Genomic DNA, 56,101 nt, shown 5'->3' with positions numbered 1-56,101 from the left:
AGTTGCTCCAGCAGCAGCGTCCCGATACCGCGGCCGTGCACCGCGTCGTCGACGAGGAAGGCCATCTCCGCCTCGTCGGCGCGCATCGGCTCGTAGCTGGCAACTCCGACCACCGCACCGTCCAGTTCGGCCACCAGCGCGACGTACCCGTGCTCGGGATCGGCACCGACCAGATGATGCGTGTGCTCGTCGGCGTTCAACCGGCTGAGCGCGAAGAACCGGAGGTAGATGGACCGGTCCGAGACCCGGTGGTTGATCGCCTTCAGGGCGGGCTCGTCCGCACGACAGATCGGCCGCAGATGCACGACCGAGCCGTCGGCTGCCAGCACGTCCCAGCCGACCGCGCCGGCTTCCAACGGCGTTGTCGCGTCCGCTGTCGTCATGGACCGGACTCCTCTGCTGCTCGACCACGTTCCGTCCAGTCCACCCCGGCACCGCGCCACCGGGACAGGGTCTGAGGGTCCCTCCGGTGCAGGACCTTTGGCTCTGGGAGATCAGCGGCCCGGACTGGGAGCGTCGGGGGCATGGATGCCATAGACCTTGCCCGGTGGCAGTTCGGGATCATCACCGTGTACCACTTCCTGTTCGTGCCGATCACGATTGGGATGTCCGCGCTGGTCGCGGGCCTGCATACCGCGTGGTACCGGACCGGGAAGCAGCAGTACCGGCGGATGACGCAGTTCTGGGGAAAGCTGTTCCTGATCAACTTCGCCATCGGCGTGGTGACCGGGATCGTCCAGGAGTTCCAGTTCGGGATGAACTGGAGCTCCTACTCGAAGTTCGTCGGCGACATCTTCGGGGCGCCGCTGGCGATCGAGGGGCTGCTCGCGTTCTTCCTCGAGTCGACCTTCCTCGGCCTGTGGATCTTCGGCTGGGACCGGTTGCCGAAGAAGGTGCACCTGGCATCGATCTGGCTCGTTGCCATCGGCACCCAGCTGTCGGCGTACTTCATCCTGGCCGCCAACTCCTGGATGCAGTGGCCGCGCGGCTACACCTACAACTCCGCGACCGGCCGGGCCGAACTGCACGACTTCGGCGCGGTACTCACCAACAAGGTGGTGCTGGCCACCTACCCGCACACCATCGCGGCCAGCTTACTGACCGCCGGCGCCTTCATGCTCGGGATCGCGATGTGGCACCTGCTGCGCCGACCCGGCGAGAACGGCAGCCTGTTCCGGCCCGCCGTGAAGCTGGGTGCGATCACGACTCTCGTCGCGGCCGCCGCGCTGATGATCACCGGTGACATCCAGGCCAAGATCATGACCGACACCCAGCCGATGAAGATGGCCGCCGCGGAAGCCCTGTACGACACCTCGGCCCCGGCGCCGTTCTCCATCCTCACGATCGGCTCGCTCGACGGCAGCAAGGAGGTCTGGTCGCTCAAGGTCCCGCACGGCCTGTCCTTCCTGGCGACCAGCACCTGGAACGGCAAGGTCGAGGGCATCAACAACCTGCAGACCGCGTACGAACAGCGCTTCGGTCCCGGCTCGTACAAGCCCAACGTGCCGCTGACCTACTGGACCTTCCGCTTCATGATCCTGGCCGGAGTACTGACGGCAGCGATTGCCCTGCTCGCCCTGTGGCAGCTCCGCAGGCAACGAAAGTCCACCAAGTGGCTGATCCGCGCGGCTCTCGCGGTACCGCTGCTGCCGCTGCTCGGAAACAGCCTCGGTTGGATCTTCACCGAGATGGGCCGCCAGCCCTGGATCGTCTTCGGGCTGATGCAGACCCGCGACGGCGTCTCCCCCAGCGTCGGTGCCGGCAGCGTGCTGACCTCCCTGATCGTCCTCACCCTCCTGTACGGCGTACTCGCGGTGGTCGAGGTCTTCCTGCTGCTCCGCTTCGCCCGCGAGGTTCCCGCGGAGACGACCGAGCCGTCCGACCCGGAGGCCGCTGAACCGGCCTTCCTGTACTGAGGAGCACTCCGGTGGCACTCACTGATATCTGGTTCCTGCTCATCGCCGTTCTCTGGACCGGCTATCTCGTCCTCGAAGGTTTCGACTTCGGTGTCGGCATGCTGCTCCCGGTCGTCGGCCGGGACGCCGTCGACCGCAAGGTCACGCTGCGCACCATCGGCCCGGTCTGGGACGGCAACGAGGTCTGGCTCCTGGTCGCCGGCGGCGCGACCTTCGCGGCCTTCCCGTTCTGGTACGCGACCTTGTTCTCCGGTTTCTACCTCGCCTTGCTCATCATCCTGGTCGCACTGATCCTCCGCGGCATCGCGCTCGAGTACCGCGGCAAGCTCGACGACGCGACCTGGCACCGCCGCTGGGATCTGGTGATCGTCGGCAGCAGCGCAGTACCGGCTCTGCTCTGGGGTGTCGCCCTGGCCAACATCGTGCGTGGTGTGCCGATGGGTGCCGATCACGAGTACGCCGGGAACTTCTTCACTCTCCTCAATCCCTACGCGCTCCTGGGCGGCGTCACCACCCTGCTGCTCTTCGCCTTGCACGGCGCGATCTTCCTTGCACTGAAGACCCATGGCGAGGTGCACGACCGGGCCCTGAAGCTGGTGCCGCCGATCGGTCTCGCCACTGTGGTCGCAGCCGCCGGCTTCCTCGGCTGGACGCAAGCCTTCGACGGCTCAGCGCTCACCTGGACGCTCGCCCTGGCTGCCGCCCTCTGCCTGGTCGGTGCGCTGGCCGCATCGCGGTTCGGTCGGGAGGGCTGGGCCTTCCTCGGTACGGCGGCCACGATCGCCTTGGCAGCCGCCACGCTGTTCACCACGCTCTACCCGAACGTGTTGCCGTCGACAACCGATGCTGCCTTCAGCCTGACCACGGTCAACGCCGCGTCGACCCACTACACGCTGACGATCATGACCTGGGTCGCCGTGATCTTCACCCCGGTGGTCCTCGCCTACCAGGGCTACACCTACTGGGTGTTCCGCAAGCGCCTCGGTCGCACCGACATCTATCAGCCGGCCGAGAAGGTCACCAGCTGATGCCTGCCATCGACCCGCGTCTGCTGCGCTATGCGAAGACCACTCGCGTCTTCCTCACGCTGTCGGTCCTGATCGGCGCCGGTCAGGCCGTGGTGATCTTGACCCAGGCGTGGCTGCTGGCGTCGATCATCACGGACGCCTTCCTGCACGGCGCGGGCTTGAGCGATCTCAGCGGGCGGCTGACGTTGCTCACCATCACCCTGGTGACCCGGGCGTTGCTCGCCTGGGTCACCGAGGTGACGGCCCACCACTGCTCGGCGGCGGTGAAGTCGGAGCTCCGGATGCGCCTGCTGCACAAGGTCGTCCAGCTCGGCCCGCGCTGGTTGACCGGCGAACGCAGCGGCGAGCTGACCACACTGGCGACCCGCGGAATCGATGCCCTGGACGACTACTTCTCGCGCTACTTGCCGCAGTTGGTGCTGGTCTGCTTCGTCCCAATGGTCGTGGCCGGGCGGATGTTCGCGGCCGACTGGCTGAGCGCCTCCATCGTCGTCATCACCCTGCCGCTGGTGCCGATCTTCATGATCCTGGTCGGCCTGACCACCAAACAGCTGATGGCGAGGCAATGGACCGCGCTCCAACTCCTCGCCCACCACTTCCTCGATGTCCTGGCCGGCGTGGGCACCCTGAAGGCGTTCGGCCGCTCGCGGGCGCAGCTCGTCACCATCGAGAGACTGGCCGACAAGCAACGCAAGGCCACGCTGTCGTCGCTGCGCATCGCCTTCCTGTCGTCGTTGGTACTGGAACTGCTCGCGACCTTGTCCGTCGCTCTCGTTGCCGTCTCGGTCGGTCTCCGGCTGGTCGACGGCCGCCTCGATCTACAGACCGCGTTGCTGGTGCTGATCCTGGCACCCGAGGCCTACCTGCCGCTGCGACTGCTGGGAGCGCACTACCACGCCAGCGCCGAAGGCCTCGCTGCCGCCGAGCAGGTCTTCTCGGTCCTCGACCACGAGGTCGCCGAGGTCGGCACCGAGTCCGTCGAAGCCGACCGGACGATCGAGCTGGACCAAGTGGTAGTCGCGGGCAACGATCGCGACGGGGCCGCCCTCGACGGTCTCTCGCTGACCATCCCGGCCGGGAAGGTCACCGGCATCCTCGGCCCGAGCGGCTGCGGAAAGTCCACGCTGCTCGCCGTACTGCTCGGCTTCGTCCGGCCGGACAGCGGCCGAGTAGTTGTCGGCGGCATCGACCTCCAGACCGCCGACCCGGCCGGGTGGCGGTCCCAGGTTGCCTGGCTCGGCCAGGATCCGGTGCTCTTCGCCGGCACGGTATTCGAGAACATCAGGCTGGGCCGCCCGTACGCCGACGAACTCGCCGTCCGGCGCGCCGCTCAGGCAGCCCGCGTCGACGTACCGCTGGAGAAGGTGGTCGGTGAGCGCGGCAACGGTCTTTCGAGCGGTCAACGCCGCCGGATCGCGCTGGCTCGCGCCCTGCTGCTCGACGCTCCCCTGTTGTTGCTCGACGAACCGACCGAAGGCGTCGATCCGGAGACGGAACACGACCTGCTCAGCACTTTGCCGACCGCCTTGGCCGGGCGCACCGTAGTACTGGTCACGCACCGAACCGCGCTGCTGAGCCTTTGCGATCATGTCGTTGAACTCGCGCCCGCGGCGGTGGCGGCATGACCTCCCTGCGCTGGCTCCTTCGGATCGCACGCCCCGAAGCATGGCGGCTCCTAGCAGCCGCTGTACTCGGCTCACTGGCGCTCGGTTGCTCCATCGGCTTGATGGCGACATCCGGCTGGCTGATCTCACGGGCGGCCCAACAGCCACCGGTGCTCTATCTGAGCGTCGCGATCGTCGCTGTCCGTGCCTTCGGCATCGGCCGCGGCGCCCTCCGGTACGCCGAACGCCTGGTCGGCCACGACGCCGCGTTCCGCGTACTCGCCCGGACCCGCGTCCAAGCCTGGATCGACCTGGACCGGGCCGCACCGGCCGGCCTCGGCAAACTCCGCTCCGGCGACGTCCTCGCCAATCTGGTCGGCGACGTCGAGGCGGTGCAGGATCTGCTGGTCCGCGCGGCGCTGCCCATCGCCGTCGCGGTGATCACCGGTACGGCGACCGTGGCGCTGCTCGGCGCGTTGCTGCCGGCTGCTGGGCTTGTCCTGCTCATCGGCTTGTTGGTGGCGGGTTTGGCCGCGCCGGCGATCACCTTGTCGGTGGCGGGCCGGGCCGAGCGCAGACTGGCCCCTGCGCGGGCGGCTCTCACCGATCCGGTGCACGAACTGCTGACCGGCGCCGCCGACCTGATTGCTTATGGCGCAGCCGCGTCGGCGCTCGACCGGATCGCCGGGCATGACCGGAAGCTGACCTCGCTGGCGCGGCGGTCGGCTGCCGGCGCCGGTGTGGGTGCGGCGGTCGGTGCGACAGCGCTGGCGTTGACGGTGGTGGGCGAGCTCCTGGTCGGAGTACAGGCTGTGCGCGCGGGGCAGCTGCCCGGCGTACAGCTTGCTGTTCTTGCGTTGACGCCACTGGCCGCTTTCGAACTGACCAACTCCCTGCCTGCCGCGGCCCAGCACCTGGTTCGTGGTCTGCGGGCGGTCGACCGGCTCCGCGCGCTGGAAGAACTACCCCGGCCATCCGTTGCCTGGGGCAACAAGGATGTCATCGGTCATACCTTGAAGCTCGCCGGCGCTGCTGCTCGCTGGCCGGGGGCTTCGCAGCCCACCCTGCAGGACATCAGCCTGCGGCTGGACCCGGGCCGCCGGATCGCTGTGGTCGGCGAGAGCGGTGCCGGCAAGAGCACCTTGATCGCAACCCTGGCGGGCTTCCTGGCGACCGAACACGGAACGGTCACCTACGGCGGGCGCCCGCTGACCGAGTTGGACGAGAACGCGTTCCGGCGCCAGGTCGTCGTCTGTGCCCAGGACGACCACCTGTTCGACACCACGATCCGGAACAACCTGCTCATCGGCAAACCCGATGCCACCGACACCGAACTGATGAGCGCTCTGCGGCAGGCCCGGCTCGGAGCGTGGGTCAGCCGGCAGCCACACGGCCTCGACACCACCGTCGGCGAACGCGCCGACCAACTCTCCGGCGGCGAGCGTCAACGCCTCGCGCTGGCCCGCGCCCTGCTCGCCGACCCCGGGGTCCTGCTGCTCGACGAACCCACCGCCCATCTCGACGAGCCCACCGCCGCCGAACTCACCCGCGACATCCTCGCCGCCACCCGCGGCCGCGCCACCCTGCTCGTCACCCATCGCCTGGCAGACCTGGACGACCTCGACGAGATCATCGTCCTCGCCCACGGCAAGGTTCAGCGCCGAGGCCGGCCGGCCGACGTACTGCAACCGGCACCGAGCAACTGAAAGGTCCTGGCACGCGACCTCGCGGGGCCGGTCCCTGACCAGTGTCCCGGCCGGGGTGGACCTTTGGCCCTGCCGCGGGAAGCGGGCGAACGACAAGGTGGAGGTACCGATCGAACAGACCGAGGAGCAGGTATGGAGCAAGTCGCAGACAAACCCTTGACCACCGCCGAAGTTACGGCGCTGGACGCGTACTGGCGGGCGGCGAACTACCTGTCCGTAGGGCAGATCTATCTACTCCGGAACGCGTTGCTGAGGAAGCCGTTACAAGTCGAGGACATCAAGCCGCGGCTGCTCGGGCACTGGGGTACGACGCCTGGCCTCAACATGCTGTACGTCCACCTCAACCGGGCGATCAAGCAGCGCGACCTGAACATGATGTATGTGATCGGCCCCGGCCACGGTGGACCCGCGATCGCCGCGAACACCTGGCTCGAAGGCAGCTACAGCGAGACCTACCCCGACGTACCGCGCGACGAGCACGGGATGAACCACCTGTTCCGTCAGTTCTCCTTCCCCGGCGGGATTCCGAGCCATGTGGCTCCCGAGCTGCCCGGCTCCATCCACGAGGGCGGCGAACTGGGCTACTCACTCAGCCACGCGTACGGCGCGGTGCTGGACAACCCCGATCTCGTCGTCGCGTGCGTCATCGGTGACGGCGAGGCGGAGACCGGTCCGCTCGCGGCGTCATGGCACTCGAACAAGTTCATCGACCCGCGCACCGACGGCGCAGTACTGCCGATCCTGCACCTCAACGGCTACAAGATCGCCAACCCGACCGTGCTCGCGCGCATCAGCGACGAGGAGCTGACCGATCTCCTGCAGGGTTACGGCTACCGGCCGTACCTGGTGGCCGGTGACGATCCCGAACTGGTGCATCAGAGCCTCGCCGCGACGCTCGACCGGGTGCTCGACGAGATCACCGACATCCAGAACGAGGCCAAGGCCGACGCTGCCGCACCGCGTCGCGCGTGGCCGATGATCGTGCTCCGGACTCCGAAGGGCTGGACCGGGCCGCACGAGGTCGACGGCGTCCTGATCGAGGGGACGTGGCGGGCTCACCAGGTGCCGCTGTCCGGCGTACGGCAGTCACCGGAACACCTTGCGCTGCTCGAGGAATGGATGCGCAGCTACCGACCGGACGAGTTGTTCGACGAGTCCGGTACGCCGGTACCGCAGCTGCTCGACCAGGTCCCGGACGGCGACCGGCGGATGGGTTCCAACCCGCACGCCAACGGCGGCCTGCTCTCCCGCGACCTGGAGCTTCCGGACCTGTCGGCGTACGCCGTCGACGTACCGCATCCCGGTAGCGGTCCGCACGAGCCGACCCGCGTGCTGGGCGATTACCTACGTGATGTCATGAAGGCCAACGACCAGCAGAAGAACTTCCGGGTCTTCGGGCCGGACGAGACGGCCTCCAACCGGCTGGGTGCCCTTTACGAGGTGACCGGCAAGGCCTGGAACGCCGAAGTCCTGCCGACCGACGAAAACCTCGCGGTCGACGGCCGGGTGATGGAGATCCTCAGCGAACACACCTGTCAGGGCTGGCTCGAGGGCTATCTGCTCACCGGCCGGCACGGCTGGTTCTCCTGCTACGAGGCCTTCGTGCACCTGGTCGACTCGATGGTCAACCAGCACGCCAAGTGGCTGAAGGTGACCCGCAAGCTGCCGTGGCGGCGGCCGATCCCGTCCCTGAACTACCTGCTCACCTCGCACGTCTGGCGACAGGACCACAACGGCTTCTCGCACCAGGATCCCGGCTTCATCGACCACGTCGTGAACAAGAAGGCCGAAGTGATCCGCGTCTACCTGCCGCCGGACACGAACACCCTGCTGGCCACCGCCGCCCACTGTCTTGCCAGCCACGACTACATCAATGTGATTGTCGCAGGCAAGCAACCGCAGGAGAGCTGGCTGGACCAGGAGTCGGCCGAGCTGCACTGTGCCCGTGGGGTGGGTGTCTGGTCGTGGGCCAGCAACGACGCGGGCGAGCCGGACGTCGTGATGGCGTGCGCCGGCGACGTACCGACCCTGGAGACGCTCGCCGCGGTCAGCCTGCTGCGCGAGCACCTGCCGGAGCTGAAGATCCGGGTCGTCAACGTCGTGGATCTGATGCGTCTGCAGCCGGCCGCCGAGCACCCACACGGGTTGACGGACGCGGAGTACGACGCGCTCTTCACCACCGACAAGCCGGTCGTCTTCGCGTACCACGGGTATCCGTGGCTGATCCACCGGCTGACCTACCGGCGTACCGGGCACGACAACCTGCACGTCCGCGGGTACAAGGAGGAAGGCACGACCACGACACCGTTCGACATGGTGGTCCGCAACGACCTCGACCGGTTCCACCTCGCGATGGACGTGATCGACCGGGTGCCCGGACTGGCGCAACGCGCGGTCGAGTTCCGCCAGTGGCTGATCGACCAGCGAGCACGCCACCACGCCTACATCCTCGACCACGGCGACGACCTCCCCGAAATCCGCGACTGGCACTGGCCACTCCAGGACAAGACGCCAACGGTCGTTGCTCTCAGCAAATAAAAGGAACCACCTGCGCCTCGGTCGTCGAGGCGCAGGTGGTCAGGCCACTGGTACTGCGCTCATCAGGTCGGTACGGCGGTACGCTCCGGCGACGGTACCTGTGCCTTGTCGACCGGTCGGCTGACGTCGCCGGTGTGCTTCAACTCGCCCGACGCCAGCAGCCGGTGGACCTTCTCTGGCGATATCGCCAGCGCGCCGGCAGCCTGTGCCAAAGTGAGCCAGTCGAGTCGCTGCTGGGCCAGGTCCTCGACCTCGTCGCGGACCAGCGGCAACGGGCCCCCGTACCAGGTCAGCAACCGGACCGACGTCAGCCGGTGAACGGCCGTGCGCGACTCGCCGAGGATGCCGGACGCGGCGGCTACGGAGATCCGGGGCGGGGACTTGGCCCAGGCGAGCACCGTTGCCAACCGGATCGTGCGCGTGAGGAGCCGGCCGTCCGCTGCGTTCTCGCGAGGCAGTGCCCCCGAGTGCAGCAGACTCCGCACGACGGCGGGGGTCAGGCCGAGGACGACCGAGGTCTGCTTGATGTCGATCAGCGGATCGGAGGTCAGCAGCGGCTCGCCGAGTTGCTCCTCCAGCCGGGCCCGCTCCCCTGCTGACAAACCGATCATGTCGACCGCCTCCTGACGCTGCTACGTCATCGCCTGCACTGGTTGCCGAGTCTGGTCGGCGGCCGGAGGACCTACCAGGGTCTTTGGTCCCGCGATTCCGGGCCCCATCGGCAGGCGGGTCTGCCATGCTCGAAGGACGAGAGCGGAGGGCAGCGGATGAACCAGCGCAAGTCGGCCAAGGCCGGCGGCCGGATGCCGAAGAAGCTGTACGAGCGGGAACTCCTGCGCCTGCAGGCGGAACTGGTGAAGCTGCAGGAGTGGGTCCGGGTCGAGGGCGCCAGGGTGGTGGTGATCTTCGAGGGACGGGATGCGGCCGGCAAGGGCAGCACGATCAAACGCGTGACCGAATTCCTGAATCCGCGCGTCGCCCGGATCGCGGCACTGCCGGCCCCGACCGAACGGCAGCGCACCGAGTGGTACTTCCAGCGCTACATCGAGCACCTCCCGGCAGCCGGGGAGATCGTGCTGTTCGACCGCAGCTGGTACAACCGGGCCGGTGTCGAGCGCGTGATGGGGTTCTGCACCAACAAGGAGTACACGCGATTCCTGCACCAGTGCCCGATCTTCGAGCGACTGCTGGTCGAAGAAGGCATCGAATTGCGCAAGTACTGGTTCTCGGTCAGCGACAACGAACAGGAGAAGCGGTTCCGCAGCCGGCTCGAGGACCCGATGCGCCGTTGGAAGCTGTCCCCGATGGATCTCGAGTCGATCGCTCGGTGGGAGGACTACTCGCGCGCGAAGGACGAGATGTTCGTGCACACCGACGTACCGGAGGCACCGTGGTACGTCGTGGAAAGCGAGGACAAGCGGTCGGCGCGGATCAACATGATCGCGCACCTGCTGTCGACCGTTCCTTACCACGAGGTCCAGCGACCGCCGCTCGAACTACCGCCACGACCTCCGTCCAAGGGCTACGAACGTACGCCGCGCGAGATGCAGACCCTGGTCCCGGACCACGCCGCGAGGATCCGGGGAACACTCCCGTCCCCCGAACCGAGGTGAAGCCGGCTCAGCAAAGCTTTGCAGGCCGGGCCTTGGGGGTTCGTGTCTAAGATGCGGAGATGGGTGAAGGGGTCGACGGAGTGTTGGCCGGGTTGAGGGCTCGCGCGGCGGTGGCGCGCGGCAGCGTTTCGGCTGCGGAGCGGATGGCCTATTTGCGGTCGTTGGTGGCTCCCTTCGACCGGTCCTCGGTTCCGGTGATGTCGCTGGTCGACCGGGTGGCGTGTGATGGCTACCGGCGTGATCGGGTCGAGCTCGAGGTGTTGCCCGGAGTTCGGTTCAACGCCTATGTGCTTGTCCCAGCTGGGTTGCGCGGTCCGGCGCCCGCGGTGCTTGCGGTGCACGGGCATGGATATGGGAGCCGGCAGATCATCGGGTTGCGACCCGACGGCGTACCTGATGCCGACGGCAACGATCTGTACGGTCGGTTCGCGGTACGACTTGTCCGCAAAGGGCTGGTCGTCGTTGCGCCCGACGTGGTGGGCTTCGGTGAACGGATGACCGACGTCGATCGGGTCTACGACCCGGAGGCAACCAGTTCCTGCTATCGGCTCTCGATGGAGTTGCTGATGAGCGGCTACACGCTGACCGGCCTGAGAGTCGCGGAGTTGTCAGGGGTGGTCGATGCCATGCTGGCGCATCCCGAGGTCGATCCCGATCGTGTTGGCGTCTTCGGTCATTCGGGCGGCTCGCTGTGGTCGCTGATCGCCATGGCGCTGGACGAACGAATCAAGGCCGGCGTGCTTTGCGGCTTCGCCAACACCTTTGCCGACAGCTTTCTGGCGGTACGACACTGTGCGTGCAACTTCGCTCCCGGACTGCTTGCCGTGGCCGACCAGCCTGATCTACTGGCATTGCTGGCGCCTCGGCCGCTCTTCCTCGAACTGGGTGCGGACGATCCGATCTTCCCCGCGTCCGGCTTCCGGCAGGCCGTCGACGCGGTGTCGAAGGCCTACACCGACCTCGCCGCCACCGACCGCTTCCGAACCGATCTCGTGCCCGGAGTCGAACATGCCGTCTCCGGGCGATTCTCCTTCGACTGGCTGGCCGAAACACTCACCAGCTAGAAAGCACCTTGAACCGACTGGTCCATCGCCAGCGCATCGTGCAGGTCGGAGCTGGTTTCGATCCTTGCCTGGATGACGCCGTCGGGTCGGACGAGGAGGCCGCCGGTCCCGTTCGTCTCGTAGATGCCGTCCCAGCGTTTGCGCTGAGATGAGTCGAGGACGCTGGCGTCGACGGCGGCGGTCGCGACGAGGTCGGTCGGATGCTCGGCGAGTTCCCGCAGTACGCGGCTGGTGTGAGGCCCGATGAGAGTGAAGCGGACGGGATCGAGGAGGTCGATGGTGCTGCGGCCGTCGGCAAGGAGCACGTGTGGTGCCCGCGTCCCTGGTTCTCCGCTGGGGTTGACGGGATTCTCGACCGGGACGCCGCCGTCGCGTCCGTAGTGAAAGCCGAGCGCGATACCGATGGCGTCGATCTGCGCCGGTGGTGGTGCTTGCCCCGGCGTCTTCCGGGAGCGCAGCAGGGCTTGCTCGACAGTCAGTTCGACGATCGGTCGCCGTTCGGATTCATAGGTGTCCAGCAGGGCGTCGGTGGCATCGCCGCGGCACACGGCCGCGATCTTCCACGCGAGGTTGTGGGCATCCTGCACCCCGGTGTTGCCGCCGAAACCGCCGTACGGCGGCATGATGTGGATCGCGTCTCCGATCAGGAACACCGGACCGACGGTGAATCGGTCGGCGACGTAGGCGCCGGTCGTCCACCGTGCGGTGTCCTCGATCACCGGACGCAGGTCCGGCAGGCCGGTGGCGGCTCGGATGATCTCGGTCAGTTGGTCGCTCAGCGCGTCCGGCGCCAGCGCCTCCCATCCGGGCCGCAGGTAGGTGCCGAGCTGCCAGGACCGGTCGTTCTCGGTACCGCGGGCGAACAGGAATGCGGCTGCATCGCGGCACATGATCGCGTTGACCTGCCGCCCGCGCAGCGCCGGTTCGAGGTCGGCCCGGAAGACGGCGCTGACCGACTCACCCTCGACCTTCTCACCGCGCAGCGCGATACCGAGCCGCGTGCGGATGGTGCTGCGGGCCCCGTCGGCGGCGATGACGAACCGAGCGCGTACGACGGTCTCCTCGCCGCCCTTCCCGTGCAAGGTGACCGTCGGCTGCCCGTCGATGGGCTCAGTCAGGACGGCGGTGGTGTCGAACCGAACGGTCGCGCCCAGTTCTCGCGCGCGTCGCAGCAAGATCGGTTCCAGACGCTGCTGGTCACACGAGTACGCGACGGTCGGGCTCAGACCTGCAGCATCCGACTCGTCCGCGGGCGGTGCGATCCACTGCTCCCAGTCAGCCGCCAGGGTGCCGGCGACCTGGAAACCTCTGTTCGGCTCGCCTGCCGCACGCACCTCCGACTCGACTCCCAAGGCGCGATACAGCTCCATGGAGCGGACATTCACCAGCCGCGCCTTCGGATGCACCGAAGTACCCGGATGCTGATCGACCGTCAGCACCCGAACCCCCTGCTGCGCGAGGAACGCCGTCGCAGCAAGTCCCGTCAGCCCCGCGCCCACGACGATCACCTCGACGTCATCGCCCGTGGTCATCACAAGGTCCTCCACGCATTCGGCTTCCGCTCCGGCTTCGGATGGACGGGCAGGTCGGAGGCGAGCGAAGTCACCAGGCTGTCGAGCTGGCCGGCGAACCGACGGATCTCCTCAGGCTTCCAGCCCGCGAGGTGACTCGAGAAGCGCGCGATCAACTCGTTCTGGAACCGCTTACGCTCCCGGCGCCCGGCAGCGGTCGCCTCGATCACATATGCCCGCCCGTCGGCGGCGTCACCGACGCGGCGTACCCATCCGGCCGCCTCCAGCTCCGCGACCGCCCGTGTCACCGACTGCGGTGGAACATCCAGCTCCTCCGCCGCCACGCTCGGCCGCACGGCGCCCTGCGCAGCCAGGTTCAGTACGCCGAGAGCGACCGGACCGATCTTCGAAGCCGCCGCACCCCGTCGTTGCACCTGCGCCGCCCGGTGCAGCGACCGGACGATGCTCCAGACCGAATCATTTCCTTCCATGCAGGAACTATATCAGTTCCCCAACGAACCTCCGGCCGGACCTCCGTCAGTCGACGCCTTCGACGATGCGGAAGTCGCGCTCGACGCCGTCGGAGAGGGCGACCAGCGCCTCCTGGTAGGCCGCACTCTCGCGTGCCGCGACGGCCTGCTCGAAGCTGTCGAACTCGACCAGGATGGTGCGCTCGGCGATTCCGGCGTCGTACGCCACAACCTGACCGCCACGAATGCGGGTCCGCCCGCCAAAAGCCAGGACGGCCGAACGGGCCAACTCGTTGTAAGCAGCCAGCTTCTCAGGGTCTGAAATGGTGCGGTAAACGCTGACCCAGTAGCCCTTGGGCATCGAACCTCCAGTGCTGGAACGAAGTGAACCGTTGAGATTGTTTCGAAATTCGAAACATGCAGGGATGCTAGTGTTTCGAATAACGAAACGCAAGGAGGATCATGCCGACGCCGCGCCCAGGCAGGCCGGTTCGAGGATCGACGACCGGCCTTCCGATCATGGCCGCGATGGACCTCTTCGGCCGTCGATGGGCGCTGCGCGTTCTCTGGGAGCTGCGTGCGGGGCCGCTCGGCGCCCGCGCGCTGCTGGCACAGTGCGAAGGAATGTCATCCAGCGTCCTCTACCAGCGGCTTCGCGAACTCACGGCAAGCGGGATCATCGCCCCCTCAACCGACGGCTACGAGCTCACTCGCCTGGGGGCAGCCCTCAGTCAGGCCCTCCAACCGCTCAACGAATGGGCGAACACCTGGGCGGAAGAACAGGACGATCAGAATCCCGCGAAGGCATGAAGGTGGCGCAACCGGACCGACTGAGGCGGGCTGAAGTGATGGACCGTGAATTGCTGGCGGACTTCCTCCGAGCCCGGCGGGAAGCGCTGCAGCCGGAGGAGGTGGGGCTGCCGCGAGGCGCCCGGCGTCGTACCGGTGGGTTGCGGCGCGAGGAGGTCGCGGTGCTGGCCGGCATGTCGGCCGACTACTACAGCCGGCTCGAGCAGAAACGTGGCCCGATGCCGTCCGAGCAGATGCTGGCCGCCGTGGCCCAGGCCCTGCGGCTCAGCCCGGGTGAACGGGAGCACCTGTTCGCCCTCGGCGGGCACGCGGCTCCGCGGCGTACTCCGCCGGACGACCGGGTCAGTCTGGCCATCAGGACCATCGCGGAGCAGCTCTCGGACACGCCCGCGATCGTGTTCTCCCGATTCGGGGAGGCCTTGCTGCAGACCCGCGCGGCGAAGGCGCTGTTCGGCGACTACACCCGGTTCGACGGCCTGTCGCGCTATCTGGTCTATCGCTGGTTCACCGACCCGGCCCAGCGTGCCATCTATCCGCCCGAGGACCACGACGTACGCGGCCGGGTCTTCACCGTGGACCTGCGGGCGGCGTACACGACCGAACCGGCAGGCACCGCCGGAGAGATCGTCGAGGCGCTGCTGGCGGTCAGCCCTGAGTTCGCGGAGGTCTGGCGGCGGCACGAGGTGGACGTCACCCATCACCACGAGCTCAAACGCTACCGGCATCCCGAAGTGGGCGAGTTGGAGTTGTACAGCCGGCGGCTGGTGGATCCCGACGAGGGCCAGGATCTGCTGGTCTTCATGGCCGAGCCCGGATCACCGAGCCAGGCGAAGCTCCAGCGGCTGGTCGCCATGGCCCGCGACGAGGCCTGACTGTCTTATCCATGGTCTCTCATACCGTGGATGACAAGAGCATTCATCCGCGTCCCTTCCTGCGCAACGCTTGAGTGGCCGAACAGGGTTCTGCCGACCGGCAGTGACCAGCTGAGCCGGCTATCAGAGCACACACCCAAATCAGGAAGACGAGGTCCGCCATGAAGGCAGTACGTTTCCACGAGTACGGCACCCCCGAGGTCCTGCACTACGAAGACGCGGACCAGCCGGTCCCCGGCGTCGGCGAGATCCGGGTCCGGGTGGCGGCGACGTCATTCAACCCGGTCGAGGGCAACATCCGCGCCGGTGTCATGCAGGGCCCGATCCCGGTCCGGCTGCCGCACACCCCCGGCATCGACATCGCGGGCACGGTCGACGCGCTCGGTGAGGATGTGACCGGCTTCGCCATCGGGGACCGGGTGATCGGCGCGCTGCCGCTGACCAGCACCGGCGCGGCCGCCGAGTACGCCGTAGCCCCTGCCCAGATTCTGACCGCAGCCCCCACGAGCGTCCCGCTGGTGGACGCCGCCGGACTACCGCTCGTCGGCCTCACCGCGTGGCAGGCGCTGTTCGAGCACGCGAAGCTGACCGCCGGCCAGCGGGTGCTGGTGAACGGCGCGGGCGGCGTGGTCGGCGGCTACGCGGTACAGCTGGCCAAGAACACCGGCGCGTACGTGATCGCCACCACTGGCCCGCACAGCTCCGAGCAGGCCAAGGTGGCCGGCGCCGACGAGATCCACGGCCCAGGAATCCCCGAACTGTCCGAGCCGGTCGACGTCGTACTCAACTTCGCCCCGATCGCCCCCGAGCAGATGGCCGCCCAGGCCGCGGTCATCCGGGACGGCGGCGTTCTGGTCAACACCACCGTGTGGATGCCCGCTGCGTCCGACGAGGCCCGCGGCGTACGGGGAATCAACCTCTTCTTCCGCCCCGACGCCGAACAACTCGCCGAGCTGGTGACCCTCGTCGACGCCGGCAAGCTGCACCTCGGCGCGACCCGCCGCGTGCCGCTGGCCGGAGTCGCGCAGGTGCACACCGAAGCCGCCACCGCCCCCATCAACGGCAAGATCGTCTTCGTCACCCCCAACGCCCCCCTCGACTAAGAAGGCCACACTCGGCCCCCAAGGGTGTCGGCGTCAGGTGGATCTCCGTCAGGTGCGTCAGCGGGAGTGTGTGAGGACGAAGGCGATGGTGGTGGGCCAGGCTTTCGCCAGGGCCAACTGATTGGCCTGCGGGGTTCGCCCGGCTACTTCCGGGATCGGCGTTTCGGGCTGAAACGGCAAGAGTGTGCCGATGCCGTGTCCCGCGTCGGGATATCGTCGGCGCGGTCGGGGTCAGCTCGGACGTGACGAAGCCGTCAGTTACTCACGCGGTCTCACTTCCCGTGCAGAGCCCTGCGGCGACGTCCGCGAAGTACCAGCACGCCGCCGGCAGCGATGAGCAGCAGGCCACCGATGGCGCCGTACGTGACAGCGCTGCTCGCCCCGGTGGAAGCCAGGCCCCTGGACGCGCTCCTCGGGGCCAGCCGGCCGACGGGTGCGCCGCCCTCCGCTTGCGCGCGGGTGCCGGTCGTGCCTGATGCGCCGACAACCGGCAAGGTGGCGGTCAGTGTTGGCGCGGTCCGTGTGGGGCCGGTCGGTGTCGAGGCGCGTGGTGTCGAGCCGGGTTGTGTGGCGGCGCGCGTCGGCTTTTCAGCGCCAGCGGTCCTCGACGCGGGCTTCAGCTGAAGAGTCGTGATCGAGTACGGCGGCAACGTCTGGGCGACCGCCGTGCCCCGCTTCGCCGTCGTCAGGGCGGCGCCTGCTTTGCCATACGAAACGGTAGTGACCGGCCCTGCCGCCGGGGTGAATCCGGCGTACGAGAGCGACACCGGCGCCGCTTTCTGCGGGCTCTTGTTGATCAGCATGACGTTCAGACCGCCGGTGCTGCTCCGCACCGCGTGCACAGCAACCGACGAGTTGCCCGAGGACGACTTGACCATGGTGTCGCCAGGCTTCGCCAGCGCGGTCAGCGAGCGGATGCCCCAGTACGTCGGGAAGGGCGTGTCGCGGGCCGGTTCGCATTTCCCCCCGGCGCAGGTTCCAGCGGAGAGCACACCACCGTCCCGGTAGTCGGTCTCGCCGTTGACGGTGGTGGGTGCTTCGCCCGAGCCGTTGTGCAGGTTCCACCAGTCCACGTGGTTGGCGCCCTGCTCGAACCAGGTCATGTAGGTGTCCGGCGCAAACAGGGCCGCGGCCTGGCTGGTCAAAGCGGGCGAGCCGACGGCGTCGGTCTCGGTGACCGCGATCTCCACCGAAGCGGCACGCGATCCGGCGTACGTGGAGATCAGCGAGCGCAGCTCGGACCTGACACCGCCGATCCGGGAGGGGGTGTTCAGCAGGTCGGCCGTGGTGGTGCCGCCCGGATACCAGTGGACGATGACGAAGTCGATCGACTTCGCCGCGATGGACAGCACCGTGTGGTTCCAGTCGGCGCTGTCACCGGGGGCCTTCTCCTTATCCGGCCAGCCGCCAGGGGTCGTGAGCACCGCTCCGATCTTCACCTTCGGGTCCACGGCCTTCATCGCCTTCGCGTAGGCGATCAGGTTCTTCGCGTACGCCGTCGGGCTCTTGTCGGCGTGCTTGTCGGTTTCCCAGCCCTTGCCGTCGCCGTAGTGCCCATTGCCGTAGACCTCGTTGCCGATCTCCCAGTACTTCACGCCGCAACCTTTGTCGACGTTGGCGTACTTGACCCAGTCGGCGGCCTCCTGGGGGGTGCCGGAGCCGTAGTTCGCGGTGATGATCGGCTGGGCGCCGACCCTCTTCGCGGTGGCCATGAAGTGGTCGAAGTCGGTATTGGAAGGGATCCAGCCGCTGCCGTCGCCGTACGTGTGGGTCTTCCAGTGGTATTCGTCCGCGCCGGAGCCGCCGGGATAGCGCAGCTGCCGAACTCCCGCGGCCTTCATCAGCGATGACACCTCGGCAGTCCCCATATGGTCGTCGCCGAAGCCCGTGTTGAGGCCGATACCACTGCTGGGCACAGTGCCCAACGACGTACCGGCATCCACACTGATGCGGACGGTCGGCGCGGCGCCCGCGCTTGGCGTCACGGCGCCCACACCTGCCGAGGCGGCTAGCACCGCCACCGCCCCCACGACAAAATGCCGCATCCGGCTACGGCGGGGCAACGACGGCTCGGCGGATCTCGGGTCTTCTGGTGGCACGTAGTGCTCCGATCGGGTGTTGGCACAGAGGGCGCAGCGCCGCTATCCACGGCTCGCCCTCGTCGGTACACCCCTAGTTGCCACCCAGAACAAAAAGGTTGCCCCTTCAATCGTTTCCGCCGAAACGCGCTAAGGCGGACGCGCGCCTGCGGTCGTCGGGCTCAGCCGGTGAGGCTGCGTGCCAGGCGGTTGAGCAACAAGGCGGCCCGATCTGGATCGTCGGCGACGGCGCCCAACGCGTCATAGGTGACAAATGACGTCACGGCGGTCACGGCGGCCAGAACCTCAGCCTGGTCGAGTTCTGACTCAGTCGTGGTCTCCGCTGCGAGGCGTCGTACCAGACGCTCCATCTGGTTGCCACGCCATTGTTCGCGGTCGGACAGGATGGAGCCGACTTCGCGGTCGACACCGGCCAGGCCGAACAGCGGCCGAAGAAGCTGGCGCTCGGAGTGCCAGAACCGGCATGTCCGCCGCACGATCTCGGTGCACGCATCACCAGCGCTCAGGTGTTCTGTATCCGTCAGGAGTTGGTCCATGCCGGCGCGCTCAGTGAGATCGGCCAGCACTGCGTCGAGCAGTCCGCGCTTGGATCGAACCTGGTTGTAGACAGTCACCCGGGTCACCCCGGCACGGTTGGCGACAGCCTCGATGGTGAAGTGCTGCCACTGCTGCGTCGCCAGTAGTTCCCGAGCGGCGTCGATGATGCCGCGGCGGGTTGCCGCTGTCGCAGCGGCACGTCGGCCGTCGGTGCCCAATGCGCCACTCCTCCCTTGACACGGTGTATAGCGAATGACTATACAGGCTGTAAAGCGAGTGAAGGGACAAGCATGACTTGTAAAGGATTGCTGCTCGAGTTCGGCGGACTGCCCGGTACCGGCAAGTCGACACTCGCCGGTCTGCTTGCCGCTGACATCAAGGCGGTGTGGCTGCGCATCGATGAGATCGAAGGTGCCATGCGCCGGAACGGTCTGACTCCTGAACAGACTGGCATTGCCGCCTACAGCGTGGCCCACGACGTAGCAGCGAATCATCTCCGGCGTGGCTTCACGGTGATTGCCGACGCCGTCAATCCGGTAACCGAGGCTCGTAACGGGTGGCGTGACCTGGCGGCGGCCGTCGGTGCTGACCATGTGGTGATCGAAACGGTGTGTTCCGACATCATCGAGCACCGCCGCAGGGTCGAGACCCGGTTGAGCGATCTGCCCGGCTGGGTTTATCCCTCCTGGGCGCAGGTGCACCGGATGATGGCGGAGTACGAGCCGCGCACCGGTCATCGCCTCGTTCTCGATACCACCCGTCCCCTGGACGTCTCCTATCAGGAATTGACCGCCCATCTAGGCGCCGACGATCTGCACCGACACTCATAAGGCGATGACGGTGCACGCTCGTTCAATTGAGCGCTGGTATGGGCAGCCCGCTCGAGCGCCTACGGTTGTCCGACGAGGCTGCGTACTGCGGCCTGCAGGGCGGCGCGGTGTTGTTGCATCCGCTTTGGGGAGAGCGGATCGCCACCGCCGGCGGCTTTGAGTGCGGGCGGGGCGCTCAGCCAGCTCTCGGTGATGCGCAAGACGAACGCGAACAGGTCCGCCGCCGGGATGTCTGTCCGGATCCGCCCCGCACGTTGCGCGTTCTCGACTGCTTCGATTCGTGCCCGGAATGCCGCGCGCTCCCCCTCGGCGGGCTCGGTCTGCTCGAAGCTGCGCCAGGCAGCGATCCGTCGCGCGTCGGGGTTGGCCAGCACGTAGTCGAAGCGGGCGATCGCGAACGCACACAGGTCACCCTCGTCCATCGGAGCAGCTTCGAGGACCGCGTCGGTCTGCTCTTGTACGACGGCGTCGAACAGCTGATTCTTGTCACCGAAGTACACGTAGAGCAGGCGCTTGTTGGCGCCGGCGCGTTCGGCGATCCGGTCGATCCGCGCGCCGGCGAGTCCGTACTCGGCGAACTCTTCAGTCGCTGCCTTGAGCAACAATGCCTTGGTCGCCTCCGCGTTGCGCGGACGTGGTTTCCGCGCGGCCGCCCCGGACATGCTGATCACCTTACCTGTGGGCGAGTCGAGCTCAGGCAGGTCCTCACCAGGCCACGGGCCCGTTGGCGTCGAAGAAGCCGCCGGTCGGGCCGTCCTGGCTGACCTGGGCCAGGTGGACGATGCTCGCGGCCCCCTGCTCGACCGTCTGCGTTCCCGTGTGGTGGTTCAGATCGGTGGCGGTGAAGCCCGGGTCCGCGGCATTGATGCGGATGCCGGGGAACGCCTTCGCGTACTGCACCGTGATCATGTTGACCGCCGCCTTCGACGCCGGGTAGGTGATTCCGGGGTAGAACCGCGCGGGCGCATCCGGGGCGGCCAGGTCCCGCGTCAGCCCGAGCCCGCTGCTCACGTTCACGACGACCGGAGCTGCCGAACGCTGAAGCAGCGGCAGGAAAGCGTGGGTGACGCGAACGAGGCCGAAGACGTTCGTCTCGAAACCCGTCCGCAGGTTGTCGGCCGTCAAGTCCGCGGCCGCCACGAATCCGCCGTCGGCCGTACGCTCCTCGATCCCGGCATTGTTGACCAGCACGTCCAGTCCACCGTCGGCCTCGATTTGTTTGACCGCCGAAGCGACCGAAGCGTCATCGGTGACGTCGATCTGGACGAACCGCGCCCCCAACTGCTCGGCCGCCTGAGCCCCGCGCTCCGCATCGCGAGCCCCCACATAAACCACGTGCCCCGCAGCCACCAACTGACGAGCCGTCTCGTACCCGAGCCCCTTGTTCGCTCCGGTGATCAGTGTGGTCGTCATGCCAACTCCTCCTTGCTAGCTGTATCTAACTGAACAGTTACCAACGTACTGCGAGCCGATTGGTAAATCAATAGTTAGTTACATACGAGGCTCCAGCGCGGCAACCACCGGATCAGGACGAGCGTGGCGACCGGTTCACCGGCCGCCGCAGCGCCGCAAGGGGTGGGCGACGTCCGGGAGGCTAATTCGTTGGTTCCAAGGAGGTGAAGAAGGCTCTGATGTCGGTGGCGAACAGCGTGGTCTGCTCAAGCGCAAAGAAGTGGCCGCCGCTGCCTGGCTCGTGCCAGCTACGGAGGTCGTCGTAGCTGCGGTTGGCCAGCTCGCGGGGGTAGCCAACTGACGAAGGGCCGGCGACCCAGAGGTCCTCAGCACTCAACGTGACGGCTGCCGGTACGGCGATGCGCGGACGTGGCGGGTTCTTGGGATAGTCGTAGTAGGTGCGGAGCGAAGAGCCGATACAGCCGGTGCTCCAGTACAAGGTGAGCAGCGTGAGCAACTCGTCGCGGTCGAAGGCCTCGTAGATGCGGCCGTCGCCCCAGGAGTCGAACTTGTCCAGAATCCACGCGGCAAGTCCGGAGGGCGAGTCGATCAACGCCGCGGCCAGAGTGTCCGGGCGGGTCGCCTGCACATGACTGTAGCCACCATCCAACGCTTCCTCGTCGATGTCGCGTTGCCGGACGTAGGCCTCTTCCGCCTCCGAGAGCGGCCCACCATCGGTCGACACCTTGGGATGGATTGTGTGCAGGCCGGCGACGGAATCCGGGTGCAGCCCGGCCATCCAGTGCACGACATCCCCGCCGATGTCGCCACCTACGACGCCGTACCGCTCATAGCCCAGCACGTCGGTCATCAGCCGGTGCCAGTGCTCGGCGATCCACTTCCGGGTCAGCGGCTCGGCCGGTGCCTCGGCGTACCCGAAGCCCGGCAGCGACGGAATGACCAGATCGAAGCGGTCCTTCAGCTTCTCGGCCAGTGGAAGGTACTCCGTGAACAAGCTCGGCCAGCCGTGCGCCAGCACCAGTGGCAGAGCGCCATCCCTGCCGGAGCGGACGTGCACGAAGTGTGTCCGAACACCGTCCAGTGACACCTTGTACTGCGGCCAGGCGTTCAGTCGCCGTTCCTGCTCACGCCAGTCGAATCCGTCGGCCCAGTAGGTCACCAGCTCCTTGAGGTAGCTGACGTCGATCCCGGCGTGCCACGACTCAGCCGGTGTCGGCTCAGGAAACCGCGTCCGCCGCAACCGGTCAGCCAGATCACCCAGAACCGACTCGTCGACCCGAATCTCGAACGGCTCCGGCAGTATCGGCTCATCCACTCACCAAACTCTGTCACAGCCAAGGTCGACCGACCGATCACCGGTGAATGCGATCGGACCCCTGTCCTTGGCACCATCTGCTTCTGCAACTAGGTGCAATCGACGGGGCGATGACGGATCGCGGCTGCGATGATGCGGTCTGTGAAGAAGATCATCATCGCGCTGGCCGGCAGCGGGGGGTTGGTGCTGGCTGTCGGGTGTGGGGCCGGCGCCGATTCCGCGGCACCTGCACCCACCCCCACGGCGAGCAAGACAAGTGGCAAGCCGATCGTCAGCCCTACGCCGGTCGAGCTGACCCGAGCCAATATCGGCCAGCAGGTGCAGGCCGCGCTGAAGAAGCAGGGCACGTACCGGATGACGATCACCTGGCAGTACGAGCAGGACGAGCACCTCACCACCACGGTCAAGCTCACCGGTGCCGGCGAGGACTTCTCGCTGAGCGGTGCCGACGGGTCGGTCATCGGCGTGGGTGGTCAGTACTTCTACACGGATGGCCCGCTGTCGAGCAAGGCCAAGTGGAAGAAGTACGACCCCAAGGCCAAAGGACGCCAGGCCCTCACCACCAACGGGATCATCCTGCTCTACCGCAAGCTGGTCGAGTCGTCGCGACTGCTGGACGGGGCGCCGTACTCGAGCCAGTTCGCCGTCTCGCCCGGGCCGTATGTAGGTGAGGTGCTCACGACTCGTTACGTCATGCTTCTCGATCTCAGGAAGGCGGCCGCGGACAACAAGATCTACGGCCCCTTCTTGTCCGCCAAGGAGGCCGCGAAAGAAAAGACACTGCCGGTGAGCGCCCTGCTCGACTCCAACGGCCTACTTCGTGAGCTCAACTACGGCACCGGCGAGAACGCGTTCTCGGTTCATTTCGACAACTTCGGCACCAAGGCCGTCATCACGCCTCCCACCAAGCAACAGCTCACCAAGTAGTCATTGCTGGATGGGTCACGCCGACATCTGTTCCAGCGGGGAACCCCAGATCGGGCGGCGAAGCTGTAGCGGCCGAGCAGGTTCAGGTTGCGGTGCTTGAGCGGGGAGAGCCGGGCGATCTGTGCCTCACGGGGGTCCGACCGCCCGGCATGGTCGAGAGGCTCAATGACGCGATCTGCCTACTTTTCGGGCTCTTGGAGCGCCGGACGGCTTCGGCGATGGCGTGCACACCACGGACGAGCTGGTGCTCGGAGAGGTTGCCGAAGGCAAGGAGCAGTGCTGGCGGGGCCGGGGGGTACGTGAGCCGGTAAGGACGTAGACCGGTGACGCGGACCCCTAGGGATTGGGCAGACTCCACGACAGCGTCCTCGTCGACATCGAGGGGAAGCTGGAGCACGGCGTGGCAGCCGGCAGCCAGCCCGTGGAGGCGGTCTGGCCCGAAGACGGCGGCCACTTCCTTGGCAAGGGTGTCGCGGCGTTTGCGGTAGAGCTCGCGCACCCTCCGCAGGTGCCGGTCGAACCTCCCCGACTCGATCAGGAGGGCCAGCGCCTCCTGGTCGAGCCCGGGTGCGCCCCGGCTGCTCAGCTGTTTTTCCTCGCTGAGGGCTTCGACAAAGCGGGGCGGTGCGAGAACCCAGCCGATCCGGATTGCCGGCGCGATCGTCTTGCTCACTGAGCCGAGGGCAAACACCCGCTCGGGGTCCAGGCCCTGAAGGGAGCCGACGGCCTGCCGGTCGTAGCGGAACTCGGCGTCGTAGTCGTCCTCGAGGATCACGCCGTCGACCTCGTGGGCCCACGCAACGAGTTCGCGACGGCGTGTCGGGCTGAGGGCCACGCCGGTGGGGCACTGATGGGCCGGGGTGACTAGCACGGCTCGCGCCCGGCTGGCCCGGAGCGCGGCTACGTTCAGCCCTTCGGCATCGACCGGAACCGCTACGACGTTGAGTCCGGCGCGCTCCGCGATGATGTCGTGCTCACGGGGGCCGGGATCCTCCAGGGCGAGGACCTCGATGCCGGACCGCGCGAGCACCGCGAGGGTGAACGCCAAACCTTGGCGGAAGCCGCCGACGACGACGGCGTCGTCTGCCGTCGCGCACCCGGCCCGCACCCGGCGGTGGTAGGCGGTCACCACCTCGCGCAGGTGGCGTGAGCCGGCTGGTTCCTCATCTCCCAGCCCGGCCGTCGGCAGCGTTCGCGTCGCCTCGCCCACGGCCCAGACCCAGTCGCGCAGCGGAACCGAGCCGAGGTCGGGGATGCCGTACTCGAAGTCGATCTGAATGTTCGGTCGTGGTGCCGCGGCGGCCGGAACGCCGGTGCGAGGGCGCTGAATGCCGGGAATCCGGGCGACCCGGGTGCCCGACCCGACCACGGAGTCGACGTACCCCTCCGCCCCCAGTTGCTCGTAGACCTCCACTACGGTGCCACGCGAGACCCCGAGCTGGTCGGCCAACCGCCTGGTGGACGGCAGCCGCTCCCCCGCGACCAGACGGCCCTCACGAATCGCGTCACGCAGGTGCCCCTGGATCTGCAGCGCAAAAGAGATGCCGGTGCGGTCCAACGCAATCACCAGCTCCGCAGAGTCACGGCTCCAGTCGGCAGGCATGAGGCCCAGTCAACCAAATGGTCCAATCCGCCACTCGACGAGTGGACCTTCAGAGCGGACCGCCTGACGGTAATCATCGAGCCACGGGCACCGCGGCGGAGCTCACCGGCTCCGCATCGGCATCTCCGCCTTTGCCGTGGCGACGCTCGCGATCGACTGAAACACACCAAGGACAACGAAGGGACTACTCATGCGCAAGCTCACCGTCCTCATGCAGACCACGCTGGACGGTCGAATCAGCACCTCGGACGGACGGTTCTGGCAGCCTTTCGCGTGGGGCGAGGAGGAGACCGCCTACCTCAACCAGACGTTCGCACGAGCGGACACCTGGGTCGGATCCCGCAAGCTGTACGAAGTCGTGGTGCCATATTGGGAGCAGGTCGCGGCCGGCACCTCACCGGACAGCGACGTCCAGAACAGCCCCGCCAGCCTCGAGTTCGCCCAGCTCCTTGGCGCCATGCAGAAGGTGGTGCTCTCCCACACCCTCGGCGCCGATCCCAGCACGCGTCGCGAGATCAGGTCGGGAGACGCCGTCGAGCATCTACAGAAGCTCAAGGAGCGCGACGGCGCCGACATCATCGCCTCATTCGGTCCCAGAACCCTCGGTCCGCTGGCCGACTCACCCGGCCTGATCGACGAATACCTCCTCGTCATCCACCCGGCCGTCCTCGCATCGGGCCCCCGGCTGTTCGACCACCTCACCCGCGACCTGGCCCTGACGCTGGCCTCGGCCCGCATCTTCGACGGAGGTGCCGCCGTCATGCGCTACCGCACGCTCGACGCAGGCGCGCCGTAACAGCCACTGCACCGCCGCGCGCATCGCACATCCCCGAGGCCACCCGAGAGGCCTGATAAGCCAGGTATTGATTGGCTGGTGGAGGCCAGCTCTGTTGCCCAGGCCCGCCCAATGCTCGGAGTGGGCCATAAGGGTGACGGGATGCGTCTCGTGGTTACGGCTTTGCGTCACGGCTCGGGTCACGGTTCTGGCGGCGCTTCGGCCAGCGCGTTGGCGGCAGCGCGGCGAGAGCGCCGCCTGGCTCCCGACCGCGCCGCCGCCGAGTCGCCGCCGGATCTCACGAGAGGTCCTCATCCAAGTTGCCGCATATCGAGAGCGCTACGGCATCACCAGCCGCATCCTGCTGGGCGACAGACCACCGGCCAACGCACACGCCCAATCCGGCGACTACACCGTCTCCACGCATTGATTTCTGTTCCCGAGTCCGGCTCTACGCAGACAGCAGCAAGCAGTATCGGCGCACCCGGGCCGCGGTCCACTCCTTGAGTTCGTTCCAAGATCGTTCGATGACAGGCCGCGAGCATAAGTGGTGCGGCGAGCAGGACACGCGTGAGCAGATCGCGTGAACCGATGGTCCGCCCAGCATGCGAATTGCATCTTGTTGCAAGTGATTCACAGGATCGAACTCTGGATCGTAAGTGCCTGCTGTGTCAGCTTCGGATGGGCGTCGTTCGGCTCGGGGGTCGTGTCCGGCGACGCAGTTCCGTCCTTCTACTGGGGGTTTCTGCATGTCTGCAAGTTCGCCCAGGCGTCGTTCGGCCGTTGCGGTCTCGGCGGCGCTGTTACTGCTTTCAACAGGTTTGGCTGTGTCGCCGGCGCACGCTGGTACAGAGGTCATTCTCACGCCGGTTCTGACGGGTCCGAGACCGTCGGCGACGCGAGTGCCGTTCGCGGTCTCGGATCGGGTGTCGGCGTCGGTCGATGTCGGCACCGGCAACCTGCTGGTCACCACTACAGAGATCACGCTGCCGGGCATCAGTACTGATGTCGAGCTCGGCCTGACCTACAACAGCCTCGCCCTCGCGTCTGGTTCCGCGGCGCCGTCGGGGGCGGGTGGTTTGGGCTGGTCGATGCGGCTCGGTCAGGACACCAAGCTGATCTTGAACAGCGACAACTCGGTGCTCTATCTGGCGCCCGAGGGACGCCAGGGGCTGTTCCAGCCGGCGACCTCGACGACCTACACGTCGCCTGCCGGGTTCAAGGTCGCGATGGTCAAGACCGCGTCGGGCTGGACGGTCACCGATCATGCGAGCAACGCGGTCTCGACGTTCGACTCGGCCGGTCGGTTGACGAAGATCACCGATCGCAACAGCCAGGCGACCACGTTCACCTACGCTTCTGGACAGCTCACCACCATCGTCTCCACCCGCGGCGGGTCAGGAGCCAAAACCGCGACGTTGACCTGGTCGGGCAGCACGCTGGCCACGATCGCCCAGACCGGCGACGACGGGACCCTGAGGAACTCGAGCTACACCTACACGGGTGGCCGGCTGACGAAGGTCAGTGATCCGTCCTCGAAGAGCATCCGGCTGGCGTATTCATCCGCTGGTGACCTCTCGAGCATCACCAACGAGGACGGCCACTACACCTACTTCGACTACGACACCTCCCACCGGGTGATCTCGGTGACCCAGGAGAATCCGGCCGGGGACGCAGTCACCCGGTTCACGTACTACTCCTCGAACCAGACCTACGTCGCGGACCCGAACAACACCGCCCCGACCGGCGGCCCGCTCACGACGTACACGCTGAGCAGCAGCGAACTGGTCACCAAGGTCGTCGACCCGCTCGGCCGGACCCGGGACCGCACCTACACGCCGTTCGCCGATGTCGCGACCTCCACCAACGGCGTCGGCGGCGTCACCACGTTCGGCCACAACGCGACCGTCAACGGCGGCGAGTCGTTGACCAATGTCACCGCCCCCACCGGCGCGACGTCGTCGGCGTCGTACTCCAACACGGGCGCGGCGAAGTTCCTGCCGTCCGGCGGTACGGACTTCCAGGGCAACGCAAAAACGTTCACCTACGACGGCGCCGGGAACCCGCTCAGTTCGGCCAACACCGCCGCGACGACGACCGCGTCGGTCACCTACAACACCGACGGCACCGTGGACACTTCCAAAGATCCGGTCGGTAACGTCACTGACTACACCGAGAACGCCGACCACCAGATCACCTCGATCGCGCCCGCTACTGGGTCGACGCTGCGCAACCAGACGCTGGCCTACGACGGTTTCGGGCGGCTCTACAGCATCGATGCCGGCGTCGGGTTCGGCACGATCTACAACTACGACCGCGGCGACCGGGTCAAGACCATCAAGTTCACCGACTCCACCCCGCAGGTCGTGTCCACCTTCGACGGCGAAGGCAATGTCCTCACCCGCACCGACGCCTCCGGCACCACCACGTGGACCTACGACGCCCAGAACCGGGTGAAGACCCGTACTGCGACCAGCGGCGGCGGCACCTTGTCCTACGACTACGACAAAGCGGGCAACCTGATCTCGAAGACCGACGGGCACGGAACGACGACGTACGCCTACGACGCCGCGAACCAGGTCACCCAGATGACGACCCCGAACGGCCAGAAGACCGCCTTCGCCTACGACAACAACGGCAAGCGCACCGACACCTGGTTCAACACCAACACGACCCACACCACCTTCGCTGCCCACACCAAGACGACCTTCGACACCTCCGGCCGGATCTCCCGGACCTGGACCGCCCGCGCGTCCAACGACGCCACCAAGACGTTCGACACGTCGTACTGCTACTCGCCGTATGTCGCCGGGCAGGCCTGCCCGTCCGCGTCGGCCTCGACCGACACCGGCCACATCCGGTGGAGCGTCAACAACCTCACCGCCGCGCGGTCCATCTACACCTACGACACCTCCAACCGCCTCACCGCGGTATCGAACTACGGCGGCCACGACTACGCCTACACCTACGACAAGAACAGCAACCGCACGAGCGTCAAGGTCGACGGCACCACCACCCAGACGCTCACCTACAACACCGGCAACCAGATCAGCAGCAGCGGCTACAACCATGACAAACTCGGCCGCCGCACCGCTGATCCAGCCCAGGGCACTCTCACCTACAACGCGCCCGGCCAGATGACCAGCCGTGACAACGGATCGAGCGGCTCGAGCAGCTATGTCTGGGCCGGCGCCGACCAGAACGAGCTGGTGTCCACCACCACCGGGTCGAGCACCACCAGCTACGTCTACGGTCTGCCCGACGCCAACGGGGTCCCCACCATCCAGTCCTTCACCAAGAACGGCCAACTCACCTACATCGACACCGACCCCACCGGCAGCCGCATCGAACTCCAAGGCCCCAGCGGCACCGACTACTACACCCTCGACAACCAAGGCAGCCCGATCGGCCTCATCAACGCCGCCGGCGCCATCACAGCCACCTACACCTACGACCCCGCCGGCAAACAACTCACCGCCACCGGCACCTCCGCCGCCACCAACCCCTACCGCTACACCCAAGGCCTCCTCGACGAGAACACCGGCTGGATCAAACACGGCCAACGCTGGCACGACACCACCACGGCCAACTGGACGTCCATCGACCCTGTGGACCTGCTACTGCAGCCGGATGCAGCAAGCCGCTACGGTTACGTCGCTGGCAACCCCATCAACCACCTTGATCCTGCGGGACGGGGCTGCGGAGACGACCTCCTGGCGTATGGCGGAATCGCGTCCTTCGTCACTGGGACGGTTGAGGGCGCCGAGGTAGCGTCTGGCTTGCTGGTCGGAGAGGTAGCTCTTGGTCCTGCAGGACTTATCGTCGGTGGTGCGTTCCTCGTGGGCGCTGCTGCAGTATGGGCAGCATGTTGACAGCTCGCAGCAACCGCTGGCACATCTTCAGCATCACGATTGCCGCAGTGTTCCTGATCGCCATGCTGACTGGCGCAATCTTTGCGGCGACGGAACGCTCCTGGGTCTGGTTGGTCGTCCTAACAGTGATGGCGATCTTCCAACTGAGCCTCATTGTCTTCATCCTTAGAAACCGGAGCCGGCCTCCTGCCTAAGGCCGCCGGAGGCCTCAGGGATCCTCTGAGGCCTCCGGACGCTCGCAGGAAAGGCAACCCAGTGGTTCACCTCCCCTAGTTGGACCACGGCGGTCCACGCCACGAGGTTCAAGCGCCCAATCGCTACCCGATCTAGTCTGGTCAGTGAGTGGTTCTGCAGCATAGCCAGACCTAGCCGGCTGACAGCTAGCTCGGGTATCCGTCGCGAGTCTGGCTATGAATCACGCACTGGCCGTTTCAACAGCGCCCCGTTGGTGCTGCGCGAGACTAACCACTACCGTCGGGGTTGATCTCGACCAACGTAGTCCACCCTCTGCCTGGGTTATGGTCGATCCGCCAAGCCCCCGCGAGACATTGAGACGCCATTCCCACGTCGTGACAGACGCGGCAGATCTCCGCACACAGGGTTAAGGGCTGACCTCCGCACTCACCGGTACGGCATGCAGCGATCACCATGTCTCCCATCCGCTGCGAACGAACGCGCAAGATGCATCAACCCCTCTGCGCGCTCTAGCGGTTGGGCGATCTCATGCGCCAGTTGGCGAGCGTCGTCGGGAAGACCGGCTCGTTCCTGTGCGTCGACGACCCGCCGCACGGATCCGCGCCACCAGCGGTGTTGTCAATCTCGGGATGCCCAACCTCGTCGCAGTGACCCGACGGCGCGCCGGACCTCCGGCGACTTATCCAAACCGGCCGCATCAAAGTCGCCCGCCAGATGGCCACCACTCGTCTCAGCGCTACAAACCCACCTGCGACGCAACCGAAGCCCTCCTCAACCAGGTCGACCAGGCCGCAGCTCCCGTTCCCACAGACACCCCGACCTGGAGCCCGTCTCACGCCCTTCCGCAAAGCGGTAGCCACCGCCCTCGACGACGCCGGCCCAACCCCACCGCTAGCTCGCGACCGCGTGCAGCTCGCCGGGCGCGATGAGGTCGCGGACCGACTTGGTGAACGTCTCCTGATGGACGTCAATCGCCGCTCGGCGCGCAACACGCAGGAGATCCTCATACGTCGCGCGCATCCCGCACCGCGCGAATGTCCGAGGCGGCTGACCGCAGGGCGTCTGCCACCGCCAGGCGCCAACTCAACTCATCCATCGACACCTGCATCTTGTCGACGTACTGCGCCGCCTCTTCCAGCAGAGCCACCGGGTCCCCCTCCAGCGCCCCGACAGACGACCCGTACGGCGGAATGTCCAGCAACTCACAAACCCGATACCGACTTAACGCCGTCATCGCCCACCGTCCGTCGGCAGCCTTCACCTCCACCGCTTCGAGGATCGCTGTCGGAGTGATCAGGTCGCCCTCCTCGGGTGGAGGGCGCCGGCCAGAAACTCGGTCACGTGCTGGGTCCAGTCGGCTGGGTTGTCGGCCAAGGCTGCGCTATGGGCGGCTCGTGGCGCGATCCACACTCTGACAGTTGCCGGGGAGCCTGCCTGGATGTACGCGGCTGCCTCCGCCTCATCCCGTGCTTTGCCACCTGCGATGAGGAGCACCGGACTTCGGCTGGAAGCCACAGCAGCGCGCAACTCGACGGGTGGGCGGGCAGCCGTCAGAAGATCGGTGGCGCCGTACGTCAGCCTCTCGAGGCCCTCCTGAAGTCTTCCGCGCCAACCGAAGTGGTCCGACAGCCATGCCTTGTCGCCGGCCACCCGGCTCGTCGCCCCCTCCGCGACGACGGCCCGGATCCGGTCGTCGGCGGCGGCCGCGCCGATCGCCTCCTCACCGCCCATCGAGAGTCCGACCGCACCGATCCGCTCGTCGTCCGCGTCCTTGCGGCTCTGCAGGTATGAAACGGCCGCCGTGATGTCCTGGTCGCCGTACCAGCCGAAGTCCATCGCCCGGCCGCCACTGCGCCCGTGTCCGCGCGCATCGACAAGCAGTACGCCGTACCCGTGCCCGGCCAGCACGACCGCGTGAGCGAGAACATCCGATCGAGTCGAGCCTGCCCCGTGCCGCAGAACGACCGCCGCCCTGTTTGCGGAGGGCAGATACCAACCAGCCAACGGAACGCCGTCAGCCGTAGTGAAGCCGACCTCGCTGAAGGGCAAGCCGTAGTCGGCCGGCGTCAGATCGCCAAGGTCCGTCCGCGGCACGTTCGTGGCTGCAACCGCTTGGCCCAGCGAACTCAGCGCCACCAACGCAGTCGCGAGCAACGCCGGTACTACGAGCGCCCACTGCCAGCCCGGCGTGCGCCGTACCAGTAACGCACCGCCACCACAGATCGATACCAATCCGCCGAGGAGAACCAGCAGGCCGACGAAGGTGGTGAACCGGACACCAGTCTTGACCAGATGCGGCACGCCGATCCCAACGCCCACAGGCATGGCGACCAAGCCGACTGCGAAGGCGGCCGAGGCCCGCTGTCGACAGGTGCCACGATCCACCAGCAAGTAGCTGACGAGCGTCAGCATCAGCACTGTCACCGAACACGCGAGCTGAGAAGGTGACACACCTTCTCGCGCCACCAGATACGTCGTTCCCGCTCCAGCCATCAGGACGGCAGCACCCAGCGTCCGCCGCACGGTCTTACCGCGTTCGGGTTCCGCTCTCGCTTCTGTCTCCGCGCCGACGTGCAACTGCGACGACATTGTTCCTCCTCAGAACGGTCGTACAGCGCCCTGTGCCAACTGTTTCAACCAGCTCGGCACGCCAGCAGAGTCGGAAGACCCGTGGTGGCAGGACATTCCAGGCCGTTGCGGTAGGTCGATGACAGGACTTCGTGCCCTGTGGCGGGTTCAGGTGAAGTCCGACAGTGGAGGTGAGGAGCTAGGAGGCAGTCATGAACGAGACGCCACTGGGTTCAAGCCGGACCGATGATGACAAGTTGCGCGAACAAGCGATGGACGAGCTCCGCAAGCGCCGTGAGCTCGCTGGCCACGTTCTCGCCTATCTGACGGTGAACACCTTCCTGGTGGTCATCTGGTACCTGACGAGTGCCGGCTTCTTCTGGCCGGCGTTCCCGATGTTCGGCTGGGGCATCGGCCTGATCTTCCACGCCTGGGACGTGTTCTGGCCCCAACCGAGCGAAACCGCCGTCCAGGCCACGATGGATCGCATCGCACACCGCAGGTGAGCAGCCACGCGGTCTAGGGAGTCGATCGGCTATCCGGTGGTCGGGGTCACCGACCACCGGCCACATGCCCGGCTATGGCAGTTTCGCGGACACCTGGATGGACGTACTAACCGCCGGGTCCGCTTGCGCGAGGACGTGGCCAGAAGGATCACGAGACTCGGCCTGCCGCTCGACCGGGCGTTCGCCTGCCGGACGCTGACCGATCGGGCGTCTCGCGGGTGGTGTCTGCCGACCGGCTCGGGTTCTCGCCAACCGCGTGGCGAGAAGCAGACCCACGAGTGCGATCACGCCGCCGGCGAGGCCGTCGAAGAGGTAGTGGTTCGCGGTCAGGACGATCGAGGCGAGCATCGCCGCGGGCATCAGCCAGCCGAACAAGCGCAGCAACCTTTGACCGGCCAGACCGGCGATGGCGATTCCCATCAGCAGGTTCCAGCCGAAATGCAGGCTCGGCACGGCGGCGTACTGGTTGACGAACGCCGGCGGCTGCAGGACCCGGTACGCCGAGGTCTGCTGGGTGACCGTGTCGATGAAGCCGTAGCCGACCAGGAAGCGCGGCGGCGCGACCGGGAACAGTGCAAAGATCGCCAGGCCGATTCCGCCGGAGATCAGCATCGCGTTGCGGAAGGTCCGATAGGCGTCGCGATGCCGGATCAGTAACCACAGCAACGCGGTCAGCAACACCGGCCAGTGTCCGTAGATGTAGAAGTAGCTGACCGCATCGATCAGCCAGGCATGGTGCCCGGCCGCGGCCTGCAACTCGGGCTCGGCGAAAACGCCGGCTGATTTCTCGAGAGCGATCACGTTCTCCGCATTGCGGTAGGCAAGGTCGACCCGGGTCTCGATCAGCCCCCGGACGCCGAAGTACAAGACGATGGCGGTGGCGATCAGGGCCACCTCCCGCGCGATCTGGTAGGCGCGCTGTGGCAGCCGCGATCCGGTCTTCCGGCTCTGCGCCGCCATCGCACACTCCCCCTTCGGATGCTCGTGATGCCACCTTCGTCCGCTGACCGGCTTGTCCCCAGGGCCGGACCGCCTTTGTCGCCGGGACCAACGGCACCCCTCTATGCGTCCCGATCCGCGATGCGCGGCGGACGCCGGCGTCATCCGCGATGCGCTGCGGACGCCGGCGTGTCGCACGGCACCGCCGATCCGCGGTCGACGAGCCGCACGGCTTGGACAAGGCAGTTATGGTCTTTGCACGGCGTCCTGGGGCGACTAGAGGTGAGCGCCGGGTATCAGCCCTGAAGGAGCCCGTGGTGCACATCAGCGACAGGCGAATCGCGCGCATCCTGTGGCTCGGCCGCGCGATCGTCTCCAGCCGCGCTGTCCGGGTCGCCGCGCTGTTGGCCGCGACCGGACTGGCTCTGTGGAACGTGGACCGGGTTCCACATCCGACGCTGCTGCCCGCAGTGATCGGCCTGATCCCGTTCGCGGTCGGCAAGTACGTTCTGTGTCCGTTGCGCTGGCACGCGGTGTCGACCGGCGGACAGACCCGCCGCTGGCACTTGCGGGCGTATGCGGAGAGCGAGGTCCTCGGCCTGATCTCGCCGTGGCACGCGGGCGCCGACCTCTGGCGGGTGCACCGCTTGGAGGCCACCGGCGTACGACGCTCTGCCGCGGTCGCCGGTGTCGCTCTGGACCGGTTCGTCGGTGCCGTCGGACTGATTGTCGCCGTCGCAGTGTGCGGAGTGACCCTGCCGTGGAGTGTGCTGGTCGTCGCGCTCGGCCTTGCCGCCGTGGTGCTCGCCGCGGCCCTCGTCGTACGGCGGCGGCGTCCCGACCTGGCCGGTCGCTGGCCGTGGCCGTCGCCGCGTGTCTTCGCGGCCGGCGTAGTGCTGTCGATCGGCTACCAGGCAACGATTCTCGGGCTGCTGATCGGAGCGATCCACGCCGTCGGCGACTCAGTGTCGGCGTTCCAGTTGGTCGCCGTTTTCGGTGCGAGTCAGATCGCCGGGGTTCTGCCTGGCGTCCACGGTGCAAGCCCTCGTGAAGGCGCGTTGGTCGCGGGCCTGGCCTCCATCGGAGTCTCCTGGACGGACGCCTTCGGTGCGGTGGCGCTGACTGCCTTGCTCTACTGGGTTCCAGCCGTGCTCTTCGGCGGCAGTTGCTTCCTCCTCCGCTGGCGCGGCTGGTTCACCGAACCGTCAGCGAGTACGCCGTGACTCGCCGAATCGTCGTGGCGCACCGGGCCGGTAACGAGCTCGGCACGCTGCGGTCCGCGCTGGATGCCGGCGCTGACCTCGTCGAAGCCGATGTGCACGCCTACCGAGGACGCCTCGAGGTACGTCATCACAAGTCGCTCGGCCCGTGGTGGCTCTGGGAGCGAGGCGAGCTGCTCCGGCGCCGGGACACCCCGTTGCTCGAAGCTCGCGAGCTGCTGGCGGCACTCGGCCGTGATCACCGCTTGATGCTCGATCTGAAGGGAATCCACCCGCGTCTTGCGGGCAGGCTCGCCGCACTACTGCGCCACGTCATGCCGGACGTGGTGGTCACCGTGTGCACGCAACACTGGTGGATGCTCGATGCGTTTCGCGACTTGGAACACGTCCGGCTCGTGCTGTCCGCCGGCAGCCGGCGCGGGCTCCGTCGCCTGCGAGCCAGGCTGCGTACCCGACCGACGTACGGCGTCTGCGTCCACCGCCGCCTGCTCACCCCGGAGCTCGTCATGGAGTTGCGTCAGAGCGCGACCGTCGTCCTGACCTGGCCGGTCGACACCGAGTACGCCGTACGCGACGCCCACCGCCTCGGCGTGGACGGCCTTATCGGCAAGAACCTCCAGTTGCTCAGGCCACCGGCCTGAGGTCCGAGCCGAGGGACGTTTTGGGCCCTCCGGCCCTGCCGCGGCTCGTGTCGCCGGTGGACGATGACTGACGACAGCATCCAGCATCGTGACAGGAGGAGCTCATGGCCGAGCAACGTCCGCTGCCGAGGAAAGTCGCTGCGACTGCAGTCGGCCGGTGCCTACTGACCACACTTCGGCTGCTGCTCCAGCGACGCATCCACCAACCGCGCGAGCATGTTGGGTTGTTCCTGCGGTTCGCTGACGGAACCGAGGGCCGGGTGTACCGGGAGACCGTCATCGACCGCCCACCTCCAGCCGACCCGTGCGTGCTGGTGGTCGCCTTCCGGCTGCGCGGGGCCGGTCACGTGCTCTTCCGGTGGGAGTCCTTGTTCAACACTCCCCTGTTCGCCGGCTTCCCCGGCCTGATCTCCAAGCTGTGGCTGGCGCACGACGACTCCGCCACCTACCGGGGCTTCTACGAATGGGACGGTGCCGAATCCGCCGAAGCCTACGCCCGCGCCTTGTGGCGCATTCTCGAACTCGTCAGCGCACCGGGCTCCATCCGGTACCACGTCCTTCCCGGCCTCCACCGCGACGACGTTCTGAGCAAGCCCGAACTCCAGGAACCAGCGGATTCTTTTTCCTGGTGGCGCCTCGTCGGCACCCGCTAAGCGGAGCACTCGACCGGTGTGCGGCAGCCGTGGTCGGCCCGCGTCGACTTCAGCCACGCGGCCGGTGCTGCCTTGACCGTGGTCGTCTCCACCGGTGGTCACCTCCAAGGCGTCGAGAGGTTCGCGGTCACCGGCTTGCGGCCGGCCGCGGCGAACTGATCGCGCGGCCTGGTCGCCGTACTAGGTACGTAGCAGGCGACGGCCCCGGAGCAGGGCGATGTGGATCTGGATGACGTGGTCCAGGCGGCCGGCCCAGGAGCGCAGCGGGAATTGCGAGACTCTGTCGAGTTCTGCGGGGTCCGTGACGACGGTTGCCTGGCCGACGGCGGTCACGCTCCAGCCGGTCTCGGTCGTCGCGTCGTACTCGTCCACCTCAAAGGCGACCACCGCGCCGGCGGCCGCGACGGCCAGCTTCGAACCGGTCATCGCCCGGATGATCACACAGCGGCCGTCGACGACGAAGTTCACCGGTTGCACGGCCGGCAGGGCTCCCTCGGTGAACACGATGCGACCGACCGGTACCGTCGGCAGCAGCGCAAGGCACTGCTCGTCGGTGAGGATCTCCAGCCCGGCCCGGTCGAACTCGGTCTGCACACCCACGGCGTGCGGCGCCGGCGATTCCGTCAAGGTCACCTCTCCCACCGGTCCGCGGACCACGGACGACCCCCGGCAACAACCTGTCGGTTCCATCAAAGCCCAATCAGCCCCGCCTGGAACAGGGCCGGAGGCCCCTAGTTCCCAACCGTGTTCATGGTGTATGGGACCCGTTAGCTGCTGAGGCGGCGCCGGAGCAGAACGGCCGCCAGTCCGAGCATTCCGGCGGCGAAGCCGGCCAGCACCGCGAGGTCCGTCGCGATGTCCGCGAGGCCGCCCGCGCGGGACAGCAAGGTGATCCAGGCGTCCACCGCCCAGGCATGCGGGGTCGCGTGGCCGACCGTGCGGACGGTTTCCGGCACGATCTCCAGCGGCCACATACAGCCGCCGAGCATGGCGAACGCGATCCCGACCACCGGGCCGATCGCCGACGCCTGGTCCGGGGTCTTGAAGACTGCTCCGCTGAGCATGCCCGCACCGGTCCCGACCAGCGCCCAGGTCACGACCAGCGCGATCGCCGCCGGCAAATTGCCCCAGCTGACACCGAACAGCAACGAGCCGGTGCCGATGATCAGCGCCGACTGGAGGAGCGCGAACGTCAAGTAGGACAGGGTTTCGCCGAAGACGAGGTCCCGCGCCCGGACCGGTGCCGCCAGCGCACGACTGTAGATCCCGAGCTGCCGCGTCTGCACCACCGTCGCACCACCGGCCAGCGCATTGATGAAGACGAACAACACCAACATGGTCGGCGCGCTGTACCCGAACCCGAGCGGCAGGTAGTCGCTACCACTCGCGACGTTCTCCGTGCTCACCGAGATGCGTGGGGTCACCCGCTGCAAAGCAGTGGCCCTAGGCAACTGTTCGGCAACGGAGCTGTTCGTACGCCGAGCGGCGAACGCCGCCGCCTGGACCCGTTCGGCATGCCGGGCGACGGCAGCGGAAACGGCGGACCGTACTGCGCTCTGCGTCGATTCCGCACCACCTGCCAGCACCGGGATCACCACGTCGTCGCCGCGCAGCAAAGTCGCTTCCAGGTCGACCGGAACGAGCACCACCGCGTCCAGTTCGCCACGCCGCAACGCCGTACGAGCAGCCTGCTCGTCGGTCTGGAACTCGACCGGACCGGCCGCGCCGAGATCGTCGACCAGCGAAGTGGCCAGGGCCGGACCCGCGGCCTGGCCGGCCAGTACGCCGATCCGGAAGCCGCCCGGGTTGTGCACGACGGTGCCGATGATCGCGATCACCAGCACCGGCAACAAGACGACGAAGAACAACGCGGTCCGGTCGCGCAGCATCCGGCGAAGTGAGGCGGCAGCCACGGCGAGAGCGGTCATGAGGCGGCCCTCCAACGACCGATCACACCGGCGAGCAGGCCGACCAGCGCGGCCATCCCGAGGATCACGAGCGCCGGCGCGAGCGCGGCGGTCGCGGCCGCACCGGTGGCAAGATCGGTGAAGCCACGCAGCGCCCAGCCGTTGGGGGTCAGCAGAGCCAGCTTGCGCAACAGGTCGGGGGCCTGACTGATCAGGACGAAGTTCCCGCCGAGCAACAGCAGAGCAAAGGTGATCATCATCGCGATCCCGTCCGCCTGTCGCTCCGTGCGCGAGACGGCGATGACCAGAGCGGTCAAGGCCACGAGCGCCGCCGACATCGCCAGGATCAGCGCCGCGGCCGGGAGCGGTGGGCCCCACTGCGCGTCGAAGGCCAGCGACGACACGACGGCCAGACTGGTCAGGCTCGCAACGCTGTAGACGAAGGCCGCCAGCGACTTGCCGAGCAGGACGCCGCCCCGGCCGATCGGTGCGGCGGAGATCCGTTCCAGGGTTCCGCCACGCTGCTCGGCGAAGAAGCTGTGAGCGGTGAACCCGATCGCGAACAGGACGAACATGATGCCCATCGCCGGTGCGTAGTAGCTGGCTGTCGTCAGTTGCCGGTAGCCCGTCGCCCGGGCCTCGACCGACTCAGGGAGCCTCAGTCCGGCCACTGCCTTGGCCAACTCGGCCGTACGACCAGCAGGTACGCCGGCCGCCAGCGCCGTGTGCACCGAGAGCCGGTCCGCGTTGAGTTGCGCGACATAGGCATCCGCCACAGCCTTCGCCACCTGCGCTTCGAGTGGATTGTCAGGGCTGCCCAGCACGGTCAGGCCGACGGGTTCGTCGCCTACCGCCGCCGCGCTGAATCCAGCGGGGATCACCAGTCCGGCACCGACATCGCCGTCGTCCACCAACTTACCGGCCTGCTGCTCGCTGCCGACCGATTCGATGCTCAGAACGTCGGACAGTTCCCGGCTGGTCAAGGCGGTCCGCAGAGCGACCGCGATCTGCCCGTGGTCGTTGTCCACGAAGGCGATATCGGCGTGGAACGCTTCCACGGACGAGAAGGCGAAGCTCATCAAGGCCGCCACCAGGACGGGGGCGATGAACCCGAGGACGATGGCCGAGCGGTCCCGGAGGCGATGGCGCAGATCCTTCGCGGCGATGACCAGGGCAGTGTTCACGATCACTCCCGCAAGGCGGTGCCGGTGAGGTGCAGGAACACTGCTTCCAGGTCGGGCTCGGCAACCTCGACGGAGCGCACCGTCGTACCGATCCGCTCCGCTGCCTCCAGTACGGCGGGCAGCAACCGGCGTCCCTCGGTGGCCAGCAACTGGATCTGGCCGTCCTTGACGTCCGCCCGGTCGATTCCTTCGAGCCCACGGCAGCGATCGGCCAGCGCGGCGAGATCACCGGTCGCGGTCAGCTGGATGTGGTCGTGTTCACCGAGCTGCGCGACCAGCTCCCGACGGGTGCCCTCGGCAACCAATCGACCGTGGTCGATGATGCCGACCCGGTCGCACAGACGCTCGGCCTCCTCCATGTAGTGCGTCGTGTACAGCACCGCCATCCCGGCCGCACCGAAGGACCGCACGCTCTCCATCACCGCGTGCCGGCTCTGCGGGTCCACTCCCACGGTCGGCTCGTCGAGGACCAGCAGGGTGGGTTCGTGCAGCAGCCCGGCGCCGATGTTGAGCCGGCGCTTCATCCCGCCCGAGAACGACTCGACCCGATCACGACCGCGTTCCGACAGCCCGATCAGGTCGAGGACCTTGCCGACGCGGTGGTTCAGTGCCTTGCCGTGCAGCCCGTAGAGCCGGCCGAAGAACCGCAGGTTCTCCCGCGCGGTCAGATCGGGGTACAGCGCGATCTCCTGCGGGACATAGCCGATGGACTTCTTCGCCGGTGTCGCCGTCGTACTGATCGGCTGTCCCGCGATCAGGATCTGCCCGGCGTCCGCCCGGAGCAACCCACAGATCAGCCGGATGGTGGTCGTCTTGCCTGCGCCGTTCGGCCCGAGCAGTCCATAGGTCTCCCCCGCCGCGACCGCGAAGCTGACGTCGTCGACAGCCACTCGGTCTCCGAACCGCTTGGCCAGGCGCGAGGCGATCAGCACCTGGGCGGAGGTCTGCTCGAGGTGCGCGGGTACGGTCTCGACGCTGTGCACGATGCCTTCAATCTCGGGTCGTGACGGTGTCGTCGAACGCCCAGGTCAGGTTGTTGCGGACATCGACCACGCCGTCCACCTCGCGGGTCAGCTTCTCGGCGATCGGCACCAGGCTGCGGTTGTCGAGCTCACCGGCGAGCGTCACGACACCGTCGGTCACCGACACCTCCACACCGAACGGGTCGTCCCACAAGGCGTGCTGGATCACGTCCAGCCGAACCCGTCGCAGGATCTCATCGTCCGTGGCGACATAGGCGCTCAGCAGATCCGACCGCGTCACGATGCCTTCGAGGAAGTAGCCGTCGGCATCGGTCACGACCAGCCGGGTGATGTCGCGGGCCGCCATCAGGCGGGCTGCCTCGTCGATGGTGGAATCCCGCACCACGGTGACCGCCGGGCGGGTCATCAGCTCCCCCGCCGTCACGGCGGCTGCCTTCGCCCGGCGCCGACGCTGCCACCAGCGAACCAGCCACGGCCGCTCCGCTGCCCGCTGAAACTCCTCTTTGCGCAACAGGTCCGTCTCCGACACCACGCCCACCACGGTGCCTGAACTCCCGATCACGGGTACGGCGCTGATGTGGCGCTCGGCCAGGGTTTCTGCCACCACCTTGAATCCCGCGTCCTCGGGCACCGTGACGACATCGGTCGTCATGACGTCCGCGACGGTCAGCCGGTGTCTCATCGCTATCGCCTCGGGGGCCGGACGACCGCGATGGGGCAGTTCGCGTGGTGGAGCAGGTTCTGGCTGACGGAGCCGAGCAGCAGGCCTCTGACTCCACCGCGGCCTCGGGAGCCGACGACGACCATGGAACAGCCGCTGCTGCGTTCGACAAGTACGACGGACGGCCGGCCGGCGACGACCTCGGCGCGCACCCGCACGCCGGGGAACTTGTCCCGGTACGGCGCCAGGCTGTCGGCGAGCCAGTCCTTCAGCAACTCCTCGGCCTCGTCGATCGACACCTCGTTGCGGCCCATGGGCTGCCAGCAGTAGACGACTTGCAGGTCACTGCCGGTCCGCTGCGCCTCTTCGAATCCGAACCGGACGGCAGCATCGGAGTCTTCGGAGCCGTCCGTGCCGATCAGGATCGGCCCGTCGGCCGGCGTACCGCGGACCACGACGACCGGGCAGGGCGCCTTCGCCGTCACGGCGGTCGCGACCGAACCCAGCACCGCCGCACCGAGCTTGGTGCCGCCCTTCGACCCGAGCACGATCAGCTCCGCTTGCGGTGCCTCGGTCAGGATCGCGTTCGCGGCCGGCTGGTTGGCCAGCCAGCCGGAGCCGTTCTCGTAGCCGAGCCGGTCCCGGACGATGTCGACAGCGGCGTCGAGTTCGGTCTGGTAGCGGTCCGCCTGCGACGGGGGGATGAAGCCCTCGGCTCCGATCGCCGGCCACTGGGCCACCTGGTCCAGGTAGGCACGGACGATCCGTACGCCGGTGCCGCGCGCGGCGGCGGCCTGGATCGCCCAGCGCAGCGCGAGCTGGCTCTCCGGAGTCTCGTCGACCCCGACGAGGACGAACTCGGGTGCACTCTTCATGATCAATCCTTCAGTCGGTCGGGGAAGGCAGAAAATTCCTGGTCGTTGCCGAGGACCGGCCGGTGCCTCAGTGCGCCGGCGAGCCGAAGCGTTTGGCGACGTCCTCGAGGTCGCGGGCGACCGCGTGCACAAGCTGGTGGGACAGGTCGGACAGCGCGCGGGCCACGGCCAGCTCGTCGCCGATCTCGGCGGCCTGGTCGTCCACGGGATTGCGGTGCGCATCGCCCTGGCCGACCAGCTGGGTCCGGTCGTTGGTGTGCAGCCGGGCCTCCGCGTGGGTCAGCCCGCTCTCCTCGTGCTCGTCGATGTAGATCTCGACACTCCAGCGGCGCATCGTCGTCATCGGTCCGGCCCTTCGTTGTGTCGGATCTTCTGCAGTCCCAGCGTGCGCCGGGGCCGTGCAAGCTGGTCAGAGCCCTAGGTCCCGCGTCACAGGGCCTTTGGGCGTCGGTCAGCCGAGGTAGTGGCCTGCCGGAAGCTGCCTTCCCCGCTTCCGTTCGACCGTCAGGACGGCGAGATCCGCCGTCGTCAGGAACCCGACCAACTGTCCGTTCTCGTCCACCACCGGCACGAGCTCCAGATCCAGCGCGGTCATCTTCCGGGCCACCTCGGGCAGCGGGGTGTCCGGCCGGACAGCGATCGGCTCTGTGTGCATCACGTCCCCAGCCATCTCTCGGTCGGTCATCGTGTCCTCCGTCTCGAGGCCGCCGGCGAACCGATGCCGGTCTGAGTCCACCATCCGGCCTCTCCGGCCGGCGACGACAGGGACGTCGTACTCCGATCGGCGGGACTTTCGTCCACCCGGGCGCGACCGGCCCAGTCGCGGACTCGTCCTCTTGTTCCGACGATGCGCCCACATCCCTGCGTTGTCTGGAGACCACGGACCGTGCTGACCGGGCTGAAGGTCCCGGTCAACTGGTGACCTCAGGCCCTGCGGGGCGCCGCGAACGACGCCAAGTCTGGAGCTGTCCAGCTCGAGAGCATCAGGAGGATCTATGATCTACGCAGCACCGGGCACGCCAGGAAGTCTCGTCGAGGTTGCCGAACGCTATGACAACTTCATCGGTGGCAAATGGGTTGCACCGCACAACGGTGAGTACATGACCGACCTGAGCCCTGTGACCGGCCGGCCGATCTGTCAGGTGGCGCGTTCGTCGGCCGAGGACGTCGACGAGGCGCTCGACGCGGCCCACCGCGCCGCGCTCGAGTGGAACCGGTCGAGTCAGACCGAGCGGGCCGCCGTACTGAACCGGATCGCCGACGCGATCGAGGCCAACCGCGAGATGCTGGCCGTCGCCGAGAGCTGGGAGAACGGCAAACCGGTCCGCGAGACCCTGAACGCCGACATCCCGTTGGCCGTCGACCACTTCCGGTACTTCGCCGCCGCGGCGCGCAGCCAGGAGGGCCGGCTGACGGTGATCGACGAGCTCACCACGGCGTACCACTTCCGCGAGCCGTTGGGTGTGGTCGGCCAGATCATCCCGTTCAACTTCCCGCTGCTGATGGCCGCCTGGAAGCTCGCGCCGGCCCTTGCCGCCGGCAACTGTTCGGTGATCAAGCCTGCCTCGCCGACGCCGTGGTCGATCCTGAAGCTGGCCGAGATCATCCAGGACGTCGTGCCGCCAGGTGTCGTCAACGTCATCACCGGACCGGGGGGCGAGGTCGGCAAAGCACTGGCGACCAGCCCGAAGGTCGCCAAGATCGGCTTCACCGGCGAAACGACCACCGGCCGGCTGATCATGCAGTACGCCTCGCAGAACCTGATCCCGGTCACCCTCGAACTCGGTGGCAAGTCGCCGAACGTCTTCTTCGACGACGTGATGGCCGAGGACGACTCCTATCTCGATCGCGCGATCGAGGGCCTGGTGCTCTACGCGTTCAACAAGGGCGAGGTCTGCACCTGTCCGTCCCGCGCGCTGGTCCAGGAGTCGATCTACGACCGGTTCATGGAGCGCTGTCTGGCCCGCATCGCCGCGATCAAGCAGGGCGACCCGCTGGACGAGTCGACCATGATCGGCCCGCAGGTCTCCCAGCAGCAGCTCGACAAGATCGCTTCGTACGTCGAGATCGGCCGGGCCGAAGGCGCCGAGGTCCTGATCGGCGGCAGCGCGACCGAGCTGACCGGTGACCTCGCCGGGGGCTACTTCTACCAGCCGACCGTGCTGAAGGGGCACAACAAGATGCGCGTCTTCCAGGAGGAGATCTTCGGCCCCGTCCTGGCCGTCACCACCTTCACCGACGAGGCCGACGCGCTCGCGATCGCCAACGACACGCTGTACGGGCTGGGAGCCGGCGTCTGGACCCGGGACGCCAACCGGGCCAGCCGGATGAGCCGGGGCATCAAGGCCGGCCGCATCTGGGTCAACTGCTACCACCAGTACCCGGCCGGCGCGTCCTTCGGCGGCTACAAGATCTCCGGCATCGGCCGCGAGAACCACCAGCTGATGCTCGATCTGTACAGCCAGACCAAGAGCGTCCTGATCAGCACCGACGAGAACCCCGTCGGACTGTTCTGACCACCGGAACCGGCCAAGCCATGGACAAGTCCCGGCTGCCCCGGGTCACGGCAACCGCCGCCGCTGAACGAGCAATCGCCGATCTCGTCGCCCGACGAGGACCGCTGATGTTCGTCCAGGCCGGCGGCTGCTGTGACGGCAGCGCACCGATGTGCTTCGAACTCGGCGAGTTCCTGACCGGCGACCAGGACCACCTGGTCGGAGAGGTCGGCGGCTGCCCGGTGTACGTCGATCAGCGCCAGCTCGAGGCGTGGCCGCACACCGACCTCGTCCTCGACGTCGAACCCGGCTACGCCGACGGCCTGTCCCTGGCGGCAGGTCCCGACCTCCACTTCGTCACCCGGTACCACGGCGCCGACCGGCGCGGACCCAGAAGGACGGACATCGTGAACAGCACCGCCCCCTCCGCCACCACCACGGTCTGGTCCGTGGTGGTGGGGATTCCCACCGAGCACCCTGGCGAACAACGTGTCTCGCTGCTGCCGGAATCAGTCCGCAAGCTGGTGGGCCGAGGGGCCGGCGTACTGGTCGAGAGCGGTGCCGGCGCCGGTGCGTACGCCACCGACTCCGACTACGCCGCCGCCGGCGCCCAGGTGGTGGCAAGGACGGAAGTGCTTGCCGGCAGCAACGTCGTGACCTGCGTTCACCCGCTCGAGGCTGCCGCGCTCCACGACGGCCAACTGCTCGTCGGTCTGGCCGGCAGGCGCACCGACACCGAAGCAATGAGCCGGTACGCCGACCGCGGCGTCACCGTCGTGAGCCTGGACGAGCTGCCGCGCAAGCTCAGCAGGGCCCAGGCGATGGACGCGCTCACCTCGCAGGCCAACCTGGCCGGTTACAAGGCCGTGCTGGTAGCCGCCACGGCCTACCCGTCGGCTTTCCCGCTGCTGATGACGGCCGCCGGAACGTTGCGCCCGGCGATGGTGCTGGTGCTCGGTGCCGGCGTCGCGGGTCTGCAGGCGATCGCGACTGCCGCTCGGCTCGGCGCCGTCGTACACGGTTACGACGTACGGCCGGAGGCCCGCGGTGAAATCGAGTCGCTGGGGGCGAAGTTCCTCGACCTCGGCATCACCTCGAGCGGGAGCGGCGGCTACGCCGGGGAGCTCGGCACGGACGAGGCGAGTCGCCAGCAGGCCCGACTGGCCGAGGCGATCGGGAAGTTCGACGTCGTGATCACCACCGCCCAGGTGCCGGGCCGGACCCCACCGCTCCTCGTCACCGAGCACGCCCTGGCGCGACTGCGCCCCGGCTCGGTGGTCGTCGACCTGGCTTCCAGTGGCCTCGGCGGCAACGTCGCAGGTTCGGTACCGGGCCGGACCGACACCACGCCGTACGGCGTCACTGTCGTCGGCGCCGGCGAACTCGCGGGCACGATCCCCGCAGCGGCCTCGCTCGTCTACTCACGCAATCTCGTCAGCGTCCTCGAGCACCTGCTCGCCGACGGCCGGCCGACGATCGACCTCGACGATCCGATCCAGTCGGCCGTCGTCCTGACCCACGACCACCACCTCGTCACCCCGGAGGACCACGATGAGTTACAGCCTGTTCGCTGACCTGGCCGTGTTCGTGCTGGCGGTCCTGGTCGGGATCGAGGTGATCAGCAAGGTGCCGGTCACCCTGCACACGCCCTTGATGTCGGCCGGTAACGCCATCCACGGCATCGTCGTCGTCGGCACGGTGTCGATCGCTGCCGAGGCCGCGGCCACCGGGAGCTATCTGCTGACGTTCGTCGCCGCTGCCTTCGCGGCCGCGAACGTCGCCGGCGGCTATGTCGTCACCGACCGGATGCTCGCCATGTTCCGGCCCCGCAAGCCCGTCGAACCCCGCCCGGCCGAAGGAGACACTCATGACTGACTTCGAGACGGGTCGGCATCTGGCCTACCTCGCCGCCGCGGCGCTGTTCATCATCGGCCTGCACCTGATGAACTCCCCGCGCACCGCCAGACGGGGCAACCTCGTCTCCGGCACGGGAATGCTGCTCGCACTGGGGACCAGCGTCCTCGCATTGATCCATGACGGCACCGCCCGCAGCTGGGGCCTGATCGCCCTCGCCCTCGGCGCTGTCGTGGGCGGCGCCGCCGGATTCATCGCCGCCCGCCGGTTCAAGATGACCGACATGCCGCAACTGGTGAGCCTGTTCAACGCAGTCGGCGGCGGCGCGGCGGCGTTGGTCGCGATCGTCGACGCCGGACAGCGGCCCGCCGGTCTCGACTCGATCAGCGCCGGCACCGGCTTCGTCCTCGTCGCCGACATCGCCATCGGTGCGGTCACCTTCGCCGGCTCACTGGTTGCCGCAGGCAAGCTCCAGGGCATCGTGCCGGGGCGCCCGGTGGTGTTCCGCGGCGCCCGCGGCGTCAACCTCCTGCTCGCCGTCGCCGTGCTGGCCGCGGCACTCCTCACGATCACCCGCACCGGCCCCGGCTGGGCGCTGGCCACCGCCGGTGCGGCCGCGATCGTTCTCGGCGTCACCTTCGTGCTGCCCATCGGCGGAGCCGACATGCCCGTCGTGGTGTCGCTCCTCAACGCCTGTACCGGCATGGCGGTGGCGATGGCCGGGTTCCTGCTCAGCAACACGGTCCTGATCACGGCGGGCGCACTGGTCGGCGCGTCCGGCACGATCCTGACCGTCCTGATGGCCAAGGCCATGAACCGTTCCCTCGCCAACATCGTCGCCGGCGGATTCGGCACCGGCGACAACGCCGTTACCACCGGTGTCCCGGGCACGGACGACCGAGCGGTGCAGTCGGTGACGGCCGACGACGTGGCGATGCAACTCGCCTACGCCACCTCCGTCGTCGTCGTGCCGGGCTACGGCCTCGCCGCGGCTCGCGCCCAGAGCGAACTCGTCGACCTCGCCAACACCTTGATCTCCCGCGGCATCTCCGTCTCCTACGCGATCCACCCGGTGGCCGGCCGGATGCCCGGTCACATGAACGTCCTGCTCGCCGAGGCCCACGTGCCGTACGACCAGATGCTCGACCTGGAGACCGCCAACCGCGCGTTCGGTCACACCGACGTGGCGCTGGTCGTCGGCGCCAACGACGTCGTCAATCCGGCCGCCCGCACACCGGGCTCGGCCGTCTACGGCATGCCCATCCTGGACGCCGACAAGGCCGGCACGGTCATCGTGATCAAGCGCTCGATGGGCCACGGCTACGCCGACATCGACAACCCACTGTTCTCCGACCCGAAGACGCGGATGCTGTTCAACGACGCCAAAGCCGCCCTCAACGACATCGCCGAGGCCACCAAGACCCTGATCAGCTGACCTTGAACGCGGACAGGGTCTCGCAGGCTATCTGCCATTCCTCGTTGGTGGGGATGACGAGGACTGAGACGGGGCTGTCGTCGGTGGAGACGCGGTGGCGTCGACGGTGCCGAGCACCGATACGACGTAAGCGCTGCTTCCGAGACCCCGAACCCTTGTAGTCAAAGCCGGTCAGAGCCGTTCGGGGCACATCTCGATGACCCCGCTCGGGCATTCGGCCGCGCACAGTCCGCAGCCCTTGCAGAAGTCGAGGTCGATCTCGTACTTGCCACCGCCGAGCTTGATGATCGCGTTGTCCGGGCAGACGCTGAAGCAGTTGTCGCACTCCAGGCAGTTGCCGCAGGACATGCAGCGCCGGGCCTCGAACAACGCGGTAGACGCATCCAGGCCGCCGACGACCTCGTCGAAGGTGCTGACCCGCCGGGCGAGGTCCAGCCGCGGTCGTACGGTGGCCGGAGCGTCCGAGTAGTACCAGGTGTTCAACCGCTCGTAAGTGGCCAGGTCGTGGCGAGGCGGCCGCTGGTCCGTCGTACCGCGCAGCCAGGCGTCGATGTTCCGGGCGGCCTTCTTCCCGTGGCCGATGGCGACCGTGGCCGTGCGCTCGGACGGGACCATGTCGCCGCCCGCGAAGAGACCCGGATGGCCGGTCATCAGATGCGCGCCGACCTGTACGACGTGGTCGGTGATCGTCACGTCGTCCAGACCCTCGACAAGTGCGAGGTCGGACAGCTGCCCGAGCGCGAGCACGACCGAGTCGGCCTCCAGGTCCTCGAACTCGCCGGTCGGCACCGGGAACCCGGTCTCGTCCAGCTTCATCTTCTCGATCGTGATCCGGCCCGCGTCGGCGTACGTGATGGTGGACAGCCAGCGCATCCGCACACCTTCTTCGAGCGCCTCGGTGACCTCGATGTCGTGCGCGGGCATCCGGTCCCTGGTCCGGCGGTAGACGACGACGGCGTCGGTGGCGCCGAGACGGCGCGCGGTCCGGGCGACGTCCATCGCCGTGTTGCCGCCGCCGTAGACCGCGACCCGGCGGCCGAGCAACGGCTGGTCGCCCTGCTCCACCTGAGCCAGCACGGACACGGCGTCGAGGATGCGGGCGGAGTCGCCGGCGGGGATGTCCGCGCGCCGGCCGACGTGCGCTCCGACCGCCAGGAACACCGCGTCGAAAGCGTCCAGTTCGGCCCGCAGGTCCGCCACGGTCGTGTTCAGCTCGAACCGTACGCCGAGGTCGGCGATCCGCTGGATCTCGGCGTCGACGACGTCGCGTGGCAGACGGTAGGCCGGGATGCCGTAGCGCATCATCCCGCCGGCTTCGGGGCAGCTGTCGCGAACGGTGACCTCGTGGCCGAGCAGCCTCAGGTGATACGCCGCAGAGAGCCCGGAAGGCCCGGCCCCCACAACGAGAACGTGCTTGCCGCTGGCCGGCGCATCCACGGACACGGCCCAGCCCTGCTTGATCGCCTCGTCGCCGAGGAACCGCTCGACCGAGTTGATGCCGACCGGCTCGTCCAGGATGGCCCGGTTGCAGGCCGTCTCGCACGGGCGGTAGCAGATCCGGCCCATCACCGCCGGGAACGGGTTGTCGGCCATGATCTGGCGCCAGGCCGCCTCGTACCCGGACTCCTCCGCGTGGTGCAGCCACTGCTGGATGTTCTCCCCCGCCGGGCACGCGTCGTTGCACGGCGGCAACCGATCGACGTACGCCGGTACCTCGGTCCGCCACGAGCCGGTCTTGTTCGCCAGGCTGGAGCCGGGGTCGAGGGTGATCGCGAACGGCAGCGTGCCGTGTTTGCTTGCCTCAGGCATCTAACTCACCACTCCGTGAACGGGTACTTCGGGGTCGGTCAGTCCGAAGACACGGACGTTGCGGTCCGCCTCGGCCTGGATCTTGGCGATGACGTCCTCGCGGGGCGTCGCGCCGAACAGGTGCGCGAAGCGTCCCTGCGGTTGCAGATAGTCCGCGACCGGAAGTCGCCTGCGGATCTTCGAGACCGCGACCACCTCGCCGTCCTCGGCCTCGAAGACAGGGAAGATTCCGGTCTCGGTGGCCAGCCGGGCGATCTTGACGGTCTCGTTCGACGCCGTCCTCCAGCCCAGTGGGCAAGGGACCAGGACATGCAGGTACCGCGCGCCGTGGAACTTCATCGCCCGGGTCGCCTTGTACTCCAGGTCACGAAGATCCGCCACCGTCGCCGTCGCGACGTACGGGATGCGGTGTGCCATCGCGATCGCGGGCAGGTTCTTGCCCTTCCCGAAGTCGTTGCCCGGCTGGGGCCCGACCGCCGGAGTGGTCGTCGTCGCGGCACCGTGCGGCGTCGCCCCGGATCGCTGGACACCGGTGTTCATGTAGCCGCCGTTGTCGTAGCAGATGTACAGCACGTCGTCGTTGCGTTCGAACATGCCCGACAGACAGGCCAGGCCGATGTCGACCGTCCCGCCGTCGCCGCCCTGGCCGACCACCCGTACGTCGGTCCGTCCCTTGGCCTTGAGCGCGGCGGCGACCCCCGTGGCGACCGCGGGCGCGTTGCCGAAGAGCGAGTGCAGCCAGGGCACCTGCCAGGCGGTCTCGGGGTACGGCGTGGAGAACACTTCCAAGCAGCCGGTCGCGTTGACCGCGACCATTTGGTTGCCGGTGGCACGCATCACCGCGTCGAGGGCGTAGCGGGCGCCCAGTGCCTCCCCACAGCCCTGGCAGGCACGATGCCCCGAGTTGAGGGAGTTGGTCCGGTGGGTGTCCGACTGGACGGTCTGCAGTTCGCCGTCCAGCAGCCGGTTCCCGGCAGCGTAGCTTCCGATCTGGTAGAACCGCACGCGTTCCATGACTGTCCTCTCAACCGACTCGGGTGCCAAGGTCGCGCAGCAGGTTCTCCGCCGCCGGCCCGGAACGTCGCGTTGTCCTGGTCCGCTGCAGTTCGCGCTCGACCAGGTCGCGATCGAGGTCGAGGAACGTCAGCGGTTCGAGCTTGTCGGCTGCCGCCTCGTGGAAGAGGCGGCGCAGCGAAGCCTTGGTGATCGCGCGACCGCCGAGACCGGCGATCACGGTGTAGCCGTGCAAGGAGATGCCCGACAGCGCCATCCGGACATTGGCGGCGACGATGCCGCCGATTCCGACCGCGAGGGCACGCTCCAGTACGACGACCCGCTGCGCACCGCCGAGCGCCGTACGGACTGCGTCCAGCGGGAACGGGCGGAACGAGGTCAGGCCGAGTACGCCGATGCTCATCCCTTCGTCGCGCAGCTCGTCGACGGTGTCCTTGATCGTGCCGAGCACCGACCCGAGCGCGACGACGACCGTCTCGGCGTCCTCACAGCGGTACGGCCGGACCAGCCCACCCGAGTCGCGCCCGAAGGCTGCTCTGAAGTCCGCGGCGACCGCCGGGATCAGGTCGAGCGCCTGCATCTGCTTGTCGTGCGCCAGGTAGCGGACCTCGGTGAAGGCGTCCGGGCCGACCATGGCGCCGATCGAGATCGGATCCTCCGGATCGAGGACCTGCCGCGGCTCGTACGGCGGCAGGAACGCGTCGACCTGCCCCTGCTCCGGCACGTCGACCCGCTCCACCGCGTGGGTCAGCACGAACCCGTCCATGCAGACCATCACCGGCAGCGACAGCTCCTCGGCGATCCGGAAAGCCTGGATGTGCAGATCGAGCGCTTCCTGATTCGTCTCGGCGTACAACTGGATCCAGCCCGAGTCGCGCTGGGACATCGAGTCGCTGTGGTCGTTCCAGATGTTGATCGGAGCGCCGATCGCCCGGTTCGCCACCGTCATCACGATCGGCAGGCCGAGACCGGAAGCGTTGTAGAGCGGCTCGGCCATGTAGAGCAGCCCCTGGCTCGCCGTCGCCGTATAGGCCCGGGCGCCGGCGGCGGAGGCCCCGATGGCCACCGACATCGCCGCGAACTCGGACTCGACGTTGACGAACTCGCACGGGGCCAGCTCGCCGGACTTCACCAGAGTGCTGAGCGCCTCGACGATGTGCGTCTGGGGCGAGATCGGGTAGGCACAGATCACCTCCGGGCGGCTCAGTGCCACCGCCTCCGCCACGCCGCGGGAACCCTCAATCTGCTTGAGCACGAGCCCACTCCTTGATCTGTGCGCGGACGTAGTCATAGGCCTCGTCAGCCGCGGCGATGTTGCCAGCAGCAACCACTGGCGAGAAACGTTCGCGGATGGCCTGGTTCACCGACTCGATCTCGACCTGCCGGGTGAGCGCCGCGAAGGCGCCGAGCAGTACTGCGCCCGGCAGCGGCCGGCCCAGGTGCTTCAGGGCCAGTTCGGTCGCCGGGACGGTCATCACCCGGTTCCGGCCGAACCGCTCGACGTACTGCGCCAGGCCGAGTTCGGACAAGGTGCGTGAAGTGTTGACCAGCAGATAGCCCTCAGGATCGAGTCCTTCGAACACGTCCACCTGGTGCAGCAAGGTGGCGTCCTGGATCAGGACCGCGTCGGGACGCGCGACCGGCTCGTGGCTGCGGATCGGATGGTCGTCGATCCGGCAGAAGCCGACCACCGGAGCGCCGGTGCGTTCCGACCCGAAGGTCGGGAACGCCTGGGCCTGCCTGCCCTCGGCGAAAGCCGCGACGGACAGCAGTTCAGCGGTGGTCACCACGCCCTGACCACCGCGACCGTGCACTCGAATCTGGAACATGCTCTGATCGTCATCGCCCTGGCTGCCGATCGGGAGGGACCTAGGTCCCTGGGTCAGAAGGCCGATGGCAGATGTTTCGCAGAGCGGTCGCGGGTTCTCATGGTCCAGAGGTGATGGCAATGGACACGGTGAACCGAGTCGGGAACAACCACGGAAGATCCGGTGGGGATCTGGCCCGGCGGGTTCGTGCGCGGCGGCTGGCGCTCGGGCTGAGCCGTGACGAGGTCGCCGAGCGGGCGCGGCTGGACCCGTCGTACGTCGACCGGATCGAGAACGCACCGGTCGCACTGACCGGCGGCGCCCTGATGCGGTTGGCCGGTGCCCTCGACACGACGATCTCGGAGTTGCTCGGCGCCCAGCCGCAGCGGCCCGCCGGCGCCGGCCCAGCGGCGCTGCATCCAGTGTTCGAGACGATGGACGACGACGAGTGCCGCCGGCTGATCGAGCCCGGTGGCGTCGGCCGGGTCGCGTTCCAGCTGGCCGGCCGGCTGAACGTCGTACCGGTGAACTTCGGGCTGCACGACGGTGCCGTGGTCTTCCGGACCAGCGCGACCACCGCACTGGGACGCTACGGGTCCGGCGCCGTCAGCTTCGAGATCGACCGCCTGGACGAGGGGATGCACCAAGGGTGGAGCGTCCTCGTCAGCGGCACCGCGCGGCAAGCCGGCCCCGGGGAGGCCGAGCGGCTCCGTACCGCGATGGACGTCGAGCCCTGGGCCGGTGGCGACCGCGAGGTCTACATCGTGATCGAACCGGAGCAGGTCAGTGGACGACGCGTTCGTGCCTGGTGAGGTGGCGAGATCACTTCGGCGGTTGCTGGCGGTTGGCCCGCTCGACCGCGTAAACGGCCGCCTCGGTCCGGCGCTCCATCTCGAGCTTGCGCAGCAACCCCGAGACGTAATTCTTCACGGTCTTCTCGGCCAGGAACATCTCCTGCGCGATCTGCCGGTTGGTCTTGCCCTCAGCGATCAGGTCGAGGATCTTGCGCTCCTGCTCGGTCAGCGACTTGTACCGCGGATCGTCGTCCTCCACGGCCGGATGCCGCAACCGCTCCAGCACCGCCGTCGTCATCGCGGGGTCCAGCAACGACTCCCCCGCCGCCAGCCGGCGGATCGCACCAACCAGATCCGTACCGCTGACCTGCTTCAGCAAATAGCCCGCCGCACCCGCCATGATCGCGGTGAACAACGCCTCGTCGTCGGAATACGACGTCAACATCAAGCAGGCAGGCGGATCGTCCATCGCCGACCGCAACTCCCGGCACACCGTGATCCCGTCACCGTCGGGCAGCCGCACATCCAGGACCGCGACGTCAGGGCGCAGCGCCGGAACGCGTGCGATCGCATGCGCGGCCGTGCCCGCCTCACCGATCACCTCGATGTCGCCCTCGGCCTCCAGCAGTTGCCGCAACCCAAGCCGGACCACCTCGTGGTCATCGAGCAAGAACACCTTGATCGCCATGTCGCGCCACTCCCGCAGTCGCAGTCAGTCCTGACCACCACACTAGACCGCCACCACCCTCGAAAGGGGTCACGATGAGTGCCCCGCCCCGCCGCTTCGACCACACCGGCCTCCAAATCATCGACGACGACGAATGCCTCAAACTCCTCTCCTCGGTCCCGGTCGGCCGGCTCGTCTACACCCGCGGCGGGCTGCCCGCCGTACGGCTGGTCAACTTCCACACCAACCACCGAACAGTCCTCTTCGCGACCGCCGACGGTGACAAATACCGCGCCGCCCAACGCGGGGACGTCGTCGCCTTCGAGGCCGACACCGTGGACCCCGACCGACATCGGGGCTGGACCGTGACCGCCACCGGCCGGCTATCCGTCGTCGACCCCGCCGAAGCGGCACTCGTCGAACACACCACACCGATCCGCCCCTGGGCCGCCAACCACGACCAGCACCTCATCCGGCTGACCATCGAAGTCCTCGAAGGCCGCCGGCTCCTCGCCTGGGCGCAACGCCCACACCCGTCGGAGGGGGAACGATGATGAGCACACTCACCCGGCTCCGGCCCGGAGCACATCACCCGGTCGTGGTCGCGCACCAGCGCGAACGCGCGGCCGACGTGCAGCTGCGGATCGCCGACGCCATTACCGCGTTCGCCGGCTCGATGATGTTCGTCTACCTGCACGCCGGGCTGTTCGCGCTGTGGATGCTGGTGTTCGAGGCGGACCCCTGGCCCAAGCTCACGCTGATCGTCTCGCTGGAGGCGATCTTCTTGTCGACTTTCGTGATGATCGGGCAGAACCGGCAGGCCGAGTTCCAGAAGGCCAAGGCCGATCACGACTTCGTCGAGCAGGAGCAGGAACTGAAGACGAACACCGAGCTCACCCGCGAGATCCGGCGGTTGACCGAGGAGATCCATCGGATCGTGGTCGTCGACCCACCGTCGCGCTGAGCCGTTCATCACCCGGCCGGTTCAGGTGGCGGTCCGGGTGCGGAAGGGTTGGCGATGCCCAGGGCAAGTAATTCCTGGTCGGCGTCGACCCGTTCGTGCCGCTCGCCGGCGAAGGCGCGCCCGGTTGAGTGCCGTGGTCGACTCGGGGCCGACGGACAGCAGGCGCGACGTACCGAGGACCGATCAGTAGGTCGGGACTACGACCTCGCCACCCGGGTCGACAGCGCGTAGGCGTTGAGCGCGTTCCTTTGCGGTCACGTGATGCGGCACGATCGCGACGGGGCAAGCCATCGCGGCGATGGCCCGGCGGGCGATCGGATCTCCGACCGGAAGCAGACCGGCGCGAGCTCCCAGGACGACCAAACCGGCTTCTGCACCCTCGTGGACCAACGCCTCGACCACCGGCTTGGCCGTCAGGAAGCGCGTCACCTTGACCTCGGGGTACTCGTCGGCCCAGCCGGCCAGCGTCTCCGACACGGTCAGGTCGCCACGGCGTACCCAAGAGCTCTCGACGTCGCCGTCGAGTCAGGTAGATGTTGCCCTGCGCGGCCACCAGACGCTGCGGACCGCGAGTCCGGGTCCGCCCGACGATCAACAGCCGGGCATGCCGGGCAGCCTGAGGCAGCACCTTCAGCCGGGCGCCCTGTTCCGAGACCGCCGTGATCTGCAGGGTGTAACCGTAGTGATGGCGGATGTGCGCGACAGCCGCGCGGAGTGCAGCGTCGGCAAGCTCACCCGGCGGCTTCGGCTGGTAGCCCCATTTCATCCTCCTCATCGGTTACCCCCAGCGTCTCGCTCGCGGGCACCTCGCCGGCAGTGCCGCCGGGCACCGATCAGCGGGACCGAAGACGCCCGCCCACAGGACCTTCGGCCCGCTCGTCGGCAGCGGCCGCGCCGGTTCCCTTTCGGTCTGTGGTTCCGTACCGTTGCGCGCATGGGTGGGACGAACAACCAACCGCGCAATACCTGGGACGAGGGCGCGCTGGAGTTTGCCGGCTTGTCGAGGGTCCGACTGGATGCGTTGTTGCAGGAGTTGCTGGGCCGGGTGGACGAGATCCTGGACTCCCAGGAGCGGCTCCGGGCCCTGCTCGACGCTGTTGTCGGGATCGGCGCCGACCTCGATCTGAACAGCACCCTCGACCGGATCGTGACCGCTGCCTGTGAGCTGGTCGGCGCCCGGTACGGCGCACTCGGCGTGGTCGGCCCAGACGGTAAGCGGCTCGTGCGGTTCATCACGCACGGCGTGACCGCCGAGGAGATCGCGGCGATCGGCCCGTACCCCGAAGGCCACGGCATCCTCGGCCTATTGATCGACCACCCGAC

The 56,101-nt window shown here is 67.7% G+C and carries 56 protein-coding genes and 1 pseudogene (1 of these 57 cut by a window edge); 28 read left to right on the top strand and 29 right to left on the bottom strand.

The genetic code is table 11. From position 1 onward, the window contains the following. Positions 1-383, bottom strand: partial view of a bifunctional acetate--CoA ligase family protein/GNAT family N-acetyltransferase gene (locus DIZ26_RS03955; protein ID WP_112237812.1) — the beginning only. 2,326 nt of this gene lie to the left of the window's left edge; the window shows 383 of its 2,709 coding nt (coding positions 1-383); the start codon lies at positions 381-383; the stop codon falls past the left edge of the window. Between the two features lie 141 nt (positions 384-524). Here DIZ26_RS03955 and DIZ26_RS03950 point away from each other — a divergent pair, with 141 nt between their 5' ends. The 5 genes from DIZ26_RS03950 to DIZ26_RS03930 all read left to right on the top strand — a co-directional run bounded on the left by DIZ26_RS03950 (position 525) and on the right by DIZ26_RS03930 (position 8,792). Next, positions 525-1,916 (top strand): cytochrome ubiquinol oxidase subunit I, encoded by a 1,392-nt coding sequence (locus DIZ26_RS03950; protein ID WP_112237810.1) that lies wholly within the window; start codon positions 525-527, stop codon positions 1,914-1,916. Between the two features lie 11 nt (positions 1,917-1,927). Next, a complete protein-coding gene (gene cydB / locus DIZ26_RS03945; RefSeq protein ID WP_112237808.1) occupies positions 1,928-2,944 on the top strand; it encodes a cytochrome d ubiquinol oxidase subunit II in 1,017 nt (338 codons plus the stop codon). Next, the gene (cydD, locus tag DIZ26_RS03940; protein ID WP_112237806.1) at positions 2,944-4,569 is read left to right on the top strand and encodes a thiol reductant ABC exporter subunit CydD; all 1,626 of its coding nucleotides are present in this window, start codon (positions 2,944-2,946) and stop codon (positions 4,567-4,569) included. The genes cydB and cydD overlap by 1 nt, the downstream gene beginning before the upstream one ends. Next, positions 4,566-6,254 (top strand): thiol reductant ABC exporter subunit CydC, encoded by a 1,689-nt coding sequence (cydC, locus tag DIZ26_RS03935; protein WP_112237804.1) that lies wholly within the window; start codon positions 4,566-4,568, stop codon positions 6,252-6,254. The genes cydD and cydC overlap by 4 nt, the downstream gene beginning before the upstream one ends. 132 nt (positions 6,255-6,386) lie before the next feature. Further along, positions 6,387-8,792 (top strand): phosphoketolase family protein, encoded by a 2,406-nt coding sequence (locus DIZ26_RS03930; protein ID WP_112237802.1) that lies wholly within the window; start codon positions 6,387-6,389, stop codon positions 8,790-8,792. A 62-nt stretch (positions 8,793-8,854) separates the two neighbouring features. Here DIZ26_RS03930 and DIZ26_RS03925 read toward each other — a convergent pair whose 3' ends face one another. Further along, positions 8,855-9,403, bottom strand: a complete 549-nt coding sequence (locus DIZ26_RS03925; RefSeq protein ID WP_112237800.1) for a hypothetical protein — start codon at positions 9,401-9,403, stop codon at positions 8,855-8,857. 156 nt (positions 9,404-9,559) lie between these two features. Here DIZ26_RS03925 and ppk2 point away from each other — a divergent pair, with 156 nt between their 5' ends. Both ppk2 and DIZ26_RS03915 read left to right on the top strand, forming a co-directional pair. After that, entirely contained in the window at positions 9,560-10,405 is an 846-nt protein-coding gene (gene ppk2, locus DIZ26_RS03920) for a polyphosphate kinase 2 (RefSeq protein WP_112237798.1), read from the top strand. A 59-nt stretch (positions 10,406-10,464) separates the two neighbouring features. Beyond that, on the top strand, positions 10,465-11,469 hold the full coding sequence (locus DIZ26_RS03915) for a dienelactone hydrolase family protein (protein ID WP_112237796.1): 1,005 nt from the start codon (positions 10,465-10,467) through the stop codon (positions 11,467-11,469). Here DIZ26_RS03915 and DIZ26_RS03910 read toward each other — a convergent pair. Genes DIZ26_RS03910 through DIZ26_RS03900 form a run of 3 tightly spaced genes read right to left on the bottom strand, consistent with a single transcriptional unit; the run spans position 11,466 to position 13,811 of the window. Beyond that, positions 11,466-13,001 (bottom strand): FAD-dependent monooxygenase, encoded by a 1,536-nt coding sequence (locus tag DIZ26_RS03910; RefSeq protein WP_112237795.1) that lies wholly within the window; start codon positions 12,999-13,001, stop codon positions 11,466-11,468. The two genes, DIZ26_RS03915 and DIZ26_RS03910, sit on opposite strands and share 4 nt — an antisense overlap. Next, entirely contained in the window at positions 13,001-13,471 is a 471-nt protein-coding gene (locus DIZ26_RS03905) for a MarR family winged helix-turn-helix transcriptional regulator (RefSeq protein ID WP_112237793.1), read from the bottom strand. Before DIZ26_RS03905 ends, DIZ26_RS03910 begins: the two co-directional genes overlap by 1 nt. A 46-nt stretch (positions 13,472-13,517) precedes the next feature. Beyond that, a complete protein-coding gene (locus DIZ26_RS03900) occupies positions 13,518-13,811 on the bottom strand; it encodes a DUF1330 domain-containing protein (protein WP_112237791.1) in 294 nt (97 codons plus the stop codon). A 101-nt stretch (positions 13,812-13,912) separates the two neighbouring features. Between DIZ26_RS03900 and DIZ26_RS03895 the strand changes: the two genes are divergently transcribed. From DIZ26_RS03895 to DIZ26_RS03885, 3 genes are all read left to right on the top strand, one after another. Next, positions 13,913-14,260: a winged helix-turn-helix transcriptional regulator gene (locus DIZ26_RS03895; protein WP_198675888.1), complete on the top strand. Its 348-nt coding sequence runs from the start codon at positions 13,913-13,915 to the stop codon at positions 14,258-14,260. Between the two features lie 38 nt (positions 14,261-14,298). Then, on the top strand, positions 14,299-15,132 hold the full coding sequence (locus tag DIZ26_RS03890; RefSeq protein ID WP_112238546.1) for a helix-turn-helix transcriptional regulator: 834 nt from the start codon (positions 14,299-14,301) through the stop codon (positions 15,130-15,132). A 161-nt stretch (positions 15,133-15,293) separates the two neighbouring features. After that, positions 15,294-16,235, top strand: a complete 942-nt coding sequence (locus tag DIZ26_RS03885; protein WP_112237787.1) for an NADP-dependent oxidoreductase — start codon at positions 15,294-15,296, stop codon at positions 16,233-16,235. Positions 16,236-16,507: 272 nt separating this feature from the next. Here the strand turns inward: DIZ26_RS03885 and DIZ26_RS03880 are convergent, their stop codons facing one another. After that, positions 16,508-18,220, bottom strand: a complete 1,713-nt coding sequence (locus DIZ26_RS03880; RefSeq protein WP_198675887.1) for an LPXTG cell wall anchor domain-containing protein — start codon at positions 18,218-18,220, stop codon at positions 16,508-16,510. Positions 18,221-18,495: 275 nt separating this feature from the next. Next, positions 18,496-19,089, bottom strand: coding sequence for a TetR/AcrR family transcriptional regulator (locus DIZ26_RS03875; RefSeq protein WP_157979574.1), 594 nt, complete (start codon positions 19,087-19,089; stop codon positions 18,496-18,498). A gap of 72 nt (positions 19,090-19,161) precedes the next feature. On the opposite strand from DIZ26_RS03875, the gene DIZ26_RS03870 reads away from it, so the two are divergent. Next, positions 19,162-19,701: an AAA family ATPase gene (locus DIZ26_RS03870; RefSeq protein WP_198675886.1), complete on the top strand. Its 540-nt coding sequence runs from the start codon at positions 19,162-19,164 to the stop codon at positions 19,699-19,701. Between the two features lie 59 nt (positions 19,702-19,760). On the opposite strand, the gene DIZ26_RS03865 is transcribed toward DIZ26_RS03870, so the two are convergent. From DIZ26_RS03865 to DIZ26_RS03855, 3 genes are all read right to left on the bottom strand, one after another. Then, positions 19,761-20,363 carry a TetR family transcriptional regulator gene (locus tag DIZ26_RS03865; RefSeq protein WP_112237779.1) on the bottom strand — a complete coding sequence of 201 codons (603 nt, stop codon included), beginning with the start codon at positions 20,361-20,363 and terminating at the stop codon, positions 19,761-19,763. A 43-nt stretch (positions 20,364-20,406) separates the two neighbouring features. Beyond that, on the bottom strand, positions 20,407-21,114 hold the full coding sequence (locus DIZ26_RS03860) for an SDR family NAD(P)-dependent oxidoreductase (RefSeq protein WP_112237777.1): 708 nt from the start codon (positions 21,112-21,114) through the stop codon (positions 20,407-20,409). Positions 21,115-21,295: 181 nt separating this feature from the next. Further along, entirely contained in the window at positions 21,296-22,429 is a 1,134-nt protein-coding gene (locus DIZ26_RS03855) for an epoxide hydrolase family protein (RefSeq protein ID WP_198675885.1), read from the bottom strand. 141 nt (positions 22,430-22,570) lie between these two features. On the opposite strand from DIZ26_RS03855, the gene DIZ26_RS03850 reads away from it, so the two are divergent. Next, positions 22,571-23,356 (top strand): hypothetical protein, encoded by a 786-nt coding sequence (locus DIZ26_RS03850; protein ID WP_112237775.1) that lies wholly within the window; start codon positions 22,571-22,573, stop codon positions 23,354-23,356. Between the two features lie 82 nt (positions 23,357-23,438). On the opposite strand, the gene pdxR is transcribed toward DIZ26_RS03850, so the two are convergent. Further along, a complete protein-coding gene (pdxR, locus tag DIZ26_RS03845; RefSeq protein ID WP_112237773.1) occupies positions 23,439-24,959 on the bottom strand; it encodes a MocR-like pyridoxine biosynthesis transcription factor PdxR in 1,521 nt (506 codons plus the stop codon). A gap of 190 nt (positions 24,960-25,149) precedes the next feature. Between pdxR and DIZ26_RS03840 the strand changes: the two genes are divergently transcribed. From DIZ26_RS03840 to DIZ26_RS03830, 3 genes are all read left to right on the top strand, one after another. Beyond that, positions 25,150-25,755, top strand: a complete 606-nt coding sequence (locus tag DIZ26_RS03840; protein WP_112237771.1) for a dihydrofolate reductase family protein — start codon at positions 25,150-25,152, stop codon at positions 25,753-25,755. 881 nt (positions 25,756-26,636) lie between these two features. Next, entirely contained in the window at positions 26,637-29,606 is a 2,970-nt protein-coding gene (locus DIZ26_RS03835) for an RHS repeat-associated core domain-containing protein (RefSeq protein WP_198675884.1), read from the top strand. After that, a complete protein-coding gene (locus DIZ26_RS03830; RefSeq protein ID WP_157979573.1) occupies positions 29,600-29,800 on the top strand; it encodes a hypothetical protein in 201 nt (66 codons plus the stop codon). The genes DIZ26_RS03835 and DIZ26_RS03830 overlap by 7 nt, the downstream gene beginning before the upstream one ends. Positions 29,801-30,692: 892 nt before the next feature. Here the strand turns inward: DIZ26_RS03830 and DIZ26_RS38535 are convergent. The 3 genes from DIZ26_RS38535 to DIZ26_RS03820 are packed head-to-tail and all read right to left on the bottom strand — an operon-like array spanning position 30,693 to position 32,390. Then, complete coding sequence (locus tag DIZ26_RS38535; protein ID WP_269815372.1) at positions 30,693-30,821, bottom strand: hypothetical protein; 129 nt, start codon at positions 30,819-30,821, stop codon at positions 30,693-30,695. Continuing rightward, on the bottom strand, positions 30,805-31,035 hold the full coding sequence (locus tag DIZ26_RS03825; RefSeq protein WP_112237765.1) for a hypothetical protein: 231 nt from the start codon (positions 31,033-31,035) through the stop codon (positions 30,805-30,807). The genes DIZ26_RS38535 and DIZ26_RS03825 overlap by 17 nt, the downstream gene beginning before the upstream one ends. 59 nt (positions 31,036-31,094) lie before the next feature. Then, positions 31,095-32,390: an alpha/beta hydrolase gene (locus DIZ26_RS03820; protein WP_112237764.1), complete on the bottom strand. Its 1,296-nt coding sequence runs from the start codon at positions 32,388-32,390 to the stop codon at positions 31,095-31,097. 191 nt (positions 32,391-32,581) lie between these two features. Between DIZ26_RS03820 and DIZ26_RS03815 the strand changes: the two genes are divergently transcribed. Then, positions 32,582-32,875, top strand: a complete 294-nt coding sequence (locus DIZ26_RS03815) for a 2TM domain-containing protein (protein ID WP_112237762.1) — start codon at positions 32,582-32,584, stop codon at positions 32,873-32,875. Between the two features lie 72 nt (positions 32,876-32,947). Here DIZ26_RS03815 and DIZ26_RS03810 read toward each other — a convergent pair whose 3' ends face one another. Beyond that, positions 32,948-33,835, bottom strand: a complete 888-nt coding sequence (locus tag DIZ26_RS03810; RefSeq protein WP_157979572.1) for a phosphatase PAP2 family protein — start codon at positions 33,833-33,835, stop codon at positions 32,948-32,950. Between the two features lie 296 nt (positions 33,836-34,131). Between DIZ26_RS03810 and DIZ26_RS03805 the strand changes: the two genes are divergently transcribed. The 4 genes from DIZ26_RS03805 to DIZ26_RS37340 all read left to right on the top strand — a co-directional run bounded on the left by DIZ26_RS03805 (position 34,132) and on the right by DIZ26_RS37340 (position 36,487). Next, positions 34,132-35,037, top strand: a complete 906-nt coding sequence (locus tag DIZ26_RS03805; protein ID WP_157979571.1) for a lysylphosphatidylglycerol synthase domain-containing protein — start codon at positions 34,132-34,134, stop codon at positions 35,035-35,037. Next, positions 35,034-35,675, top strand: coding sequence for a glycerophosphodiester phosphodiesterase (locus tag DIZ26_RS03800; protein WP_198675883.1), 642 nt, complete (start codon positions 35,034-35,036; stop codon positions 35,673-35,675). The genes DIZ26_RS03805 and DIZ26_RS03800 overlap by 4 nt, the downstream gene beginning before the upstream one ends. A 104-nt stretch (positions 35,676-35,779) precedes the next feature. Then, complete coding sequence (locus tag DIZ26_RS03795) at positions 35,780-36,328, top strand: hypothetical protein (protein WP_112237756.1); 549 nt, start codon at positions 35,780-35,782, stop codon at positions 36,326-36,328. Between the two features lie 18 nt (positions 36,329-36,346). Beyond that, positions 36,347-36,487 carry a hypothetical protein gene (locus tag DIZ26_RS37340; protein ID WP_157979570.1) on the top strand — a complete coding sequence of 47 codons (141 nt, stop codon included), beginning with the start codon at positions 36,347-36,349 and terminating at the stop codon, positions 36,485-36,487. A 21-nt stretch (positions 36,488-36,508) separates the two neighbouring features. Here the strand turns inward: DIZ26_RS37340 and DIZ26_RS03790 are convergent, their stop codons facing one another. The 8 genes from DIZ26_RS03790 to DIZ26_RS03755 all read right to left on the bottom strand — a co-directional run bounded on the left by DIZ26_RS03790 (position 36,509) and on the right by DIZ26_RS03755 (position 42,677). Continuing rightward, positions 36,509-36,961, bottom strand: a complete 453-nt coding sequence (locus DIZ26_RS03790; RefSeq protein WP_232828130.1) for a pyridoxamine 5'-phosphate oxidase family protein — start codon at positions 36,959-36,961, stop codon at positions 36,509-36,511. A 134-nt stretch (positions 36,962-37,095) separates the two neighbouring features. Continuing rightward, positions 37,096-38,256, bottom strand: coding sequence for an ABC transporter permease (locus tag DIZ26_RS03785; RefSeq protein ID WP_112237752.1), 1,161 nt, complete (start codon positions 38,254-38,256; stop codon positions 37,096-37,098). Continuing rightward, on the bottom strand, positions 38,253-39,419 hold the full coding sequence (locus DIZ26_RS03780) for an ABC transporter permease (protein WP_157979569.1): 1,167 nt from the start codon (positions 39,417-39,419) through the stop codon (positions 38,253-38,255). The genes DIZ26_RS03785 and DIZ26_RS03780 overlap by 4 nt, the downstream gene beginning before the upstream one ends. Before the next feature lie 2 nt (positions 39,420-39,421). Next, positions 39,422-40,402: an ABC transporter ATP-binding protein gene (locus DIZ26_RS03775; protein WP_198675882.1), complete on the bottom strand. Its 981-nt coding sequence runs from the start codon at positions 40,400-40,402 to the stop codon at positions 39,422-39,424. A 7-nt stretch (positions 40,403-40,409) separates the two neighbouring features. Beyond that, positions 40,410-41,084 (bottom strand): CBS domain-containing protein, encoded by a 675-nt coding sequence (locus DIZ26_RS03770; RefSeq protein ID WP_112237748.1) that lies wholly within the window; start codon positions 41,082-41,084, stop codon positions 40,410-40,412. 2 nt (positions 41,085-41,086) lie between these two features. Continuing rightward, complete coding sequence (locus DIZ26_RS03765) at positions 41,087-41,938, bottom strand: universal stress protein (RefSeq protein WP_112237746.1); 852 nt, start codon at positions 41,936-41,938, stop codon at positions 41,087-41,089. Between the two features lie 67 nt (positions 41,939-42,005). After that, complete coding sequence (locus tag DIZ26_RS03760; RefSeq protein ID WP_232828129.1) at positions 42,006-42,281, bottom strand: DUF1876 domain-containing protein; 276 nt, start codon at positions 42,279-42,281, stop codon at positions 42,006-42,008. Between the two features lie 108 nt (positions 42,282-42,389). Further along, positions 42,390-42,677 (bottom strand): CBS domain-containing protein, encoded by a 288-nt coding sequence (locus DIZ26_RS03755; RefSeq protein WP_157979568.1) that lies wholly within the window; start codon positions 42,675-42,677, stop codon positions 42,390-42,392. Positions 42,678-42,933: 256 nt separating this feature from the next. Here DIZ26_RS03755 and DIZ26_RS03750 point away from each other — a divergent pair, with 256 nt between their 5' ends. Genes DIZ26_RS03750 through DIZ26_RS03735 form a run of 4 tightly spaced genes read left to right on the top strand, consistent with a single transcriptional unit; the run spans position 42,934 to position 47,722 of the window. Continuing rightward, the gene (locus DIZ26_RS03750) at positions 42,934-44,454 is read left to right on the top strand and encodes an aldehyde dehydrogenase family protein (RefSeq protein WP_112237742.1); all 1,521 of its coding nucleotides are present in this window, start codon (positions 42,934-42,936) and stop codon (positions 44,452-44,454) included. A 20-nt stretch (positions 44,455-44,474) separates the two neighbouring features. After that, a complete protein-coding gene (locus DIZ26_RS03745) occupies positions 44,475-46,007 on the top strand; it encodes a DUF779 domain-containing protein (RefSeq protein WP_112237740.1) in 1,533 nt (510 codons plus the stop codon). Beyond that, entirely contained in the window at positions 45,985-46,308 is a 324-nt protein-coding gene (locus tag DIZ26_RS03740; protein ID WP_112237738.1) for an NAD(P) transhydrogenase subunit alpha, read from the top strand. The genes DIZ26_RS03745 and DIZ26_RS03740 overlap by 23 nt, the downstream gene beginning before the upstream one ends. Further along, positions 46,301-47,722, top strand: coding sequence for an NAD(P)(+) transhydrogenase (Re/Si-specific) subunit beta (locus DIZ26_RS03735; protein WP_112237736.1), 1,422 nt, complete (start codon positions 46,301-46,303; stop codon positions 47,720-47,722). Before DIZ26_RS03740 ends, DIZ26_RS03735 begins: the two co-directional genes overlap by 8 nt. 171 nt (positions 47,723-47,893) lie before the next feature. On the opposite strand, the gene DIZ26_RS03730 is transcribed toward DIZ26_RS03735, so the two are convergent. The 4 genes from DIZ26_RS03730 to DIZ26_RS03715 are packed head-to-tail and all read right to left on the bottom strand — an operon-like array spanning position 47,894 to position 52,374. Further along, positions 47,894-49,531: an NAD(P)-binding protein gene (locus DIZ26_RS03730; protein WP_112237734.1), complete on the bottom strand. Its 1,638-nt coding sequence runs from the start codon at positions 49,529-49,531 to the stop codon at positions 47,894-47,896. Then, positions 49,532-50,545, bottom strand: a complete 1,014-nt coding sequence (locus tag DIZ26_RS03725) for a thiamine pyrophosphate-dependent enzyme (protein ID WP_112237732.1) — start codon at positions 50,543-50,545, stop codon at positions 49,532-49,534. 10 nt (positions 50,546-50,555) lie between these two features. Continuing rightward, positions 50,556-51,800, bottom strand: coding sequence for a transketolase C-terminal domain-containing protein (locus DIZ26_RS03720; RefSeq protein ID WP_112237731.1), 1,245 nt, complete (start codon positions 51,798-51,800; stop codon positions 50,556-50,558). Continuing rightward, positions 51,784-52,374, bottom strand: a complete 591-nt coding sequence (locus DIZ26_RS03715) for a 2-oxoacid:acceptor oxidoreductase family protein (RefSeq protein ID WP_112237729.1) — start codon at positions 52,372-52,374, stop codon at positions 51,784-51,786. The genes DIZ26_RS03720 and DIZ26_RS03715 overlap by 17 nt, the downstream gene beginning before the upstream one ends. Before the next feature lie 119 nt (positions 52,375-52,493). Between DIZ26_RS03715 and DIZ26_RS03710 the strand changes: the two genes are divergently transcribed. Beyond that, positions 52,494-53,165 carry a helix-turn-helix domain-containing protein gene (locus DIZ26_RS03710; RefSeq protein ID WP_112237727.1) on the top strand — a complete coding sequence of 224 codons (672 nt, stop codon included), beginning with the start codon at positions 52,494-52,496 and terminating at the stop codon, positions 53,163-53,165. 10 nt (positions 53,166-53,175) lie between these two features. Here the strand turns inward: DIZ26_RS03710 and DIZ26_RS03705 are convergent, their stop codons facing one another. Beyond that, on the bottom strand, positions 53,176-53,835 hold the full coding sequence (locus tag DIZ26_RS03705; protein ID WP_112237725.1) for a response regulator: 660 nt from the start codon (positions 53,833-53,835) through the stop codon (positions 53,176-53,178). Positions 53,836-53,909: 74 nt separating this feature from the next. Between DIZ26_RS03705 and DIZ26_RS03700 the strand changes: the two genes are divergently transcribed. Continuing rightward, complete coding sequence (locus DIZ26_RS03700; RefSeq protein WP_112237723.1) at positions 53,910-54,368, top strand: pyridoxamine 5'-phosphate oxidase family protein; 459 nt, start codon at positions 53,910-53,912, stop codon at positions 54,366-54,368. Next, the gene (locus DIZ26_RS03695; RefSeq protein WP_198675881.1) at positions 54,365-54,778 is read left to right on the top strand and encodes a DUF1003 domain-containing protein; all 414 of its coding nucleotides are present in this window, start codon (positions 54,365-54,367) and stop codon (positions 54,776-54,778) included. Before DIZ26_RS03700 ends, DIZ26_RS03695 begins: the two co-directional genes overlap by 4 nt. A 183-nt stretch (positions 54,779-54,961) precedes the next feature. Here DIZ26_RS03695 and DIZ26_RS03690 read toward each other — a convergent pair whose 3' ends face one another. Further along, complete coding sequence (locus tag DIZ26_RS03690) at positions 54,962-55,255, bottom strand: adenine nucleotide alpha hydrolase family protein (protein ID WP_112237719.1); 294 nt, start codon at positions 55,253-55,255, stop codon at positions 54,962-54,964. Positions 55,256-55,712: 457 nt separating this feature from the next. On the opposite strand from DIZ26_RS03690, the pseudogene DIZ26_RS03685 reads away from it, so the two are divergent. Continuing rightward, positions 55,713-56,101: pseudogene (locus DIZ26_RS03685) on the top strand (diguanylate cyclase); the annotation flags it as partial.

Source organism: Kribbella monticola (assembly GCF_003261635.1).
Classification (GTDB): domain Bacteria; phylum Actinomycetota; class Actinomycetes; order Propionibacteriales; family Kribbellaceae; genus Kribbella; species Kribbella monticola.
Note: the sequence above shows the minus strand (reverse complement) of the source record. Positions and strands in the feature narration are given on the sequence as shown.

Coding starts and splice junctions, on each gene's coding strand:
- DIZ26_RS03950 (WP_112237810.1), top strand. CDS start 525: ATGGATGCCATAGACCTTGCCCGGTGGCAGTTCGGGATCATCACCGTG.
- cydD (WP_112237806.1), top strand. CDS start 2,944: ATGCCTGCCATCGACCCGCGTCTGCTGCGCTATGCGAAGACCACTCGC.
- cydC (WP_112237804.1), top strand. CDS start 4,566: ATGACCTCCCTGCGCTGGCTCCTTCGGATCGCACGCCCCGAAGCATGG.
- DIZ26_RS03930 (WP_112237802.1), top strand. CDS start 6,387: ATGGAGCAAGTCGCAGACAAACCCTTGACCACCGCCGAAGTTACGGCG.
- DIZ26_RS03925 (WP_112237800.1), bottom strand. CDS start 9,403: ATGATCGGTTTGTCAGCAGGGGAGCGGGCCCGGCTGGAGGAGCAACTC.
- ppk2 (WP_112237798.1), top strand. CDS start 9,560: ATGAACCAGCGCAAGTCGGCCAAGGCCGGCGGCCGGATGCCGAAGAAG.
- DIZ26_RS03915 (WP_112237796.1), top strand. CDS start 10,465: ATGGGTGAAGGGGTCGACGGAGTGTTGGCCGGGTTGAGGGCTCGCGCG.
- DIZ26_RS03910 (WP_112237795.1), bottom strand. CDS start 13,001: ATGACCACGGGCGATGACGTCGAGGTGATCGTCGTGGGCGCGGGGCTG.
- DIZ26_RS03905 (WP_112237793.1), bottom strand. CDS start 13,471: ATGGAAGGAAATGATTCGGTCTGGAGCATCGTCCGGTCGCTGCACCGG.
- DIZ26_RS03900 (WP_112237791.1), bottom strand. CDS start 13,811: ATGCCCAAGGGCTACTGGGTCAGCGTTTACCGCACCATTTCAGACCCT.
- DIZ26_RS03895 (WP_198675888.1), top strand. CDS start 13,913: ATGCCGACGCCGCGCCCAGGCAGGCCGGTTCGAGGATCGACGACCGGC.
- DIZ26_RS03890 (WP_112238546.1), top strand. CDS start 14,299: ATGGACCGTGAATTGCTGGCGGACTTCCTCCGAGCCCGGCGGGAAGCG.
- DIZ26_RS03885 (WP_112237787.1), top strand. CDS start 15,294: ATGAAGGCAGTACGTTTCCACGAGTACGGCACCCCCGAGGTCCTGCAC.
- DIZ26_RS03870 (WP_198675886.1), top strand. CDS start 19,162: ATGACTTGTAAAGGATTGCTGCTCGAGTTCGGCGGACTGCCCGGTACC.
- DIZ26_RS03865 (WP_112237779.1), bottom strand. CDS start 20,363: ATGTCCGGGGCGGCCGCGCGGAAACCACGTCCGCGCAACGCGGAGGCG.
- DIZ26_RS03860 (WP_112237777.1), bottom strand. CDS start 21,114: ATGACGACCACACTGATCACCGGAGCGAACAAGGGGCTCGGGTACGAG.
- pdxR (WP_112237773.1), bottom strand. CDS start 24,959: ATGCCTGCCGACTGGAGCCGTGACTCTGCGGAGCTGGTGATTGCGTTG.
- DIZ26_RS03840 (WP_112237771.1), top strand. CDS start 25,150: ATGCGCAAGCTCACCGTCCTCATGCAGACCACGCTGGACGGTCGAATC.
- DIZ26_RS03830 (WP_157979573.1), top strand. CDS start 29,600: ATGTTGACAGCTCGCAGCAACCGCTGGCACATCTTCAGCATCACGATT.
- DIZ26_RS38535 (WP_269815372.1), bottom strand. CDS start 30,821: ATGCGCGCGACGTATGAGGATCTCCTGCGTGTTGCGCGCCGAGCGGCG.
- DIZ26_RS03825 (WP_112237765.1), bottom strand. CDS start 31,035: ATGACGGCGTTAAGTCGGTATCGGGTTTGTGAGTTGCTGGACATTCCG.
- DIZ26_RS03820 (WP_112237764.1), bottom strand. CDS start 32,390: ATGTCGTCGCAGTTGCACGTCGGCGCGGAGACAGAAGCGAGAGCGGAA.
- DIZ26_RS03815 (WP_112237762.1), top strand. CDS start 32,582: ATGAACGAGACGCCACTGGGTTCAAGCCGGACCGATGATGACAAGTTG.
- DIZ26_RS03810 (WP_157979572.1), bottom strand. CDS start 33,835: ATGGCGGCGCAGAGCCGGAAGACCGGATCGCGGCTGCCACAGCGCGCC.
- DIZ26_RS03795 (WP_112237756.1), top strand. CDS start 35,780: ATGGCCGAGCAACGTCCGCTGCCGAGGAAAGTCGCTGCGACTGCAGTC.
- DIZ26_RS03785 (WP_112237752.1), bottom strand. CDS start 38,256: ATGACCGCTCTCGCCGTGGCTGCCGCCTCACTTCGCCGGATGCTGCGC.
- DIZ26_RS03770 (WP_112237748.1), bottom strand. CDS start 41,084: ATGAGACACCGGCTGACCGTCGCGGACGTCATGACGACCGATGTCGTC.
- DIZ26_RS03765 (WP_112237746.1), bottom strand. CDS start 41,938: ATGAAGAGTGCACCCGAGTTCGTCCTCGTCGGGGTCGACGAGACTCCG.
- DIZ26_RS03760 (WP_232828129.1), bottom strand. CDS start 42,281: ATGACGACGATGCGCCGCTGGAGTGTCGAGATCTACATCGACGAGCAC.
- DIZ26_RS03755 (WP_157979568.1), bottom strand. CDS start 42,677: ATGGTGGACTCAGACCGGCATCGGTTCGCCGGCGGCCTCGAGACGGAG.
- DIZ26_RS03750 (WP_112237742.1), top strand. CDS start 42,934: ATGATCTACGCAGCACCGGGCACGCCAGGAAGTCTCGTCGAGGTTGCC.
- DIZ26_RS03745 (WP_112237740.1), top strand. CDS start 44,475: ATGGACAAGTCCCGGCTGCCCCGGGTCACGGCAACCGCCGCCGCTGAA.
- DIZ26_RS03740 (WP_112237738.1), top strand. CDS start 45,985: ATGAGTTACAGCCTGTTCGCTGACCTGGCCGTGTTCGTGCTGGCGGTC.
- DIZ26_RS03735 (WP_112237736.1), top strand. CDS start 46,301: ATGACTGACTTCGAGACGGGTCGGCATCTGGCCTACCTCGCCGCCGCG.
- DIZ26_RS03730 (WP_112237734.1), bottom strand. CDS start 49,531: ATGCCTGAGGCAAGCAAACACGGCACGCTGCCGTTCGCGATCACCCTC.
- DIZ26_RS03725 (WP_112237732.1), bottom strand. CDS start 50,545: ATGGAACGCGTGCGGTTCTACCAGATCGGAAGCTACGCTGCCGGGAAC.
- DIZ26_RS03715 (WP_112237729.1), bottom strand. CDS start 52,374: ATGTTCCAGATTCGAGTGCACGGTCGCGGTGGTCAGGGCGTGGTGACC.
- DIZ26_RS03710 (WP_112237727.1), top strand. CDS start 52,494: ATGGACACGGTGAACCGAGTCGGGAACAACCACGGAAGATCCGGTGGG.
- DIZ26_RS03705 (WP_112237725.1), bottom strand. CDS start 53,835: ATGGCGATCAAGGTGTTCTTGCTCGATGACCACGAGGTGGTCCGGCTT.
- DIZ26_RS03700 (WP_112237723.1), top strand. CDS start 53,910: ATGAGTGCCCCGCCCCGCCGCTTCGACCACACCGGCCTCCAAATCATC.
- DIZ26_RS03695 (WP_198675881.1), top strand. CDS start 54,365: ATGATGAGCACACTCACCCGGCTCCGGCCCGGAGCACATCACCCGGTC.